This window comes from Candidatus Saccharimonadales bacterium, from assembly GCA_035317825.1.
GTDB lineage: Bacteria > Patescibacteriota > Saccharimonadia > Saccharimonadales > Saccharimonadaceae > DATHGB01.
On record DATHGB010000020.1, the window covers coordinates 1 to 57,671 of the forward strand.

Consider the following 57,671-nt stretch of genomic DNA (forward strand, 5'->3'; position numbering starts at 1 on the left):
AATTCATGGTGCAGCGGGCGCTAAAAAGTTTCCACGAAATCAGTGGTGAGATAGAGCGATGGAGAGAGATTTTGGCTGTTCCCTATCAAGAGTATTTATTAGCTAAGTGAGGACTGGGACTTACACTGCTATTCGTTAATCTGAATAAGGCAACGACTCGAGGTATACATAAGATTGCGATTATAGAGGCAATACACATCGCAACAATGAACGGTGATTTCTCGCCGTAAAACGCAACTAGCAACCCGAAAGTAAACTGTCCTGCCGCGCTACCGCTATCACCTACGATGACATGCAGGGCTGATCCTTGTTTGGTTTGGTTATCCTCTAACGCGTCAAACGCCAATGATTTAATTGCAGGGGAAGTACCCCGTGCAAAGAGACCTAGAGCAAAAGTTAAAACATACAAAATCCACAAAGAATGTGCAAACAAAATCAACAGTATTGAAACAACCAGCCCTATTTCAGCAATTCCAACTGCTTTTAATCCCGACAATCGGTGTGCGAGTATTCCTACTAGCCAGCGCCCGCTCATATATCCTAGGAAAGTAAAAGCCTGCAGAAGTATGCTATTTTCCAATGAATAACCTTTGGCAAGAAATAGAAGTGGAAGAAAGACAAACAGTTGCGAACTACAGAATGAATCTAGGAATTCAAGTGACAAGAAAAATTTGAACGGCCTATTATGTTTGATTGCCTGTGCAGTAATTTTCGGTGCAATATTTGTTTTCACAGACTCTTGGCGTGACGCATAAAATAGAAAAATAATCGCAAACAGCGCAATTAAGGCGACGGCTGCTTTCATCGCACCTAAAACAACTAATCCAGCAACGACAAGCGCAAAAGCAACCCTGACGATGTCAGCAACCATACTTAATCTTGCAATCATCTTGAATCTATTTCCACGAGTAGTCATATTCGCAGTGATTGCGTTGACACCCGAGAGAGCCGTTCCTGATGCTACGCCCATTACCCCATAGGCCAACATGAGCAGAGCAATATTCTGAATGCTAAGAGCGGCGAAAACAATACATGAAGCCACCATCACACCAACAGCCGCTAGCTGCAAGACATGACGTGTAGCCAATTTATGCAGCCATCTCACGACGGTTACCGCACCGACAATCGTAAAGACAATAAAAGTAGCCCCAATATATCCGATCGCCTGAGCATCAATGAGTTTCTCGGCATACAGTACAGGCAAAAGCACAGAACAAAATACAGGAAAACCTTTGGAGAGCGCAGTTAAAATATAGAGGTCAAATGACCTTTTGGGATGTCGTTTCATCAGCGTCCATCATATCATAAGCAGAAGTTTTGACCATAAGGGATTCTAACCCCATTTACAGAGATACATATCGAAAAAAAACACACCTCTCGGTGTGCAGTATCTGTTATCTAAATTGGTGCTGGATTGCAGACGTATTTATAATTGTTAACACAGAGAATGTTAACAATTATAAATTAAGTAATGTAGCTAAAACTTTTAACTTGCGGTCAGGTTTAATCCATTAGACAATATACTAATGGATTTTGCTCAACAAGCTCAAGTCTGCTGCAATATCTATTTTCAATTGCCAGGCAGCAATGCCGCATTATGTTGTCTCCACATCCATCTGGGCTAAAACCTTAAACAGCGCCTGTTCGATCAGCTCTGCTCTTGATATCCTCCCATTTGTAAGATATGATGGCGGATCTTTTTCAGTAAAGCCATGTTCTGCCTGCAAGAGGACACCAAGATCAGCATATTTACTTGGAATCTTATCCATCATTTCTTGTGGGTATTCTACTCCAAGATCTATACCTACCATGCTCATACCACCAGGCTGTCTCTCGATCACCACCACCTCACAGCCTTTCCAATTTGCACCAGGAAATGGTTTTATCACACCACTCTCGCTCGTCACTAGATAACCAGATTTCTCGTCCACGAGACGACGGAGTTTTGTGTGTCTATTTTGCGCTCCTTCATATATTTCTTGAATGGATAGCGGCTGAGCCGCCACATCAGATTCTACATCAAAACCAATGGTTTCGATTTGAAGCCCTATTCGAGCAAACGCCCGCTTTACAGCAGTATGCTTTATCGGACTTTGACTACTGACATATACATCTACGATTTCGCTCATCCTTGTTGCTCCGCTGCTCCTCTTAATTGTATAGGAAGGATGTTGTCACCTTCCTCATGTTAATAGTCTACACTGAAATGGATAAGCACATAAGAGGCCCTAACGGATTCAAAAGATGAAACTCAAAAGAAAAAGATACGTATCTCTCAACGTATCTAATCTGTTATAAACTCTTAGAATACATTATTAATAACTCTTCTTTGAGTATCCCGAAGCTATTAGGACCGCAACCTTCAGTTGAAACTATTATTTACTAAAAGCTATTTATCCTTGATATTGAAGCCTCCGTCAATCAATAAATCAGTCCCTGTGGCATATGAAGCATCGTCAGAAGCCAAGAATAAAACAGCCTGGGCAATTTCTTCAGGTTGTGCAATACGACTTAGAATTGTCTGTTTGCTAATTTTGTCAAAAATTTCAGGAGGCCAGCTCTTTGACATATCTGTTTTAACATAGCCAGGAGAAACACTATTTATACGAACCGTTGGAAATTCCTTTGCTAGTGCTTGCGTCAGAGCAATAACTCCCGCCTTGCTAATGCCATAAGTCAGGCTTTTCATACTTGTGAGACTATAGTGACCTTTAATTGAAGCGATGTTTACGATTGAACCGCCCCCACGTTCAACCATACCTGGAATGATTGCTTGAATACAGTGTAGTGTACCAAGGACATTCACCTTGTACTCTTTAAGGGCTTGCTCATCATCGGCATCTCGAACATCGGTATTTCGCGACCTACCAATCCCTGCGTTATTAACAAGAATGTCAATTACGCCTAGTTTCGCAATCTCCGAATCAACGGCTTTTTTATCTGCGACATCGAAAAAGGTTTTTAATGAACCTTCAATTTCCTTATGTGTTTGGTTGAGCTCATCAGAGTCCGTACTTGCATGGACTATGACTCTGTAGCCTTTTGATGCCGCAAGCATAGCAACCGCTTTGCCTATACCTCGACTGGAACCGGTGATGAGAATTGTCTTCATACCTTGATTATACAGGAGAGGAAGAATCTAAGAGATATAAGGTAGAAATATAAAAATAAAAGACATCTTATGACATCTTTTATATATAAATTCAATTGGTGCAGCAGATGGATAAAAGTTTTCACTTGATAAGAGGTGAGCTAGATCGTTGGCGGTTGATCCTTGAAGTTCCTTATCAAGAATATCTACAACATAAGTAAGTGTCGGGACTTACACTCTGTACGCTCAATAGTATGTATTTTGTCTGCGATACCATCATGCAGCGAGCTGATGAACCGTTTATGATTTAAAATGAGCTAGTGATCTGGCGAACTTGTTCAGCCTCTATAATTCTATTATACAATATCGGCCTATCGCGCTAGAAAGCTACCGTTGCCTAAGCCCTCTTTTTCTTACCGTTACTTTGCGTAGTTGTATTAGTATTATAATGCCTCTCAAACAAACCGATGCTCATTGTATCAGGCATAGCAATTCTATCGCCATTGTCAAAATCGAAAAGCTTATCCATATCTAGGGTATTGAACGCTTTGACCTGCGTATCTTTTGGCTGGGGTATTCGTAGTCGTGATTTATGAAGTGCAAGCATATTATGAAGCAACATCCCCGACAAGTAGGTACTGGTAAACCTCTGTTCCCATCTTATAAACTTAAAGGTTCGTGAAAACTGCTTAATAACCTTGTCGGGTGTCTTTTCTGTTTTTGAACTAAGATACATAAATGTATCCTGCTTGTCTGCGCCAATAACCTTGCCGTCATCTATCTGGAATCCAAACTGAGTATCAAGCAGGGCTGCACCGTGCTTATAAACATTGTAGTCCTGATTATTTAATATATCTGAGCCAAGTCTGACCAGCATGTATACCGCATTAGCTATGCCTTTTTGCCACTCCTCATCACTAAGTGTTGAATACAGCTCCCTCGGACCGAGAAGTATTTTTGCTACTTCTTCGTCATGACTACCTTCAAAATACTCCCTCTTAATCAGCTTGTCGATTCTGTCTTTAAACTCTCGAAAACTCTGCATTTGCTCAACTCCAACCCATGGACAGTCAGGATTTTCAATATGAGCAAAGAACAATCTAAAGAATGATTCTATAGCGTGGTAGCTATTGATAGCGAGCTCTCTTTTGGCATAGCCCTCTAACCACTTGCTATCTATATCCGAATCTTTCACTGTCAACTTGCCTACGCTAAAGCCCTTATCTAAGTGCTCCTTCATCGGCTGCACGTCTGCAATGAAACTAGCTAGAACAACGGCTTTATTTACAAAGTAGTCCTCGTCATATTCACCATAAAATTGCTTGTTAAGCTCAGCGATTGGATTATTTGGGTCGTCTAAAGATAGTGGGATAAAAGAGTCTTCATCCGCTTCGTTTGGAGGTGTCTTGTCTGCCATATACCTATAATAAGCCAGTTCTAACAGTACAGAAAGTTATAGCCGCCACAAAGCTAGATTTTGCCTTCTAATTGAACTTTATTTTTTATCTATTTCGTAAATATTTGCTCTTGGCTTAAGATAGTAATCTCGTAATCCTAATTCCCAAATTATAAATAGTTTTGTTATGTCGGAGATAAAGATATTGTTGATTTCAGCTTCCAGATGCGTCTCTTCCTCTACGTAATAGTCCGTTCGATCGCTTGCTTGATGAGCATGTGGGTGGCGTAGACTATCCAGATATGCAAGAGATTCTATATTACCGGTATCATTATTCGGTCTTAACATTCCCATTTTATGGAGTATGCGAATTGCAAATAGATTTGACCGAGTCGACGGCATTCCGTATTCCTTAAGTAGCGCAACAGAATCAGGCATACTCATCTGTACCTTCTCATGTATAAGGTCGAGTAGACGCCAATATTGAGTGTACGCTTCGGTCAAAAGTTTTAGCTCTTGCAATTCATTTGCCCGTGACCAAATAAAGGCTGAATTAAAAAAACTTCTCAATTTGGCTTGTCCGATATTTAGACCGGAAATATCTTCTAAAAGTTGCATACCCATATTTCCAAACTTTTCCGAAACATGCGAATTTTCAGCAAGCAAATGTTCTTTTCTCTCGTTATGTCCACTTGTACCGTAGTTTATTTCTGTAGTTAAAATGTCGTAATCTTCAGAATAGACATGTTCAAAGCAAAACGAATACAAAATACGTATTTCTTTTGAGACACGTTCGTAAGAGTCTTCGCTTAGTCCATCCTTCAAATTTGCTACAAGACTATGTCCACCGACGCCATAAGTTGTAACCGCATTAAGTAACTTGAAGTTTGTAATATTAACGTTGACGCCTATATCGGGTATATTAGATCGAAATTGTGCCATGTTATTACACTCCTGATCGTCCTCTACCAACGCTCACCCCAAAGAAGTGTGAGAGCATACTAGCAACCTCTTCAACGGCGTTTTTGTCGATTACTGCATATTGCTCTTTAGATTCTGCACTACCGTGAGTTTCTACTTCCTCTATTACATAGGTATCATTCATTTGCTTGTGTAACGTGAGACGATAATGTTCATTACCGCCAAAGCCTTTATATATGTGGAGAATGCTGTTTTCCATAAAACAATGCCAATGATTTTTGGACTCATCGTTGCCGGCACTTAACTTTTCGTAATCATCGTTACTGATTTCCCAATGTACGGGAATAGTTCGGACTTTTTCTAATGGTTTAAATTGGCGATCTAGGCTGCTCATTCTAATTCCCTTTTCTTAAGTGTGGCGACAACTTTATCAAATGTGCCTACACCATTCTTATTATCAAGATTTGCTCCTGAAATAGATACATTCTGCCAGCTATTTAGTTCTAAATAAGGGTAGCTGGCAAGATTAGGTACTGCTTCGATCCACTTATCTCTTGCGCGCATGATAATAATTGTCTTACCAAGCCGCATAGCCTCACGCACGAGGTGGAACTGATACTGTTGCGAAGGAACGTAATGCTTGTTATATGTGTAGGTCACGGAGTGGTATGGGAAGAATTCAATCATCATTACCCCTTGAGCCAATTCATCACGAGTAACACCTGCTTTTTCGAGTGGCTTCAGCCTAGCCGTCCACCACTTGTAGCCTCCTGTTTCTTGAACCCTAGGTGACAAATAAAGAAATCCAGAATTGGTACTATGATCCAAGTTGGCGCGGGCTTCATGAACCCAGTAAGGATTATCGAAGTTAGTTGTTGCGTCTGCTTCCTCAAACCCTGGATTAAGTAATAGGCAAACCACTTTTGCTGTTTTGATGTCTCCTCCGTAAGGTTCTGGAAAACCATCGAAACGAAGACCGTCTCGCTTATATTTCGGGTTGTTCAATGTCTCAATATCACAGGGTGCGACAAACGGAGCTTGTTTTGGCAAATCTAACCAAGGATTGTCCATATTTAGTTTGATCGCCCCTTAGGTGATTGTACAGCACGGAAATGTCGAGTATCAAGCAAAAACACATCTCCACGTAACTTATGCCACCTATCAATACATTCGAGAACTTCGGCCACAGCATCCACGAGTAACCTCCTACCATCATTGTTAGCTAGCATAGGAAGCGTATATTCCGCCCTATATTTACCAATGTTTATATCGTTGAATGCAGCTACAGCAAATTGCCCGGATTTCTTTGTTTTTGACATAAGCAAATACCGATTTTCAAACTTATTAACTTTGTTAAGCTCGCTTCCGTTTATTACTTTGTACTTATCATCGGGTTTACCATTTGCTTTGTAGTAACGCGGTTCGGTAGCGGTTTCAAGCTGTCTTATGGCGCCTATGAGTCGTATGAAGTTATTACGTTCTTCTACATTTAGATTATTGTATGTCAGCTCACTAGAGACTAGATCATTGATAGCCTTTTCGCTTTGCAACCAGTCTGTTGCCAGAAAGAATACCATTACACTATTCACTTCAACACTCTTGAGCATTTTTTCTGGTGTCATTTGTAGTAACTTGAGTACCTTATTTAATCCTGGCGTTGGTGTACCAATTACCAGCGGCGCTATGCGATTTAATAATGTAAGCAGTTCGCGATCGGCTTGCATCTTCACATAATCAGATAGGTCTTTATTTTTTTCCGCTTCTGCCTTCTCCCTTACTTGCTCATAAAGGAAGATGACTATCGGTATGATAACAAGACTGGCACTAACATTTACCAACAAGTCCGATAGCTTTCCGTCAAAAGTTAGCGATACCAAGAACAGCACTATGCCTGCCGCCAGAGGCAGTACGTATGGGTATTTGTTTATTACTAATTTTATATTCATCGTAATTCAATGCTAACACTAAAGATACGATTATCGCATCTGGTTTAATTTTTCTTATCTGACGGGTTTAGATTTAATCCGAAAGTTGTTCCTAAATTGTCACCAAGTTCTATTAAGTAATCAGTAACATCGCTGTGCTCTAAGTCTGTAGGGTGTTTGATAATGATTTCCATAGCTTCACTACTGAGGTCAACACTGCCGATATTTTCGCTGATTAAACGTATTGCTTCATCGGGTATTGATTTAGTCCTCAAGAACTCTGCTGCTCCTCGAAACTTACTACCTGCTGCATATGCTCCGACATCCATCATTGCTACTAGGCAATGCTCCATCTGCTCTTCAAGGTTATTCTTCTTAGCAATGTCGTAATGTTCTTTCAGTCGCATTATTGAAAGGCTTGCTCCCCGAATATTGCCCTCATCAATCGTTCGTTCTGCGAAAGTTTTTATTTCGTACATCAATGAGAAAAGGGTATTTCGATTATCGGTATCGCGCTCCGAGTCAACGCAATAAGGTGCAAGTTTGTCAGCGATCACATACAGGCAGTCGTAATGTATCAATGGATACATATCTGGTCTACTTCTTTCAAATGCATACCCAACACCTAAAACGGCGTTCATGAGGGCGCTGAACTCAGTTTCATACATAATGTTCATGAGCATTTTTTCTTCAGGCTTACTCCCAGACAACATCCTCTCGCCAAGCCAGCCTAGACATCTGTCAATGTTGTCCGCCGTTTCCTTCATTTTTTCCGTCTCAATACTGGTCTCGTTAATAATACCCTCACCAGCACTACGGATTGCCGACATGACACTTCTGAACACAGCTGGCTGCTTACCCATATATTCATCTCCAACGTCTTGCCATAAGTCTATTAGAGGATTGAGCTCATTTACACTCTTCCTTTCAACCAATGCAGTCGCGATGCGATCAGTACTTTCAACTGCTTCAAGCAGAACACTCTGTAGTCCGTGTGCACCTGCTAGTTCTATGCAATTATCGATAATTGCTGAATAGTATTTAACGAGTTCATAAAGTATCTTGTGGTGCTTTGATTTCGTTACATCAATTATTACTTTCTCTAGAGATCGTAATGCGGCTTGCGAAGCCTGCAAGTCGTCTCTACGAACCGCTTGCATTAGATAACTTTCTAACGGTAGCAGCGGATTTTCTTTATCAGCTATCTTAGTTTTTCTCCGATTGTAATCTTCAAGTTTCTTTTCGTATTCGGCATTTATTTCTTCGTCACTACGTTCGTCAGTATCATCAGCTGTAGCATTAAAGAACCTTATATGAATTGGAGGCGTGGGCATAGGAAGATAGGCGTCTTCAAAATAAGATTTGATTGCATCGGGTGTTGTTTGCTTAGACAGAAAGTCCAATGCGTTTGATGGTATTAGATACTTGGTTTCTTGAATTATTGCCAAGGCCAAACCTATAAACGTCGAGATGACCAGCAATAGGTTAAGGATCGCAAACCATTCTGAATGTACAATAGCGTCTGAATGTGCATTAAACCAAAGATAGTTATGCCTGTCGAGTGATAGCAACAAGGTTGCTAGTGATGTCGACAAAATGCTAATAACGAGTAGGATGCTAGTGGTTACGAACGACACCCCTTTAATCATTCGCTGCGTGCTCTTGAATGAGAGTAATGGCCTAAGCACTTGCATTAGGGCGATTAGTCCAGCAAAACCTATGCCAAACACTGTAACCTGTATAACGAATAACGAATTGTAGTAGCCGCTTAAGTCACTCATATTCTCTCATCATAACATTCGTACCAATCACTTGCTACAACCCCAGTAATTGCCCCCCCGTCAGTCAATTATTTCCCTACTGTGTCTCGTGCTTTTTTCGCCGATCGCCGCCCAACTTTTTGTCGTAAATGCGGCTCCTCTTCATCCTTGTCCCTAAAATTAAAATATATGACAATGAGACCCATAAGGAAACCGATAGCACCCATTGAGACTGTAAGGCCAATAGTAAGGATTAAGCAGATTAGTGCTGCTATAAATCGTTCTGTTTTCTTGTTCTTTTCATTCATATAAATATAATATTTTTAGCTTGGCTAGTATTTTTTTGGCCTCAAACATATCTTTATTTCTCTACTTTCCTCTTATTCATTATTTTAGTAGTAAATTTATAAAACCAGATGGAAAAAGCTACAGTTATCGCAAAGGCGATAGCAATCAAGATAGTACTGTTATAGTTTCCATAATTCACGCCATCAGTACCCTTAACATTTCCAAAGATAGCACTTCCAGCCGAGGCCAATAAGATAGTTACTACATTTATAACTGCCACGGACAAAACTGCATCGACTACGATTATTATTAGCTTACGAACCATAATGCTCCTGCTGCTACTTGCAGCGTTATTAGTAATTGTTTTCGTGGCAATCAAAAAGCCCGCCACGAGTGATGACCTTTCGGCCATCCATAATCCTTTCGGACTACGACAACGGAAAGAAGTACTCATGACGAGCTGTTTCTTTCCGTTGATTTGATTGACCATGCCACCGCTAAAGCAATGGTTTAGGCCATAGGCGACGAGTCGCTTGAGGATTACTATATAACAATCAGGGTAACTATTAAAGCACAAGCCGTTCACTATTCCCGCTACAGGCGGCGAAGTTATAGTGCAGAGGTCTTAATCTTTGAATTCGTTGTATATTTATCAACAATATATATTGACCGTGCAGGAATTTTTTTGGGCGTAAATCGCTGCTCTCCCTATCGAAAACAACACCGTTACACTTGACATATGACAAACATAAGCGTATAGTTGGACATAGAACTAAGTCCCCAGAGTACTTCGGTACACCCATTGTTAATTTTTGTTTTATGGGGACGAACAGCATAAGAATTCAATCAGTCCCCTCATTGTTCAATGAGGTAAGGAAGATAGGATTTTTATGCCTTTTTCTTTACAGAATAATGAAAAGATTCTAGATTCAGGAACAGAAGAACGTATTCCTGAGATTAGTTTCAAACAAAAGCGAAAACAGGATGCCTTAGACCTTGCATTATTGGTCTACGATATGTACAAGGAAAGTCAGATGAGTGATAGGATTATGGAGATTAACAGGAGTGACAATGACTAAAAACATACTCGCAATAGCCAACTATCGTGTTTCAAGTGACGAACAGCTACTCAATGACAGCCTTGCACGACAAAAAAGGTCTGTAGAGAAAGCTGCCGACGAACTTGGCGTTAAAATTGTACGCCATTGGTCTGGAAGCGTATCAAGTAAAAAATGGGCTAACTTGGATCGAGATGATCTTGAGCAAATGCTTACCGAATGTCGGCACAACCGTGCGATTAAATATGCCATTTTCGATGAATTGGATCGTTTTATGCGTTCAATGCTTGAGTTAGCTCACTTTATCGTCGAATTCAAAAAGCTAGGAGTGGAGGTAAAGTTTGCCTCACAGCCTAATCTAAAAACAGATACTGCTTCCAATACCCTGATACTCATGCTTGAAGCCTTCAAAGCGGAAGGCAGTAACGAGGAAAGGCAAAGAAAGTCTATTGCAGGGCAGATCAATGCCCTACGAGACGGCCGGTATCCATTTGCTCCTAAGCCAGGCTATATGGGTGGGCGAAAAACTGGTGTACCAGCAATACACCCGATCAAGGGACCCGCATTACAAAAAGTGTTATTAGACATTGTTAATAAACATGTTACGCCGTCGCAAGGTTTGATCGACTTGAATAATAGTGATTTCATGAAGGGTGGTCATTCATTATATAAGATGGATAAGTTCCGTAAGATCGTAACTGATTCATTCTATGCAGGTGTAGTCGAAATAGATAAACAAGTGAAGTTTCGTAATGAAAATGGATTACATGATCCCTTAATCACTTTAGAACAGCATTATGAACTCGTAAGAATAATGGACAAGAAAAAGAAAGTCCAAGCTGGTCCAAGGAAGAATGGCAATCCCGACTACCCATTGAGTAACTTAGTTACATGCAAACTTTGTGTCGGTAAATCAACGATACCAAGATATGCAGGATTCAAACATAGCAATGGGAAAAGTAAGACACTTGTTTATCACAAATATAGATGTCGGTCATGCAATAGATACATTCCAAGGGAAGAACTACATCCAAAAATTGAACTCCAATTCCAGAGCAATCCGATCACACAAGATGGCGAGCAAGATTTTGTCGAGGCATTAGACATAGTATGGAAGCGTAAAGAAGCTCAGGCAAGACAGGACGCGGTGCGATTGAATGAAAAAATCAAAGATGTAAAAAATGATATAAATAACCGTGCGATGGCGGCCATAGACCCATCCAATCTTTCCATTAAGTCGGAGATTTTGTCGAATGTCGCAAAGCTAAAAAGCGAACTGGAAACCCTAGAGGAAGAGTCATCTGGCTTGGTCATTAAAGCTGATAACGACAAGGAGCGTTTCTTGCAGTTTGCTTTCAGTTTTGTACGTAACATGGGCAATCGCTTTCTTGAAATATCTCATGAGAACAGAGTGAGGTGTAAACAAGTCGTTTTTCCAGCAGGATTTCAACTCGACGCAAATAATAAAGTTTACACCCCCGAAATTAGCCCTCTTATCACCTTAGCCACAAACAAAAAAGACCTTCCAAAACTTGAAAAGTCTCTTATGGTGCGGGTTAAGAGACTCTAACTCTCGACCTCATCCTTGGCAAGGATGCGCTCTAAACAACTGAGCTAAACCCGCATATTACTTCACAGATTATAGGGGAGAAAGGGTGATATTGCAAGGGGTTTTGAGTTCTATCGGTCGGCACTCCTAGACGGCGACCAACTATGGCCTCCCTATTTCCGATCAAAGAAAATTGGAACTGTATGTTTGAAGATTTGATAATCTTATCTGATCATTTGGATGAGTTAGATATCAAAGGAGTAATCCAAAACTCTATTGAGTAAGTTCCCCGTCAATAATCTTCACAGTGTTGTCACCAATTACGTATGTTGAATCGCCATCCACAACAATTGCTGCTTCATCGCTTAAGCCGTAAATAACTCCTTTATAATTCTTGGCGATTTCTAGTAACACTTCTTTGCGGTTATTGGGGAAAAGTTTAGAGTTAAGATGTGGTTTAATAGCCACATCAACTAAGCCAAGATACTCATTGATGTCATAGTCATTTTCTTCGCCATATATTTTGGCGTACGCTTCAGTTGAAACTCGATTGCACATAACCATCGAACCTGCACTACTGCCAACATATACTTTTGTCTCAAGTAATTCTGGAAGCAATTTGTCGAGACCTGCCTTTTTAATGACACTCATCAGGTAATCGGTATGACCGCCGATAACGAAAATCACATCAGCCAACTGGAGCCTTGTCTTAACCGTTTCAAGATCAAGCGCGAGAAGGTTCACTAACTCTATACGGCCTTTGAAATTATCTTTTATTTTATTGAGATCATCCAAGACCCAACCATGGTCCCCATGCTCAACAGCGTATGCTTCGTTTATAACAGCAAAATTGATTTCGTTCTGAGGTTTTCCCGCAAGCTCGACGCATTTTGCAATAATTTCAGGCGTACAAAAGCCATTTGAGGTGAGAAGAAGCTTCATCCTAAGAATTCCACAAGCTCATTGTGTATTGTCCCGTTACTTGCGATTACACCTTCGGCTTCTTCTGAGAGAGTCTTTCCTTTCAGGTCAGTTACTTTGCCGCCCGCTTCCTCGATGAGTAGCTGACCGGGTAGATAATCCCACAAATGCAGCCCAACTCGGAAATGGAAATCAGCAATACCTTCGGCAATATCACAGAGTAAGCGTCCAATACAAGCATTAATAACATGAACATTCCGAACGTTGAGAAGTGTCTTTTCGTACAAAGCAAGATTTTCTTTGCGAATTTCCATCTTAGAACTCATGTGGGTGTTGGCATACATCGATGCGAGCTTTAACTCACTTGAAACATGCAGTAATTCACCATTTTTTGTTGCTCCGTTACCTTTTTCGGCAATATAGAGCTGTTCAATAATCGGGAAATAAATGACACTTGCTATGGGTTGATTGTCTTGCAAGATAGCTATCATCACACAAAAGTCTGGACTTCCTTTGAAGAAGTTACCAGTCCCATCTAAAGGATCGATCGTCCATGAGTATTCGCTACCTTCACCCTGGTGCACACCACTTTCTTCGGCAAGAATTGCATCTTGCGGGAAGTGCACTTTGATGCCGGCGATAATTGTCTGTTCAGCTTCTATATCGGCTTGAGTTACAAGATCGCGGGGGTTTTTATTGTTAGACTGTACGTCTTGACGAAAATATTTAAGTTCAATTCTTCCCGCTTGTTTGGCAAGCTGGACTGCGAGGTCGAGACGAGTGAAAGATGTTGTCATACAGTCAAGTATAACGTAGAGCTAAGATCGTTAATCTATATTCTCTAATAATTCCATACAGACCCTACCAGACTTGAACTAAAATAACAGAGACGGTCAAAACAAAATGTCCCAGGACATAAATCCTGGAACATTTTGTATCTGTTGATAATTTTGGTGGACCTTACCAGACAAAACTGGAACTGTGTCTTCTACGGTCTCCAGATTCTTTATGGACGTTTGGAGCAACTAGATATTGGAACCGTCATCAAAAAGCAACAGCGAGGCATTTATTAAAATTTCCAAATGCCATCTTTAAGAATTCTGTTAATCTTAGGAATATCTAGCGATCGAAATGAACGCTTCTATTGACTTATTTAATTATATCTGGTATAATTAAATACGGTTCCTCGGAAACCTTATGGGAGTCTGAGTTGAACAGAACCTTGCTACTTACTAAATTGTGCCTTCCAGTTTGCCGTTCAGGGTAGCAATCTTGCTATGTTGAACGGCAAACTGGAAGAGAGTCCAGTTTCGCAACTGGCGGCAGAGAGATCGCTGGTATGGGGGAGCCCTAACATACGTCTAGGAGATGACCATGTCAAACTCACAGAACACCCGCACCACCAAGCGTCACTTCTACCCGAAGTTCCTGACCGGACAGCGCATCCTCGTGCTCGTCCTGGTCATGTTCATCGCGGCGGCAGCCGGCATCCTGCTGGCCCGTCCCGCGCCGAGCAGCACGCCGACGGCGACCGAGATCGCGCAAGCGGTCAACGGACCCGCCACGTTCCAACGGCCTGGTGTCATGGAGTACGTCGTCAAGACGAACTCCTGCATCGTCGGAGGCACCGTGACGTCCGCCAACTGGCACGTCGGTGCCAAGACCGTGGGTGTCGACGCGGTGGACTGGAAGACCGTGGACTACACCGCGTTCACGTTCAAGGCAGACAACGGCCAGGTCTTCACCGTCTCCGACAACGACGCACTGTTCATGGATCCGGGTGAGAACCTGGGGCTCGAACTGGACTGCGATCCCGCCACGATGAACACGGCAAAGTCCTTCGGGATGATCGCCATCATCTTCGGCGGAAAGTAGCTCCGGCTGATCCTTCGGGATGAAGCCGTGAGTTGGCCCAACTAGTAAGACAGCAAGACGTCGGTGGACGACGTAAAGCCACCCCCCTGATCATCGCGATCAGGGGGATTTTCCTTTTTTGACTAAGATTGGTAAAGTCTCTATGTTTGCCCATCTATAATATTCGCTCTGTAGGCCCTCCCAGACTCGAACTAAAATAACAGAGATGACACAAACCAAAATGTTCCAGGATTTATTTCCTGGAACATTTTGTATCTGTTGATAATTTTGGTGGGTCATACCAGGGAAAACTGGAACTGTATTTTTGATGGGCTTGTTGTTTTATGCGAGCGGATAGAAGGACTATATACTGGAGCGACTCTTAGATAATGTAATCAATGCTGGACGCTATTTTTTAATAATTGCTTAGTCCAGCGCTTGATCTTAGCTTCATGCTTTTCTTTACTTCGGGCATATTCCTATAAAGACAATCCCGTTATGTATAGTGATTCGTAATAAGCGCGTATCTTTTCTGCTGCTTGCTTGGCGGACATTTTACCTAAAACATAGTCACCAGCAATCTTTTGAGATTCCTGTGAAACTTTTAGGCCTTCGAGTTTTTCGTTGGCGATAGCTTGTTCGACAATTTTTCTTCGTTTTTGCGTAGGTGAATTCATACTTATACTTTAGTCTACAGATGGCTTCCTGTATTGCTTTTCTTTGTCGGTTGTGCTATTATTTAGATATCAAGACGAAAAGAGTTCCGAACGGTTAGTTGCCTAAGGAGCTCTTTTCTTATTTCTTGGTCTTGGTACGAGCTATCTTTCGCTTCACGTCTTTATCATCAAGATATGCAAAGTATGACGCCCCTATTTGCTTGTAGAGTGACGACCGGAATTTCTTATTCGGAAAGAGAATTTTCTCCAGTTTTGACTCTTCAATAAGGTAGTCAATTAGCATCTTATAATCTCCGTCACCAGAAACAAGCACTATTTTGTCAAAATCTCGATCTTTATGGAGACGCTTCATGACTGAAAATATGATATCGGAATCAACGTTTCCCTTCTTATTGCCAATCATTGCGGAATTATGCTGTCTGAAAACAAGAATAAAACCAGCATTCTGAATGTTTTCGTAAAGCTGTTCAATTTTTAAGCCTTCCTGTACATATCCAAGATAATAAAATGCCCTTTCGACCTTGTATTTCTCGCGAAGGTAAATTCGAAATTTATACAAATCAACGCCCCAGGAAGGCTCGGCACTCGCCGTGCCAAGATGTAAATTTTGACCATCAATGTAACAATAATTTTTCATAAGGTGTTTTTATTATAACATTGTTGCATAAGCACTATTCTTTCCGTATGAGATATCCTGTAATTCTCTAAAAGTTTCGGGCGTTCTGTACTTCTACAGAATGGCTACGCTAAAACCCCATTTTACAAAGCTTTTTTGAAGTTGATCGAAACAATAATTCCGTACAAACCCTCCCAGACTCGAACTAAATTACAGGGGCGATTTTACAAACTAAAAATCCGAGAACTTAATTCTCGGATTTTCGTATCTGTTGGATAATTTTGGTGGATCATGGCAGGGAGAACTGGAACTGTATATTCTCTGACCTTCAGATTCTTTGTGATCGCTTGGAACAACTCAACACTGAGACTACGCTTGGAGAGGATGATTTATATATAACGAGCTGCCATTCATGAACTATTTGTATAGCTGACTATGCGTACCAATATGTGTAAACATAGCTGTTTCATCATCTACCAGGTAGTAGATAGCTCTATAGTCACCAGTAACATCAATACCGTAGCTCCCTTTGTATGGAGTATTCAGCGCGTGGTTTCTTAATACGTAGTCAAGGGGATCTTTACTGAACCTCGTGATGCGTTCAACCATCTTTTCTTTTACCTTTGAAGAAAGCTTGCTAGCCATTTTATCAAAGCGTTTATGAAAAACTACGTTCATAAGGAGTTAAGATGATCTGCTACTTCGTTAGGCTTAACAAAAACCTTCGATATGTTTTTATTTTGTTTGTAGTCGTCAATCGCTACGCTAAGCTCATGCTCGATTTCTGGTCGTAAACGAGGAAAAGCCGACACAGTTAACGAACGACTGCGGACGAACTCTTTCAGGCTTGCTGATATTACAGTGGTAAGCGGTACACCGATCTCATCGGCTAGGTCCTGAGCTTCACGCTTTAGGGCCTTACTAACCTTTATGTTGATGATAGCTTTATCTAATGTATTCATATACCAAAGTATATACAATGGTATATACTTTGTCAAGTATCAAATTCCTACAAAAATAATGGTAGTGGCTACCTAAAATCTACTAGCCATATAGCTGTTTGCTTCCTGTGACTGCTGCCTCATAGTCTCACAAAGATATGTGAGTACACACGAGACTACCTCTGTTTAATTTCATACGACTGTTTTATTGTATTTTTTAGAAAAACAGTCGTTTTTGTCGTATGAAAAGTAAGTTATTATTAATAATTAAACTACCTACACTGAGTCTTCCCCTCCCAGACTCGAACTAAAATAACAGAGGCCACACAAAACGAAAAGTTCTAGAAAATAAATTCTAGAACTTTTCGTATCTGTTGATAATTTTGGTGGGCCATGCAAGGGAAAACTGGAACCGTATTTTTGAGGGTTTGATTGTTTTATACGAGCGAATAGAAGAATTAGATATTGAAGCGACTACTTGTACTCAATAATTTCGGATTATTACCAATAAGACTACTATTTGGAAACTTTAGTAGAGGGAGATTTTGCAATCGTAATTTTTACTAGTTTACGAAATGTACTTGCTTTCATGTGACTATTATACCACCTCACCCGCTTCTTCAATAAGGATTTTGAGTTTACTTTTGATCGCCACGCTTTTTACGCTTAATCAAGATCACTATGCCCCATACAATGGCTACGGGCACAATTATGTAAAGTGCATAAATTATGAATGGTAATATGAGAAAAAATATATTAACTACTTGGTCTTGGTTCATCTGTTTCTCCTCTTTAATAATTTCGTGTTGCGGTGCGGGACGGCGGCGGAATCTCTCCGCCGCCGTCCCTCCTCCGTCAGGAGGTGTTACGGCTGCTCTTCCCGCTGGCACTTCCATCCGAAGATGGTGTGCTCGTAGACGGTGGCGACCGATCCGGGCCACTTCGCGTTGCAGTAGGCCTGGATGTCCAGATCCCCACCGAACGTGACACCGGCCGGGATTGACAGGTCGTAGCACGTCAGGGAGTACGGGTTGCCCCAGTCGATGGACGTGGCGCCCGTGCTTCCCTGGTAGCGGCACACGGACGTGGCTTCGACCGGGTACAGCACGTAGTAGCCGGACTCGGCCGATGCCGGAGCAACGCCGATGATGCCGATGCCAGCCGCAAGGCCAAGCGTCGTCGTGAGGGCAAAGAGCCCTCGCTTAATGGTGTTCATTCTTCACACTCCATGGTGTGTGTCGGACGTGAACATAGGAGATTAATATCAGGGACTCATTCGGATCTGTCGAAGAGTGTGACAATACAGACATGAATGGATTTCACATCTGCTCTCACCTCTAAAGATTATGTACAATAACGTCTTATATTGCAAGGTCGAGAGACTCCCAAAGACTAGACGAGATGGAAATAGGCCAACTGCTCTCCCGCCCTCCCAGACTCAAACTAAAATAACAGAGACGGTGCAAAACAAAATGTTCCAGGAAATAAATCCTGGAACATTTTGTATCTGTTGATAATTTTGGTGGATCATGCCAGGGAAAACTGGAACTGTGTTTTTGATGGGTTGATTGTTTTATCTGGGCATATAGAAGAAATGGATATCGAGGTACTTATAGAAGTCTAGCCACTAGGTATTAGTTATCACCATCAAATAGTGACAGATAATCTCCGTAAATCCATTTCTGTGCATACACATTTTCACCTTTCTTCATTGGTGAAAGGATACCTATGCCGACAAGTCGTTCAATAACTTTATAGCCGCCTCGCTCCGTGTAGCCTGTCCATTTTACAATATCTGCAATACCAGCAATCGGAATTTTGTACAAGTTTTCAAGTACTTTAACAGTAGCTTCAGAAGCCGTACGATTAAGCATCTGAACCTTGGCCATGTCACGCTCTCGAAGTTTTGTAATTGCAGCACAGGTAGCAATGGCGGAGTTAGCAATCTCAATAACACCATCAAGAAAGAAATCAAGCCATTCTACCACTTCTCCATTATGATAACCATCGAGCTTCTCATAGTATAGTTTCTGATGTTGCTTGAAATATGAAGATAGATAAAGAATAGGCATTTCTAGCAAACCTTTATACCAAAGGAACATTGTAATAAGCATACGACCAGTGCGTCCATTACCGTCATTAAATGGGTGAATTGTTTCAAACTGGGCATGTAAAAATCCCGCCTTAATAAGAGGTAAGAAGTCATCTTCTGCATGAATAAATTTCTCAAACTGGTCAAGAGCAGTTTTCATCTCATGAACTGGAGGCGGAACATATTTTGCATTATCTGGCCGAGTACCAGAAATCCAGTTCTGCTTAGTGCGAAATTCACCTGGATATGCAGGGTGGGTTACTCTAGCATTAGTCATCAATTTTTCGTGAAGTTCGCGAACAAATCGAAGGGTAATCGGAAACGTTTCGGCGCGTTTAAGCCCATAATTTAATGCATCAATATAATGCAGAATATCATCTACGTCAGCTGGCAAATTAATACTCGGCTCTACATTTTCCCGCTCAATTGCATCCATCATGGTAGCATTCGTGCCTTCTATTTGGCTCGATGATGATGCATCCTTGCGGATAAACATTGTCAGAAACCAATCCTTATCAGGTAATAATTCAGTAATACCATCTAATTTACCGAGCAGTCGAACTGCTTCTGTATGTTTAGCAATTATCTTACGGTCTAGTCCCAAATCACCTCCTGGCGGAAAGTCATTAGGTATAAAAGCTTTATAACCTTCTTTTTGGTGTACGTATTGTCCAATTAAAATCTTGTTCATATCTTTATCTCCAATATGAACATTATTGCATAAATCGTTCACATGTGCAAGATACATATGAACGATTTGTTAGAAAAATACAGGACAAAAAGTTTATAATCAAACAGTCATTATAAACTTGAATATTTTCTCTGACTACTCGTACCAAGCCCCGCCCTCCCAGACTCGAACTAAATTACAGGGGCGATTTTACAAACTAAAAATCCGAGAACTTAATTCTCGGATTTTCGTATCTGTTGGATAATTTTGGTGGATCATGGCAGGGAGAACTGGAACTGTATTTTCTCTGCAACCCAGGTTTTATACGAACGCTTATAGAAACTTAAGCGCTCTTGATGAATCGGAATCTCTGGTCTATAGACAAATAGGGTATTTTATGTTACAATAAAAGTCATGTCCGAGAAATTGGAATTACTACAGCCCCGCTCAACTGAAGAGACACCCGATTCCGATGTGCTCCCTACTATTGAGTGTGCGCTAGGGGTTGGGCAACTTGTCGATGATATCGAGATTGATGCCCATTATTTCGCAAGTCTTATGAGAGAGCACGGTATGAGCGATGAGACTATAAGCGATAGCGTCATCAAGGTGAGTGATGATCTCATAATCACAAGAAAAGATAAAGATAAAGGAAATGAAATACTACAATACGGCGTATATACACACGACAAACAGACAGCTACAGTATGGCTTGGTAGTATAAAAGATGGCACTGATTACGTTAAGGAAAAGCGTGATAGTGAAGACCCTCCTCGTCCGTATGACAGTAATAGGTTTGGTAGCCGCTGGGCATCCGAAGTTACCGTCCATGAAACCTCTCACCGTATAGATCATGCTACTGGGGATGAGTGGCGCGAAGAAAAATACGAATATTATGCGCAATTTGCCCCCGAACGACGAGTTCTCAAAGCTATAAGGAAGTGTTTACACATGACCAAGAATACAGATTTAGGTAGGATCGCTAATGCACTTCGAGTGCGTGAAGTATACAAAAACCCTTCGCATGAGCAATACCAGAATGCACCTGATGAATTACGAGCAGAAGAGCTAAGTGATAGAGAGTCAGCTAACTGGAAAGAGAATGACGACTTTCCTATACGCGTCAAGTTTAAATAGCAGATCGTCGACTCTCGCCCTCCCAGACTCGAACTAAAATAACAGAGGCCAAAAAAACGAAATGTTCCAGGAAATAAATCCTGGAACATTTTGTATCTGTTGATAATTTTGGTGGGCCACACCAGGGAAAACTGGAACTGTGTTTTCCTAGATCTGCAAATTTTATGCGAACAGCTGGAAGAGTTCGATATTGAAAATGTTATAAGTTGATAGTGATGACATATTTAGTTACTCCGATCGTTAGGTTGTTTTAATGTTTTCTCTCTGGCAAAGCATTTTTCCAACTTGCCGTTAATATCACTGAAGTCTTTGTCGTATAAGCTACATCCATACCCTTGATCCGTACTACCAATCCACATTGTTATACCGAGAGAAGGGTGGGCGACGTGCTTACTAAGAATAAATTGCGCCACTTTATTAAGCTTACTAATTACTTCTTGCTTATCATCAGGACCAAGGCTTTGCGGTACATTTAAACGGAGATTGACACCATATATGAATTTATTATTATACTTCTTGATTGCGTCCCCTAAGCTCGGTACATTGCCTCTCACAGGATTGTCTTCTAATGATGAGATTCCTGCATCGACATCAAAATCAGGCACAGGCTGATAAACTGTTTCTAGAAATGCTTCAGCTTCAGGTCGACCTTCGTATGCCCATATGGTAGCTGTATATGTATCAAAATAGACACCCGTGTTTCGACTTCTTCCTACCTCAAAAGTTAAGTTGTTATCGTTCGCAGGGTGGGCAGTACCAACTCTTTGTCCCGGATCACCTATCGAAACACCCTTATCTTCTAAATATTTAACTTTAAATTCTTGGCCGTACTTATCTTGTAGGTATTTTCCCATACCGGCTGTATCGATCGCCACACCTCCCCAAAATATAAGAAACGGTATTACAATAATGAGAGCTAGCCCCGCTCCAATAACTAGTGCGCGTTTATATGATTTGTGTTTCTTTGGGGGAACCATGTTACTGTTTTGGACTTGCTGTTTTATTGCAACTGGCATATCTTCCCCGTTTCTTGATAGTAATGGCATCTTTGACTCACTTTAAATATAGGTGAGATTTTTACAATAAGCAATATAAACTACCTGTATATTTCCGACTTGGTAACGTACAATAATCCAAAGAAGTATAAGGAAAAACAGACATGCAACCAAACAACCCTGATTCTGACCAACCGACTGAAGATCCATCTCAAAACGGTTCATCTATGAACCGGACGATTCAGCCCCTATCGTCTGAAGACGATATTCGTAAAGCAGTTGAAGCAGCACGTATAGTGTCACCTACTTCAAACCAGACCGTAAATCAGACAGGTGCACCGACTCCTGCAAGTAACGCCGAACCAACAAACACTTACGAACAAAGCACCCTCATTACTGAGCCAATACACCGACCGCCACAGGTAGTGCCACCACAGTTCCATGCAGCCTCGTCACAACCACTACCTCAGAATAATAAAAACAGCAAAGCTATTTTTATCGTCGTGGGGCTTATCATAGTCGCTGCACTTGCTATCGGTGCCTATTTTTTCCTTTTTAGCGGCAAAATAGCAGTGGGCGATTTAGTTCAAGAGACCCTCCAGCAGACCACATACAAGCGACCAAAGCAGTGGCATCCGGTAGGTACGGACGGAGCAGGCTGGGGAGATTTAAAGGCTGAAAACGGTAAATCATTGGCCTTCGTAGCCGTTAAAGAGTTGCAACAAACACCGCTTCCTGCTGGCGCATCTGATGCGATGTACGAGCAACTACGAACACAACTTGCGAGTCAAGCATCCGTCACTTCGATACAATCTACATTTCAAAAAGGCGTCGAATTCTGCACATCCGCTATGACATTTAAAGCTGAGCCGGACACGAGACAAACCAAAGCTACTATTGGTTTGTCTATTATGACGGGGTCGTGTAAAAGAAAAGATGGTGATTTTACTCTGAAAATTCGTATTGTTGCAGGTTTCTCCGATAGTCAGATTAGAGCAATCGCTCTTGGTGCAAGGAACGTAGACTGGGACAAAAATAGTGAAGCATTCCAGGCTATTCTAGATAGCGTGGGCCAAGTAAATAATTGATAGTACGGATCTCCTTAGCTGTAGATTCGGAAATATTTTTATATCGTATAATTTTTTAGACCCTCCCAGACTCGAACTAAAATAACAGAGGCGGCACAAAACAAAATGTTCCAGGAAATAAATCCTGAAGCATTTCGTATCTGTTGATAATTTTGGTAGGCCACACCAGGGAAAACTGGAACTGTGTTTTCGATGATTTAACGCTTTTATACGAGCGGCTAGAGGAGTTGGATACTGAAGGCAACCCTCCAGATTGAATTAGATATGTTATAATATATTTAATGACTAAAAAACAAATCACAATTCCAGCTACTGGATACTCAATACAATCCGACTGGCATGAGGGTATCGACAACAAAAATATTCTACTGACATTTGTCGGCTTTGGCTCAAGCAAAAAAAGTAATAGCGACTTTGTTGCAAAGGTTGTTTCTGACACCGGCATGAGCGCGCTTGTTGTTGACCTATCAGGTCATGGCGAAAGCCCATTTGACGTAAATGAGACAATGCCAGCACAACACGTGCTCGAAGCTACCAAAGCATACGACTGGATCAAGGCAAATTATCCAGAAAGTGCCGTTCACGTTATGGGCACGAGTTATGGTGGGTTCGTTGCATCGTACCTTAGTAGGTTCCGTGCGATTCACAAGCTTATTTTACGTACACCAGCAATTTATGAACCAAAAGATTTTTATACAGAACATCAATATATTGATAAAATCTTTGTCCGTGAGTACCGCCGGAACACCGAGGCTTTAAAGAAGCATCCGCTCTTTTTACAGAAGCCGCTGGCGACTATGTCAACGTTGCTTATTGTTCACGGAGAAGACAAAAGCGTACCCCACGAGACAACTGATGTGTATGAAGCTAATTTTGCAAACGAAACCTACGTTGCGAAAGGATTTGCTCATCCATTCCGTGATCCGTCTAACCCAGCAGAAGGCGTTGTTAAGTATTACGAGATTGTCGCAAACTGGCTCAATAAGTAGTTAGATAAATTTGTTACAATAGAACATTATTGCTTATATACATAATATGTGTTAATATTATCAAGTTGCCCATTGAGCTTATTTCAGTGGCGGAGTGGAAAAATCTGTCTGCATACCCCTCATCTAGGGAGAAAAAACAGTGACTCACACATGGGGTCAGTACAACGACTCTGATACAGAGCAAGGTCTCAACCAGTACGAAAGTGACGGGCTCCTGCTGCGCACACCGCACGACATCCAGGGCATGAACATGTCCGATCTCAGGGATGTCGCAAGGGAGTGCAGCGCACTGCTCGACAACACGTACAAGGGGAACTACCCGCAAAGTGCCAAAGACGTCAACGTACTGGCAACCAGTATGAGCAACGGCGAAACGCGCATGTTCGCGTTGCTGTCTGATGGGAAGATTATTGCCATCGCCAGCCTGGTTCACCGTCGCAATAGCATGCGCGGAAGCCTGAACTTCGTCGAGCTCAGCAAAGCCGCGAAGCTGCAAAGCGACGTAGCAAACACAGTCTCGGTGCGCCACCTATCGAAATACCGCCTACCTTGGGCCATGAGCAATTTGCCAGAAGTTGACTTCCTATACGGCTCTCCGCGAGCTGCATCGGAAGGCAAAGACGGCGCTCCCGGTGGAAGGCAGGCGCAAAGCGTATGGTGGGGCGGCCGACGACACGGCATCAACCTACCACTGCTTGCGACAAACGTTGGCTGGAACTTCCGCGTAGGCGGCATCGAACCCCTTACCGGGTTCGTTGTACCGACAAACGCAACGAAGTGGGCCATCGCTGTTGACAAACTACCGGTGTTTGTACCGAACGAAGCCGTGAAGCAAGCCATCTACACCCTCCTTGTCGAGGGAACGGATGGGTTCGTGACACCGCAACTTGTCGTCACTCCCGACGAACGACACGCTGTGCCGTTCACGCTTCGGGAGGCTCGACAGCCGTCTGCCGACATCGTGACTAAGTACTACGTCACGGAACAGGCCGAACACTTGACAGAACGATCGATGGTCGAGGTTGATGCGCATCTATACGATACCATCAGCCAAAAAGTAATCATCGAGAGTGATGTCGCAACTACGTCAAGGGGTGCGCAGATCATGCGCAGCCTGTTGGCGCAGGGATGGGCTTTCGCCGGATGGCAACCTTCCGAGGTTGTCTATGGCGGCATCTGCCCGATGCTTGCACGGGTTAATCCTCGTCAGCTCGGTGAGCTCATCCAGCCGGTGCACTACACCCAGTATTTTGACCAGGGCGGCCTCGGCCATACTCGGCAAGTATTGGATGAACTGTATCAGACGATGTACAGCAACGCGTCCGATCGCCTCACCACCGACTCCTCCCCTAGCTAGGAAAGCAGGAAAAACCATGGCTGACGTCATTTTGTTGGACAACCCGGTGCTGAAGTACCGGAAGAACAGCAGCGTTCCTGTCAGTGTCGGAGCCGTCGCAAGGCGGATCGCCGGACTTCTGGGCGGAGAAATGCGAGAGACGGAAGGTACGGGCAACAAGGCGTACCACGTGCCCTTCGCGGCCGTTCACGCCGAGCTTGCCACGGCTAGGGGAATCGCCGGAACAGGCGACCTCTACGGAGGCGTCGTTCGAGAGCACCAGCACGCCGACAAGGCAATCCTGCACTTGTTGCCGAGCGTAGGTGCAGCACACCCGACGTGGTACTCGCCACGCTTCGCCGAATGTGTTCGCGATGTCGTCCTGCCAGGCTACACCGCTTTCACGTACGAGGACGTCGTCGATGCCTTCAACCTCATGCGAGGTGACGGGTTCTCGGTGCGTCTCAAGGATCCGGCCAACACCGGCGGCCTTGGCCAGCATCTCGTTCATAGTAGCGAGCAGCTGGCTGCAACCATGGCGGACTACACGGGCAAGTTGTCCAAGACCGGCATCGTGCTGGAAGCAGACCTGCATGGGCATGCAACTGTCACGATTGGCTACATCGATATTGCCGGAGTCATCTACACCTGGTACGGCCGGCCGTACGACGTCGACCACGAGGGCATGACACGATTCGGCGGCAACGAATTGACTGTCGTTCGCGGCAGCCTGAGGGAGCTGCGTGAACATAGCGTAAACCCCTATGATCGCCTCGCTATCGACCAGGCCAAGTGCGTGTTCGATGCGTACAGCCTGCTCGGCACGACGGTCTCGCGAGCCACTCTGGACGCCGTCCAGGGAACAGCCTGCGACGGCACGTTCATGTCGGGCATCACCGATCCGTCGCTGCGACCTAGCGCTTCGTCCGCTGCGGAAATCCGCGCAATCGAAGCACTCGTAGCGAACCCCGGTGCAGCTATGGCCAAAACCCGGCTGCACTATGACTACGAGAAGCGCGCCGCAAGGACGCCCTCCCAGGAGCTGTTCGTGAGCCATTCGCGCATGGACATTCTCGTGGAGCTTGTGGATGTCGCCTAACAGCGGCTTCATAACAAACCGAGTGACGCAATTTATGTCACTCAAACTCGGATCGCCCAGCTGGCTCTTAGAGCCAAGACAGGGTGATCCCGCCCCCGATCACGCAATCGCCGAAAGGCATGCGAGGATCGGGGGTGTCTTCATTTGAGCTCAAATCATTTTCAGCCCTCCCAGACTCGAACTAAAACAACAGAGGCAGCATACAACAAAAAGTTCCAAGAAATAAATCCTGGAACTTTTCGTATCTGTTGATAATCTTGGTGGGTCATGCCAGGGAAAACTGGAACTATATCTTTGAAGATTTACAGACTTTTTGTGAGCGATTGGAGGAACTCGACCTCGAAATGATCATCGAGATTGATCAAAAAGATTTTACTCTTTCTCATTAAAATAGTAGTGCCAAGCAGGCAGCTCTAAGCCAAAAAACTTCTCCGGTGAATCATCATAAAGCGCCTTAACCTCGCCAACTTTCATCCACTTAGCATCTTTTGCTTCGCTTAGCTGAGCAGTCGGCTCTTCGTCCGGCTCAACCTCACACACGAATACAAAACCAATCCAGGGTTTACCATTTTTGAGCTGCTGGGTACAACAATACGGGCGAAATCCAATAATACTATCACCTCTCTCGGTGTCGAGCAGCGGAGTACGCTCATCTTGCCTAATAGTCTTGAGAGTTAAATTTGCCTCTTCTTTAATCTCTCGCGCAAGAGTATCGTGTACATCTTCGAATGGCTTATCCAATACTCCAGCCGGGAATTCTAGCGTTCCTGAATATACAGGATCGGCATGCGGTTTCCAGCGGGTCTGTATGAGCAACTCTTTTTCGCCATTCTGTACGCGCTCAATAATTGCACCGCAGTATGGAATTGCCATGGAAAACGTTTGACGAGCTCGGCGCTTGCCAATGAAGCGAACCAAATTATGAACACCTATTGCTTGGTCTTTATAAGTTTCACCGAGGTCATCTAATAAATTAACGTCAAAGTAGCGCGTAAATGCACGAGCAGTTTCGACACTAAAATAGCGCTTCGCCGTCTTATCAATCTGGAAATAATCATCTTCCAGCTTTTCACCGGTATTGTATTCAGGATCGTGAACTGAGTTTGCGAAGAATGCGAATACCCCGCCTGGCTTCAGTACCCGCTGAATCTCTCCTATTAAGCGCACCGTTGTTTCATAGTCAAAGTAATGGAGAGACAGATGGGCGTAAACAACATCAAACGAAGCATCCTCAAATTGTAGCTCTTCGCGTAAATCAACTCTTTGAATGGTAGTTCGCTGTTTTACTTCCTCGGGTAAAATAGCAAACCGTTCTTTCAGCGTCTCTTCTTTTAGGTCGGTACTAGTTACGTTGTAGCCGTTTTCAGCAAAAAAACGACTATCCTGACCCAGACCAGCTCCCAAGTCTAAGATATTACCTTTGGCCGGGAAATAGGCGATCGCTGTTTCGGCAAAAATGGAGGGCTTATCAATCCAATCCTTTGTTTTGTAATTGTTGTGCAAGTCAGACCAAACGTTATTATTCATGTTCCAAGTATATAACATCTTATCTGTTGGACAGTATGTAGCGATTTAGTAAGCGATAACCTTACGCCCTCCCAGACTCGAACTAAAATAACGGGGGCGATACAAAACAAAAAGTTCTAGAAAATAAATTCTAGAACTTTCCGTATCTGTTGATAATTTTGGTGGCTCCTCCCAGACTCGAACTGGGGACACAGGGCTCTTCAAGCCCCTGCTCTACCAACTGAGCTAAAGAGCCGCGCGGTAACTCTGACTATTTTACTAAAGTTCCCTGCTTTTCACAAGGGTTACTTGTTCATTAACTTGCTTATAGCACCAGTGAGTTCTGAGGGTAATACGACAAGAGTTTTTTGACTTGGTTCAACAGCGATCTTTTCAAGTGTCTGAAGCGTACGAATATTGATCCCGCCTGGAACGCTGGAAAGAATAGCTGCGGCATCCGCTACAGCACGTGAAGCGGCTTTTTCGCCCTCGGCCGTAATGATGACTGCACGACGTTCACGCTCGGCCTCGGCCTGTTTCGCCATAGCTCGCTTCATATCTTGCGGTAGTTCGATATTCTGAATCTTGACGTTTTCAACGTCAATTCCCCATTTGTCAGTCTCGGCGTCAACAATCTCTTTTATTTTTTGGCTAATCTGTTCGCGGTTCGACAATAATTCGTCCAAATCGGCATTACCCGTTACGTCACGTAGGGCCGCTTGGGCAAATTGACTCGTCGCATAAACATAGTTCGTTGTTTCAAGTACCGCTCGGCTTGCTTCGATAACACGCAGATATACGACGGCATCCACGCCAACCGTCACGTTATCTTTCGTAATGATCTCTTGTTTTGGCACGTCAATCGGAGTTGAACGAACATCCACTTTGATTAAACGCTGGAAAATTGGTACGACAACGCGAAGTCCGGGCTGGCGAATGCCGGTATATTTACCGAGCGTCAACACGACACCACGCTCATACTGATTGATAATCTTAATACCACTTAGGATAAAAAGAATAACGACAATTACTAAAAAGATAACAAACGGTTCCATAACTAAGCCTCCTCTACTTCTTTTTGCTGATCGACTGGTTCAAGTGCAAGTGCAATGAGACGCTCAATAAGCTGGGAATACGAAATGCCTTCTTCGCGCCATAATTTTGGATACATACTAATATTTGTAAATCCCGGAAGAGTGTTGAGTTCGTTGACGTAGATCGTTCCGTCATCAGTCAAAAAGAAATCGACACGGGTAAGCCCGCGGCATCCAAGTATCTTGTAGGCGTCGCCTGCAATTTTTTGAATCTTTTGTTTTGTTTCATCCGGCATTTCAGCTGGAATAATAATTTCGGTACTACTTGATGCCGAATATTTCTCGTCATAGCTATAAAAGTCAGCCGCTTTTATTTCACCAATACCGCTCACTTGATGACGAGGAGGATTGCCGAGCACGGATACTTCAAGTTCTCGGCCTACAATACCTCGTTCAATCAATGCGACATTGTCGTGTTTGTGCGCTTCTTCAATCGCTTTGACAAGCTCAGCTTCGCTATATACTTTGCTCACGCCAACGGAGCTGCCTGCTTTTGCTGGCTTTATAAACATTGGACTGCCAAGTTTCATACTCAGATGATTAAAATCAGGAAGTTCGTCACCATCATGATGAACCTCGTAAGGAGTGACGTGGATACCAAACCCTGAAAGTATTTCTTTGGTGGCGACCTTATCCATACAAATCGCGCTTGAAGTCATGTCACAGCCTACTATCGGGATATGAAGAAGCTGCGCTAATCCTTGAACGCTGCCATCTTCACCATTTTTACCATGAAGGATCGGTAAAATAACATCGGGTTTTACTATCTTGCTACTAGGAAACGTAACGAAACTCCCCGCGCCAAGTACTGGTGCGAGTTGTGGTGCACCATGCGTATTGATTTCGTCGCTGATCCTATCGACTAGCCACCACTTACCTTGCCGGTCGATATATCCAAAAAGAATATTGTATTTTGTATCGTCAATAGCGGCATAGACATTGCGCACTGAAGAGATCGAGACCTCGTGCTCGGACGATTCACCGCCGAATAATAGAAGGACTGTAGTTCGTTCCATGTTGTATCTATAGCATACAAGGTATAATTAAAGTATGCAACGAGTTCCTTTGGCAGAAAGAATGCGTCCGACGACGCTAGATGAGGTGATTGGCCAGACTCACCTACTTGGAGATGGTGAAATTTTACGGCAGATTGTCCGTAAGAAAGAACCGGTCAGCCTGATTTTATGGGGCCCGCCGGGAAGTGGCAAAACAACACTCGCTCGTATTATCGCCCACGAAGTTGAGGCTGAATTTATTGAACTCTCGGCTGTAACAAGCGGCAAAAAAGACGTTGAAAGGGTGGTTGAGCATGCCAGGCAGAACTGGAATCTGCAGATCCGTACCGTGTTATTCGTGGATGAAATTCACCGCTTTAATAAAGCACAGCAGGACGCTTTTTTGCCCCATGTCGAATCAGGTCTCATCACCCTTATTGGTGCCACGACCGAGAATCCAAGTTTTGAAGTTATCAATCCTCTGCTTTCGCGTAGCCGCGTCCTTGTTTTAGAACCACTTGCAAAAAACGAGATCATTACCATCTTAAAACGAGCACTCAAGGATCAAAAAGTAACTAAAAACGTGACGACAAAGGCTCTGGATTACCTGGCAGAATTATCGGGTGGCGATGCTCGTGTTGCGCTCGGCAACCTTGAACTCGCCCTTTCGATGGATGAAAAAGTGACACCCGAAATCGTAAAAGTTGCCGCTCAAAAACGCGTGCCGGGTTACGACAAAAAAGGCGAGATGCACTATAACGTCATCAGCGCGTTCATTAAAAGTATGCGCGGTAGCAATGTTGATGCGACACTTTATTATTTAGCACGTATGATCGATGCTGGCGAAGACCCGAAATTCATCGCTAGGCGCATGCTCATTTTTGCAAGTGAAGATATTGGACTTGCCGGTAATGGTGCGCTCGGGATGGCGCTAAATGCCTTCCAGGCCGTAGAACGTATAGGCATGCCTGAAAGTAGCTACGTTTTATTTCACACAGCAACAGCACTTGCCAAGTCTGCAAAGTCACGCCAGACCACTGACGCCATGCAGCGCGCGCAGCAACTCGCAAAACAGTATCCGGACGCCGCCGTGCCCTTGCATTTACGTAACGCGCCTACCAAATTAATGAAAGATCTAGGATATAGCAAAGATTATAAATGGCAAGCTGATTTCAAACACAATAAAGGGTTTTTACCTGATGAGCTTGAGAATGAAAAGATATTTTAGCTACTGCGGCGAATAACTAGCCCTTGGTGAGGTAAGAGGGTAATTCCTTCGTCTGCCGATTCAACCGTGGCGTGGGTCGAATAAATAATCTCGCCTTCTACATCCTCATTACATTCTACGGATTCGCTCGACATATTAAGTAAAACGAGTAACGTATCATTACTATCTTGACGAATATAGCCAAAAATAGAATCGTTACTACTTTGCCACTCAACATAACTTCCTCTCAGCAACGTTGACGAGCGCCGAAGTTCAAGCAAGCTTCGATACATGTTAAATAGTGAATGAACATCATCTAACTCTGCAGTTGCGTTAATGGTAGCAAAGTCGTCAGCAACGGGCAGCCATGGCATCGTGGGACTAAACCCTGCGTACTGCTTGTCCGACCATTGCATTGGCGTCCGTTCTGGGTCGCGCCCTAGCCCCAGTCCGGGAGCTAGTATTTCGAGCGGATCCTGCACTATTTCGGACGGAATAACGGTATTTTTCATGCCTAGTTCATCTCCGTAATAGATGACAGGAATACCCGGTAATGTCAGTTGTAATAACGTTACAAGCTTTGCCTGATGAGGACCAAATCGGCTTGCCATCCGCGGCTTATCATGATTACTAAAACAGTAAAATGGCCTAAGCTCACTTCCAAGTATGTTCTGAAAATCGCCGATAAAGCGTCGGAATTCCTGAGCACCATACGGTATGCTCATTCCCTCAAAATTAAACGGAGCGGCAACGACAGGATTAACCGCATAAAAAGATGAGTACTGTTCGTGACTATCCAGGCTCTCATCTAGATAATCTTCAAACAAGATAATCCTATCTGTATAACGTTCGACTACGGCTGCAATTTCTCTTAGGTATTTAAACAGATTGACACCGTATCTGTTGTATCGCTGGTGTTGGGAATAATATGGGTCATCACCTTCTTGAAATGACTCATTCAAAGGGTTATCTTGAAATCCCGGATCTTTAGATATCCAACGAACAGCATCGGCACGGATTCCGTCCACCCCAAGCGACAGCCAGAAAATCAGGACATCAGTCATCGCTTTACGGACACTTGGATTTTCCCAATTAAGATCTGGTTGTTTTGTCAAAAAACTATGCAGATAGTACTGACCTGTGGCTTCGTCAAATTGCCAAGCCGATCCTCCAAAGACACTCAACCAGTTATTTGGCGGTGAACCGTTAGCTTTTGGATCACGCCACACATACCAATCTCTTTTTTCGTTATCACGCGAAGATTTTGACGCAATAAACCAGGGATGTTCATCAGAAGTATGATTGGGTACAAAATCAATCATGACTTTTATATCGCGCTCATGCGCCTCGGTAATGAGCCTTTTAAAATCCTCAAGATCACCGAAAAGCGGGTCGACACTATAGTAGTCCGAGATATCATAGCCAAAATCAGCCATCGGCGAACGATAAAAAGGCGAGAGCCATATCGCATCAATTCCAAGTGAATTCGGCGTACCTTTGATGTAATCGAGTTTTTCGATAATACCGGCTAGGTCGCCGATACCATCACCGTTTGAGTCTTTAAAACTCCGGGGATAGATTTGATAAATACCATTTACATTCTGCCACCGAGCCATGTGTTTATTGTAACACTATAGTTCGTTCGTAAGTTCTGATAAGGATTTTCGCACCCGTCGAATGTGTGATTTAATAAATTTTTGCGTCTTTGCGATTTGCAAAGGGTCTTTTTTACTAAGAAGCTTACGAAACGCTGCTTCGTAGTGGTCCACCATTAAATCCGTACTAAACTTATTAACTACATGCTCCCTACAATCAGCACGCTTAATAGTATCGACCTTGCCTACGGCCTCAACCATTTCGGCAATACTGTGTACGACAAATCCTGTTTTTCCATCAATGATAATTTCCGGGGCTGCACCACGGTGAAGCGAGATAACAGGAGTACCACAGGCCATTGCCTCAACGGTGGTTTGTCCAAATGGCTCTTCCCATTGCACTGGCGTTAGAACAGCTTTGGCTTTCTGGTAATATTTAGGCAACTGATCCTGATCCATTCTTCCAAGGTACAGAATACGATCATCAAGTTCTGGTTTAATATATTGGTCAAAATATCCTTCACACCCCAAGGCCACGGGACCAATAATAAGCAGGCGATGATTTGATTCTTTGGCGACTTGGATTGCCTCTTTTACGCCTTTTTCTTCGGTGATACGCCCAGTAAATAGTAGATAATCTTCGTGCGTTTCAGAAAATTCAAAAAGGCTCGTATCTGTTCCGTTATAGACCGTCTCTAAGTAAGGTAAGTCTGGGGCATCGCGTCTTTGATTTTTAGATATTGAAATAAATTGCTGATTTGGACTAGCAAAAAGCTCAAAAAGCTCGCGATACCAAGGATAAATAGGATCATTCAGAGTGTAAACTGTTGGAATATTAGGATGTTCGATAGCAGTCGAAAGAGCCGATTCAGGATGATGAAAATATAACAGATCAAACTCTCCAGATTCAGCACGTTTATACATTTCCGTGGTCATGTATCGATCCCACAACCCATGTACATCATGGGCTAGGTGTTCTCTGTTACTTAGAAGTGCATTAAATTCAGCTTGGTTACGCACAAGTGGCCTAAGATTCATCGTTTCAACAGTTACATTCTTACCGTGAACTTCTGTACCAATAGGGCCAAATACTGTTACGTGGTGGCCTCGTTCGCCAAGACCTCTTGCAACAGCAGCTGCTAGATCGATTGGCGCATAGATTATATCGCTTGGACGTGGTATTGGAATAAATGCCCTTACCATCAACGCGATTTTCATCGGCATACTCATATAGTTACTTCTTATTTTAGCACATTTACCTGTGCCCGTCATCGTCGTGATCACGCTCTATGTAATATTTTTAGCTATTTTTGTCCGTCTTATTACTTCTTCATATCTGTTAATATATTCCTTCGTGATTTTACTAGCCGAAAAACGCGCTACGACAGAAGCCCGGCATGCTTCTGGATCAATTTCATGTATTCTATCCATATATTCAGCAAATTCTTCTTCGTTATTTGCAAGAAAACCATTAACGCCATGGATGATTATTTCTGGAATTGCACCTTTGTTCATTGCGACGACAGGGGTGCCGCACGCAAGAGCTTCAATAATAGCCATGCCGAATGGCTCTTCCCAGTCAATCGGAAAAAGTAGTGCCTTCGCCTGTGAAATAAATTTCAATTTCTTTTGCCCGCTAAGATTACCTTCGTAGGTAATTTGTTGATTATCCACATAAGGCATTACTTTATCCCGGTAGTATTGAAAATCAACAAAATTATTAAATTTACTGTTTGGATTAGCTAGTTCTAAAAGGAGTTTTTCACTTGACTCAATACCCGCTACAGTTCCCGCCATCCGAAGACGATATCCTTTTCGCGCACATAATTTGGCCGCTGTATGCTGACCTTTTAGTGCCGAGAGTCGAGCGAGAGTTATAAAATAATCTTTCTTGTCTTTTATATATGGGTACATCTCGGGATCGATGGCATTATACACTTTGTCTAATGTCTGATGGTGAACTTGTTTTGGCAATAAACGCGTCATCGCTTCGGATATCGCAACGATATACATATTTCCCATATCGCCGAGTAACTCTAGATATGTACGTCTTTCAGGGATGCCTTGCTCGCTCATACTCTTAGAGTTAGTTGGGGGTACATGAAGAGTATGGAGTACCGGGGGGATACCGGCTAGCTGCGTTGCCAATGCCCAGAATTGAGGGCCGATTAGCTCATTATGGTCATGCACAATGTCAAATGCGCCATCTTTACGGATTTCGTTAAGTGCAAATTGCATGTGGGCTAAAACGATAGGGAGTGCCTCGGTATACGGTCGGTGAATGTTTTCAATTTGCTCAGTTTTATATAGGCTATGTGTTTTAACACCATGCATTTTTCGTGCGCCATTTCCAAATATTTCTACCTCTACATTCTGTCTGAGTAATTCATCGACGAGTGTCTGCAAGACTAGCTCGATACCCCCAAAGCCCTTAACAGGAAGTGCGATCCAAGGTGGTGCAATTATCGCAACGCGCAGCCGGGACATATTAGATGGCCCCTTGATTGTAGCGCCCATAAACAGCATACCGCATAGTTAAATTCATTGTACCACAAGCCAAATGCTATACTAAAGCCATGAAGATTGGTAGCCAGATCCCGATTGAAATACCTGCGGATCTTTCCGATTACATTTTTTCGGGTGAGCATGTTGTCAATATCGAGTATTTCGTCAGTACACCCCCAACTAGGGCGCCCTCTGGATTGCAAGAATTATACCGCTTAGCACAGGCCAAGGTAAATAATAAACTTTACGAATTTAATCCTCCGCTTGCCTCTCTCGCCCTTAAATCGGATGATATCGCTTCGCACGAACTTCATCTGTATGAAGCTCTGTTTGGACGGGATTCGTTACGCGTTGGCATGGATCTTTTATCGATGTTTCCACAACTTACCCGTGCAACCCTTTTAGCACTTGCCTCTTACCAAGGAACGGAAACATATGCACGCCGCGAGGAAGAGCCGGGGCGAATTCCTCATGAAATACGAGATGCTCATGATCCAATAGCCCAAAAACAAACTGAAGAATTTGGCTGGGAGTGGCCTTACTACGGTTCGGTGGATGCAACACCTGAATTTATTCGTACGCTTGCCGCATACCATAACCGAACTGCCAAGAATGAAAACTTTTTAAACCAAAAATTTACAGATAAAAACGGGGTCTCACGTACTATGGCCGACGCCTTTACGGGTGCGGCTGATTGGATTATACGCCGGACGAGTAAAAATCCAGAGGGGCTACTCGAATCAAAAGCAGCAATTCCACATGGACTCGAGAATCAAGCATGGAAAGATTCGTGGGATGCTTATTTTGATCATAGCGGACGCCAAGCGAACCACAAACAGGGCGTTGCATCCATTGAGGTGCAGCGGCTCGCATATGACGCCCTTCTGGATGCTGCACATCTTTACGACACAGTCTTGAATCAGCCTGACAAAGCCAAAGAAGCACGAATTAGCGCCGAACAATTGCAACGATCAATATTCACACATTTTTGGACTCTTCAGCGCGGAGGATTTTTCGTACTAGGTACCGACCGCGATGACACAGGTACCCTTCGTCAGCTTGATGTTCGTACTTCAAATATGGGGCATCTGCTTCATTCTCGCCTGCTTGCGGGCGATGATCCACAAAAAGTTACCTACCGCGAAGCAATTGTTCGGCAGCTCTTCTCGCCTGAAATGCTTACCCCTAGCGGAATTCGCACACTCGCATCGGATGAACCTCGCTTTCGGCCAGGAGCATATCACAATGGCAGTGTCTGGCTTTGGGACACACATTTTATCGCCAAAGGGTTACGGCGTCACGGCTACAACCACCTTGCCGATACATTAGGTGAACGATTATTCCGGGTTATTGATGCCACTCATGCGTTTCCTGAATTTGTACGTGGAGATGGGTCGCCAGCACCAATGCTCAATAATAGGATTGTTGATGTGTGGGATAGTACCTATGAGCGTATGAACCGTATCGAACAACCGCCCCAACAAATTCAAGCTTGGTCGGTGGCAGCTATCCTAGCGATTAAACACTACAATCGTATGGCAGCTCAAAGACCTAAATCTAACCCAAGCGACTTTGAACAAGCTATTTTACGACAAATTAGCGAGTACGATCTTCATTTAACAGAGCCGCTAGAACTCCATTAGTCCAACCAAATCCATCTTGCAAAGGATATTCCCCGCCTCCTCCCTGGCCTTGGCTTGCAACATCATATTTCTCAACTAGCTTGCCACTTTCATTAAAAATCTTCGTATTTGAAGCAATCCAGCGTTCTTTTATTGTTTCAGCTAGATGATGGTATCCGTAGTTTCGTAAGCCTTCAATTGCCACCCATTGAAGCGGTGCCCAACCATTTGGCGAATCCCATTGCTGCCCTGTTGCTTCGAGTGTCGTTGTCAGTCCACCTGCTTTTAGGAAATGCGTCTTCAGTTTTTCTGCCACGGCCGCAGCCTGTTTTGCCGTAGCGATTTTAGCATATAACGGAAAAACGCCGGCAAGCGTCAAATGCCCTGTCTCTTCTTGATGATGGAAGTTATAGTCAACAAAGAATTGCTGCTCATCACTCCAGCAATAGTCATTAATCGAACGCATGCGACGTTCGGCAGCGGTCTGAAATTTACGTGCAAGAATTGGCTGGAACAACAGCCGGTATGCTTCAGCGATCGTCTCTTCTAGTTGATACAGAAGACAATTTAAATCAACAGGTATAATATCTGCCGTATGAATAGTACGGATATCCTTAGGGTCGCTAAACCAACGTGAACTAAAATCCCATCCTGATTCGGCACCTGCCCTTAGATGCAGATACAGTCTGTCAGCCTGTCGTTCTGGCGATAGATCAGCCGTTTCAACATCCTCGCGTAGTGATTCCGGTCGGGGTGTCGTTTTGTTATCGTAATAACGATTCAGCAGTGTGCCATTTGGCATTTCAACGACGCGCGCAAATGCTTTATGCTCGTATTTATCCAGCGTACGACGGCCCTTCATCCAGAATCTATATTCAAGCAGCATGTACGGCAAGTATTCGACGTAGGTACGGCTTCGGCCTTTATGGCGTGCTAAAAGTTTCACCATTTGTGAAAAAAACGGAGGCTGCGACCGGCTTAGAAAGTACGTACGATTGGCTGTCGGAATGAACCCGAATTTACGAATCATATACGCATAGTTTTTGATCATACCTTCGATCATATCCCAGCGGTTATCGGCCGCCAGACCTAACATAATGAAGTAACTATCCCAGTAGAACTGCTCTGAAAAACGTCCGCCAGGTACGATATACGCGTGTGGTAACGCGATTAGCGAGCCTCTGTTGCGTCGGTTCTTTCGTTCTAACACGCTCCAAAGTTCTGCAATATGTTCGCGCACATTCATATTCGGATCAGTATGATATGCGGTTTGGTATCCGCTAAACTCGTAAAAATGACGCGATACAAAATCACGAAGGTCAAATTCTGGATCGCTTTTCGCTAGCAAATATTCCTGCTGGATTTGCTTCATACGGCGGCGAGGAATTAAATCAACGAAAGTTTTACCGTCCCCATACACTTGTTCTTTTTGAACGTCACTGAATAAATCACCCAGTGCTTCGTCTGGACTTTTAGATAATGGGACTAGTGCGCCAGCAGTAGCGACCAAAGCGGATTTTAACTTATCTTCTCGTGGTATTTTCATATTTTTAACCTGGTTATACTATAGTGGTTGTGCTTGTTAGAAGCAAGGTGTTCAAAATAAATGTTACGCTTTTTTTGTGTACCATTTAGACGCAGGCATTACTCAAAAAGAGCTACTCGCTAGCTCTTTTTGAGTAATGCAGAGTTATTAGTTTTTGTTAGCGCGTTTTCGCAAGTTTGGATCAAGGTGACGTTTACGTAATCGTAATGATTTTGGCGTTACTTCCAAAAGTTCGTCATCTTCCAAAAAGTCGATACACTGTTCAAGGCTAAGGTCAGTAAATGGTGTTAGCTGAACCGTTCCGTCGCTTGAAGACGTACGCATGTTCGTTAGCTGTTTGCCACGGCAAACGTTAACGTCTAGGTCATCGCCACGAGTGTTTTGGCCAACGATCATTCCTTGGTATACGGTAGTACCTGGACCAACGAATAACGTTCCACGGGATTCAGCGTTATCGAGTGCGTAGGCAGTCGTAGAACCAGCTTCGGTTGCCATTAGCGCACCGCTTCTGGTTTTTTGTAGTTTGGCGCCAAGTGGTTCGTAACCATGTGGCAAGCTGTTCATAATGACCGTACCTTTTGTAGCGGTCAAAAGAAGATTCCTTAGGCCAATCATAGCGCGAGTTGGTAACACGTACGTCGTACGTGATGTTCCACTACTTGTTTGCGTTTGATTAAGCATGGCAGCGCGGCGCGTTCCTAGTTCTTGGCTAACAGCACCGAGGAATTCAGGACCAACTTCGACGAGTAGTTCTTCGACAGGTTCTTTTATGACACCGTCTTCTTCGATTGTCACAACCTGAGGACGACCCACTTCAAATTCATAGCCTTCACGGCGAAGTGTTTCGATAAGTACGGAAAGGTGGAGTTCACCACGACCAGATACGACAAATCCGATGTTTTCGTCACGTACACGAAGGCTGACGTTTGTTTCAAGTTCTTTCTTTAGGCGGTCACCAATTTGACGAGAGGTATTAAATTCACCTTCTTTACCCTTTAACGGGCTGGTGTTTGGGCCTAGGTACATGCTAAGTGTTGGCGCTTCGATGTCAATCACTGGAAGTGCTTCTGGGTTTTCTTTGTCAGCAATCGTTTCACCAATGTGCGCATCGGCAATACCCGTTAACGCAACGATATCTCCGGCAATCGCACCGTCAATTTCTTCACGGTTAAGTCCGCGATAACCAAAAATCTTGTCGATTTTGGAGTTAATCTGTGTGCCGTCACGTTTGATTAGCGTAACTTGCTGGTTTTTCGTTACGTTTCCGCGGGAAACACGACCGATTGCATACTTACCAAGGAATGAATCGTATTGAAGTGACGTTACAAGAAGTTGTAATGGTTTTTCTGTATCAACGGTTGGAGCAGGAATATCATTGATAATTGCATCGAAAATAGGCGTAAGATCAGCGTGTTCTGAGGTGTTATCAGGTAGTTCCACCCATGCTTTTCCTTCGCGGCCGATTGCATAGTACACAGGATAGTGCAGCTGGCTATCGTCGATTGCAAGTTCTAGGAATAGATCAGAGATCTCATCAACGACTTCATCAATACGACGTGAAGGCTTATCGATTTTGTTAACCACAACAACAGGCTTTAGACCAAGTTCAAGCGCTTTTGAAAGAACGAACTTCGTCTGCGGCATCGGACCTTCTTGGGCGTCAACGATCAGAAGGACTCCGTCAGCCATGTTAAGCGTACGTTCAACTTCACCACTAAAGTCGGCGTGACCTGGTGTGTCGATAATGTTAATTTTGTAATCGTCGTGATAGATAGATGTTTGTTTGGCGGTAATCGTAATGCCACGTTCGTGTTCTTGATCACCACTGTCCATGATCAATTCCTGGCTCATTTCAGCCTGGTTATCACGAAAAGTATTACTTTGCTTTAAAAGCCCATCAACCAGAGTAGTCTTGCCATGGTCGACGTGAGCGATAATTGCGATATTGCGGATGTGTTTTGTATCAATCATAAAAATAGACCCCTAATAATGGTGGGGCTTCCCTTTAGATCAATATTAGCATAAGTTGCGATATTTTTCAATAGGTGATCTAGTATAGTAACCGAGCTAAACCCAGCTACCGCCCTGACGCACTTTATCCGTCACAGGAATTGGTACTCCGCCCTTGATTGCCCATTCGATCTGGGGGTCAATTTCTATGCTCATCGTATCTTCGTTAGACAGAACGACGCCGTCACCGACTTTCAGACCAAAACCAATGTATCTCCGCCTACTGTCACAGGGTAGTAAACATTGGTAGAGCAACGCTAGCTGAGACAGGGTAACCATCGTACCTGAAATCTGTTGCCAGTTATACAGACGGCGAGCCGCCCGACCCTGTCTCCTTTACTTAATTCACTTATTCATAAGCGTGTTGCTATTATTTATAGCGGATATAACTCTCTGTCGGCCAAAAGCCCTCTACAAAGGTTATCCATAAAGAAATTATGCGTTTACTGGAGAAGGTTGCAGGATCAATGATAGTAGCGATTTTAGCTCGACATTTTGAGTTATCGTTAGCTGTTTGAACTCGGGTAGTTCGTACTGTACGAGCGCTTCTAAAAGTTCCTTACGGAGCTTTTCACCCTTTAACGTTAAGCTGATCATTTTAACGCGGCGGTCTTCGGGTTTTTCTTCTCGGGCTATATACCCCTGAGAAAGAAGGCGGTCGACAATACCAGTTACATTTGATGCGTCGCAAAAAAGCATACAAGAAATAGTATTCATCGGAATCGGTTCACGGGGCGTCATAGAACACAGCGTATACAGTTGCATCACCGTTAAATCATGAGTTTCGGCGAGCTTCATAAGCCCATGTTTCGCCCTAAATGCTACTTGCAGAAGCATCCAGTATAGATTTTCCGATTCCTTATTTTCTTTCATAACTATATTTTACCTTATATTTTCTATTTTGCAAAGTACTTGACTAGTTCAACTATCTTGAATTAAAATAGTTGAAGTAACAAACTAATTTATATTCAAGAAAGGATATACATGAAACATCCTTCACGCTGGATAGTACTCGCCTTACTTGCCCTTGCGCAATTCATGGTAGTCCTCGACTCTGCTATTGCAAACGTCGCCCTACCCGCTATCCAAAAAACACTCGGTTTCGATACCGCCACCCTTCAATGGGTCATTACTGCGTACGCCCTTACCTTTGGAGGATTCCTCTTACTTGGCGGACGTGCAGCCGACCTCTTTGGAAGGCGACGTGTTCTTGTAACGGGCATCATTGGGTTTACCATTGTGTCGTTCTTTATAGGAATAGCCCAATCACCCGTTGAACTTATTGCTCTTAGGGCCTTACAGGGAATGACCGCTGCTCTTATGTCTCCTAGTGCGCTGTCGATCGTCCTGACGACATTCCGCGAAGGGAAAGCGCGCAACACGGCGCTAGGCGTATGGACAGCTGTTGCTGCTGGTGGAGCTGCTGCGGGACTCGTAATTGGTGGATTACTTACCGAATATCTTAACTGGCGCTGGAACTTCTTTATTAATGTACCTGTCGGAATATTAACCGTTCTAGGAATCCTAAGGTTCGTTCCGAAGCACGCAAGCACTGTATCTCACCGTCATCTAGACCTTCGTGGAGCAGCTCTCGTCACTGGTGGGCTAATGTCGCTCGTCTACGGACTGACCGAAGCACCACATTGGGGTTGGGCAAGCCTAGGAACCATCGGACTATTATCACTTGCGGTCGCGCTAATCGCCGGATTCATCTGGAACGAATCTAAAGTTTCGCACCCTCTTGTACCACTATCGATCTTTAAAATCCGTAACGTAGCAGGTGCAAATGCTCTGAGTATGCCTGTAATGGCTGGCATGATGGGAATGTTCTTCCTACTGTCCTACTACATTCAGTCTGTCATGCAGTACAATCCTGTTCAAACGGGCCTCGCCTTCCTCCCCTTCCCTATAATCCTAGGCGTGATATCTAATATTGTTCCTCGATTTGTTCCGAAGTATGGCTTTAAACCGTTCTTAATCGCCGGTACGACACTTCTATTTACAGGATTAGTATGGTTAAGCCAATTAACGCTTGAGAGTGTGTACACCACTGGTATTTTACCTGCAATCATCTTAATGGCTGCGGGCATGGGAATGAGTTTCGTCGCCGTATCGATTGCCGGAACATCAGGTGTACCCGCGAATGAGGCTGGGCTCGCATCAGGACTCCTAAACACATCGCAGCAGATGGGTGGAGCGCTTGGACTTGCGATTCTTGCTGGAGTTTCAGCATCAGCTACGCAAGCTGCGGCACATTTGGGTCCAATAGCAGCATTAGTTCAGGGTGATAAAACGGCGTTTGCAGTCGCAAGTAGTTTTACACTTATCGCGCTCGTGCTCGCCATCACAGTTATACGTACGCCAAAAACCTCTACTTCTTCAGCTCAAGCTGAGCCAGTTGTCCTTCACTAAGTTATTCTTCCACCAATACAACATGAGTGTCCCGTTTCTTGGCCGACATATAGAGAGCAACGGCCAAAATGATCAATAACGCCCAGGCAACCAAGAAGTATTCCATCTTACCGTTCGTGCTCAGGTATCCAATGATTGGCGCGAGAAATACATAGGGTAGGGTTTTAAAAAAGGAAGCAACAGACAATACGGTCGCACGTTGGTTTTCAGGAGCACGGTTATTCAATACTTCGCTTATGAATGGCTGTAGCACATGTTCGCCGGCATACAGCGCAAGGATCACGACATAACCCCACAACCCAATGTTAGCCACAGATAGTAACAAGCTCGAGGCAGCAATCAGCCCGATTGAAGCCAAGACTCTCTTCTCGCTCAGGCTGTCCGCGTTTTTATGCATATACGCCAACAGACCGACCGTAATCAGGCTGCTACTCGCAACAGCGACCGAACCCCAAAACGGATCGAAATGAAAACGGTCGAGAAGAATAAGGCGGAGTAGCCCGTAACCAGTCGCGTAGAAAAGCCCTTGCACTGTGATGATAAATGGCACATACAGCCACAACTTGGGCAGCCTAAACTGTGCGAAACCTGTCTTGATATCGTGCAGATAGTCTTTGAGTTCTGGTAAAAATTTCTGACGGGCTTTTCTGACTCGCTCATCTTTGACTGACCAGATCAGTAGCGCCGCAGCAATAAAGACAAGTCCGTTCAACACCCATGGTATGCGTGGATTAATAGTATGCATCCACCCACCCATAACAAGAGTAACCACTGAGCCGATCAATGCCACCTGGGAGCCACGCATCACCAGTTTTCGCCAGTCGGCCGACGTTCGTTTAAACTTCAGCTTTTCAAAGAATAGTGCTTCATCCGCACCAGATACGAGCGAAACACCGACCATCATTACTGCCTGACCCACAAAGAGTGGCAGGAAGTCGCTACCCGCTGCTTGTATTAGCATTCCACTGCCAGCGAGTATTTGCCCGAGTCGCACAACCTTATCACGACCGAACTTATCAGCTAGTGCACCTGATGGAACTTCTGCGAGCAAACCGATTGCAAACGCCATTCCATCCAGGATACCGACTTGCTGGTCGGTAATGAAGATGCGATAAAAATAGAGCCATACTGCACCAACGAACCACATGCTCGTTAATGTTCGGTAGGCTATGTACTTTCGCGAGAGCCATTGTTGTGAATCCGTCATTAATTAATGTAATTATACAATAACAAACTAGTCTTCACGGGACATTATGAACGGATGTCGCATTATTCAAGTATTCAAGCGAATCTCCTGTCACATATTAACTCAACGCATAACAACTCTTTCCTTAGGAGTCGTTAAAGAGTTGTCCGTCTCGTCGTTCGTCGTTTGGAAGTAACGATGGAGCGTTAATTGATCTCGCGACGTTAGCTCGCTGGACTGGCCAGAATTAGTATGCCAGGTGTGCTTGAGCTGACGATGAATTTGTAGGTAACGCTGGGTAGATAGTCGGGGCATTAATCATCTAGGTTACCCCCGGAAGTCAATGACGGAGTGTCATTTAGCGAACCAGCAGGACTTTGGAAACTTAAAGCTGATACACCCCTTCTTTGCCGTATTTCATTCGAAGCCGTTCGACCTCTCGATGCCAACGCTGTCTTATATCATCCAGTTCTTGTAGCCCGAATCCAGCGCTGCTCATTCCACGCTGAGCGAGATCAGATTCCTTTTTCTTAAGCTCCTGCTCAAGATGATCCTTGATGTCGTCAAAATCCAGATCATATGCACGATCACTAGCGGCCTTCTTCGTATCAAGTGCTAGAAATCGCTTCTCCATCTGGCTACGATAGGCATTACTAGCCGCCATCGCTGCCGAGCCGGGAAGAGACTGCGCCGACCGAAATCGCATGCGGAGTTCATCACGTAATGCCTCTCTCTGCTTCTGATAGTCCTCGTCGGTAACAATCTCAACGTTGTGTTCCGTACGGGGGACACTCATCCTCGTAAGACTCGTCTTAACTTCACCCAGATCAGATTTTACATCTGGCAGAAGTATTTCCGGGAAATTGTCTCGTATCTGCGGATGCCTGGCTAACAGCGCCGTGAGGTGAGTAGCTCCCCAATACAAGCATTCGATACCAGTCTCCTTAGATTTCCTTTGAAGATGTGCAACCACGGTAAAATGAGCATCTTGAGGAATCACTAGAATCCAGCGAGTAATCTCTAGCTCCTGTTCTTTAATCGTGTTTTGTACTCGCGACAACGTCTGATCAATCTTAGAGATATAATGCTTTGCGTCACGATGCTTGGGTTCCGGGAAATACATTTGATATGCAGTCGTTCCGTCAAGGCCATCTAAACCTCCGTCACCTCCAGAACCTTCGACCGCCATGAAGCCAGGTAACTCCAGTGCAATCAGTTGAGATGTAAAGTCCTCGAAGTCATCCGAAGTGATGAAAGCTAATTCCTGTTTCATTCGCAGCCAATACCATTACCATCGCGGTCAAGCCCGTAGATATCTGAGCCAATCACCTGGACTGGGCCTGAAACGTACGCCGGTCCGTTGCCACTACCACCCGCACAATCAACATCACTAGCAATCGGAACGCATCCAGTGTAGTTCGGATCGCAGCTCGAAGATGGAGCGCGTGGAGCTGGTGCGACATACGGTTGTTTTGTGCCAATAGACATTACTTCACTGACAGCCAGTGTGGTGACTTCCTCTTTCAAGAGAATCCTAGCGGTCTCTTTGCCGTCTACTAGAGTGAGCTTGTAAGTCTTGGTCTTCACACCATTCTGTCCGGCGGTCGTGACTGCAGATGTGTCGACATCTCGCGCAGCATCGTTTTGGGTCGTCTTCTCGAAAACGACTGACTCAGTCTCTTGGACTTCTTTGTAAGTTGTTACCGGAGCTGCAACGGGTGCTGGGGTCGCAGCCGGCGCTGGAGACTGGCCTTGATTCGCCATCGCATTGATTGTTCCCATAGAGAGGAGGAAGGCCGTAGACACAGTGGCTACCTTTCCAACATTAGATAGTCCGTTGAACCATGCCTTTACATTCTTCACTTTTTCTCTCCTGATTACTTATTTTCAGTATGCTCTCAGGAAGAAGATTGTGCAATATACAACTGCATCGGTACATGCAACAGGGGTGAACAATTTAGGGTAAAACATGTGCCGATGCTAGATACCTACCCGGCCTAAAACCACTATTACAGAGGTAGGGATGAGCACTCAGTCCTTCTTCAAATACAACGAGATGTACCGATCCAACCAAAAACGACCCCTGTTATAGAGGTCGTTTTTGTGGTTTAAAATTCAACTGGTGGAGCATATCGGATTCGAACCGATCACCTCTTCACTGCCAGCGAAGCGCTCTAACCAAATGAGCTAATGCCCCTTAATGGAACATTACCTATGGTAGCAAAAATCCACCTTTGTTTCCAGAGGTGGATTTTCTAGCTGCTACGCGCCCACCCGGGGCGCTTTTTGTTTTGAAAATGTTTGTTTTTCGCCTGCAAAGGTCGCCCCTTAGGCGTACCAGCTTGGCTAATATTATGCTCCTCTTGATTCGGTTTTTCAAGCTTATGCTAGTATTGTTTTAAAAATTATGCTTAAATAGCATTGTTCAGAAGCATACGCGACGCAAGTGTTTCCCTCTTACGGGATACTCTTTCATAAAAAGTTCGCCGCATGGTCGATCTGACGTTACAAGTAAATGAAAAGAGTATCTATTACATGGCACAGCAAAATCTATTCATCGGAAGCCTAGCTTACGCTACTACCGATGATACTTTGAAAGCTCACTTTGCCACAATTGGTCCTGTTGCAAGCGCTCGCGTGATCACTGATCGCGATAGCGGACGTAGCAAAGGCTTTGGATTTGTTGAATTCGAAAACGATGAAGACAACCAAAAAGCTGTTGATCAACTTGATGGTAAAGAGCTTGACGGCCGCGCTATTAGCGTTGGTCTAGCTCGTCCCCGCGAAGAACGCCCAAAGCGTGACTTCGGTGGTGGCAACGACCGCGGTGGTGACCGTGGCGGCAACGGCGGCGGTTCATTCCGTCAACGTAGCTGGTAATCACACCAACCACTCAAATACCCCGCTTCACCGCGGGGTATTTGTTATGTGTGGAGTTGGCTTTCGAACATCGTGTAGTACGCGCCACGTTTTGCGACAAGTTCTTTATGCGTGCCAGATTCTATTAGCTTACCGTCCTGAAGCATATAGATAACATCTGCCCTTTCGACTGTTGTTAATCGGTGGCTAATCGTTACTACTGTGCGTTTTTTGTCGGCAAATAAATGCTTGAATATGCGTGATTCAGCTAAGGCATCAATAGCCGAAGTAGGTTCATCTAAAATAATAATGGGGCTGTCGCGATAGAAGTTACGTGCCAATGCCAACCTTTGCCATTGGCCTCCGGATAGATCCGTGCCATTATTCCCTTCATCGTCTTCCATCCACGGATTCACAAATGAATCTAATTTCTTAGGTAGTTTATTAAGGAAAGTTCGTGCCTCTGCTCGATCAAGCGCGTGTTCTAGACGTTCCTGGCTATATGGTTTACTGGTGTCCCCGAGATAAATGTTGTCGCGTGCTGAAGCAAAGCCGTATGAAAGATATTCTTGTTGCAAAACGCCGAGCAGATTGTGCCACGAAGTAATATCAATGTCTTTCAAGTTCGTACCTCCGATCATAACCGATCCACCCGTAGGATCATACAGCCCGGTAAGGATTTTGATAAGAGTCGACTTACCTGCGCCATTTTCGCCCACGATTGCTATATGCTGATGAGGTTGAATCGTAATCGAAATGCCGTGAAGCACTTCTTTCTCTGCATGGGGATATTTAAATCGTATATTACGAAGCTCGATCGGAAGAGAAGCTCCTGTTAGCTTTTTACCTTTAATTGTGCGGCTAGGAAGTGCCATAAATTCCTGATAGTCAAATAGATTAGCGATATCTTCGTCAACTCCGCTGATCGCGGATACAAAGCCGCTTGCTCCCCCGAGAGCTCTTGATACAACTTGCTGGACATAAATAAATTGTCCGATCGGTTGTTCGCGTGCAATAATTTGAGTTACGATCCATAAAAGTGCGATAACTTCTGCTATCGCTTCAAGTGCATCCGCCCCTAGTTTTTTAAAAATAGATGCTCGCTCAAAATCAATTCGTGCTTTTTCATCTTTATCTCGTAGTTGCATGCGAAGATCCAGCAAATAGCGAACGACTCCGTATAGTCGTAGTTCAGCTATGTGCTTTGGCTGAAGTAGACTCCATTCAATCATATTTTGAGACCTGCGAACATTCACATTCTCGTTCCAGTGTTTGGTAGACCGGCGCGATAACCTAAATTGTATCCAAATACCCGGAATAACCGCAACTACCACAATCAACCCAAGCCACCAACTCACCAAAATAAGAGCTCCGAGCCCTGCAATCATTGCAATAAACTGCGTTAAAATCCTCGCTAAGCTATCGAAGACATACGGAAAGAAGCGAGCGAACTGTGACGCACGGTCATATAAATCAGCTGTTTCTTTATCGTCATAGCGCCAGAAATCGAGTGTGAGAAACTTTTCATACATTCGGTCACTCATACCAGCTTCAACACGGTAGCGCATTAACTGCGTCACATACCTTTCAATACTTCCCCAAGCAGTCATTATAATTCCAAGGGAGGCTGTAACAATCACATAAATCATTGCTTGTTCACCAGCATGAGGATTACCTGCATACGCTTCGGCAAGTGCAGTCGTTGTAAGCGCCGCAAAATATGTTGTCACGATCGGAAGAACAGCCGTAATAATCGACCCGATTAGCTGAACAATGACCGCAAGTGGAGCAGCCTTATAGGTTGTTTTCGCAACACCAGCAATAGCAGTAGCATACTGCCGTGTTGTCAGCTTTCGTTTCTCCTTCTTTGCCATTCACCTATATTGTACTCCGATCTTAAAAGAACGGAAGAGGTGAAAACACCCACGGCGCGTCAATATGAAACACTGTCGCGAGAATTCCAAATACATTCAACAGCCACGTCGTAGTAATAACGATTAGCCCCGTAAATAGCAGCACGGCCAGACGTAGAAACATCGGTTGTCTTTTAAGCCAGGCTTGCCACTTATCGTATTCGCCTTTTGCCCTATCTAAAATTCGCTGTGCCCATTCAAATTCGGTCGCAAGGATAGCGAGCCCTGCAAACACAATCAGCCAGCCAGGGCCTGGATACGGAATTGCGACGATACCGATCACTACCACGATTCCACCGGCAATACCGATAAAAGTTCGTTTCAGGTGTCGGGTTGCTTTCTGCATGCTCTTATCTTACTTGGTTTTTCGTTTAAGCGTTAGGCCGCCAGCTAAAATTGCACCGGCCATAAATCCAATCACGATCCACAAATCACGCCACATATCGCCGGTAATATCCGCGTTTTTAACAACTGCTGTCAGCGCGTCAATCACATACGTTAACGGCAAGAAATACGCGATTGTTTCAAGCAAATCAGGCATATTTGCCAGCGGAACGAATAGGCCACCGATTAGTAATTGTGGCAATACGAACGCCGGCATGAACTGGACTGCTTGAAATTCACTTTTGGCAAATGCGCTTACGAATAAACCAAGTGCCGTGCCTAGCAGTGCGTCGGCAAGCGCGACCACGATCAAGAACCAGTCCGGACCCATAATTTCTAAGTTGAATACGTACAGGAGCAACGTACTGGCAAGAAGTGCTTGGATAATAGCTAGGACTCCAAATGCTATCATGTACCCGATAATGAAGTCGAATTTACCAAGCGGCGTCGTCATAAGGCGTTCCATGGTACCTGTCACGCGTTCACGAAGTGTCGTAATCGAAGTGATGATAAACATAATAATGAACGGGAAGACACCCAGCAGTGCAGGCGCAAAATGATTAAACGTGTCAATCGTATCCGTAAACATCCAGCGAAGAAGGGCAAGAAGCAAACAAGGAACCAGAAAGATCAAAGCGATCGTACGCGGATCATGTGATAGCTGTTGAAGAATCCGAGCGGCAGTCGCGAATGTCGTTTTTACGTGATACATTACTTTCCACTCCCAGCTATCGCCTTGATAAACGCCGCCTCGACCGAATTTGTTCCAGTCGTTTTCAGAAGCTGCTCTTTACTGTCCGACCACAAAAGCTTGCCCTCGCGCATAAGAAGCAGCTGGTCGCAGCGTTCGGCCTCATCCATAACATGGCTTGAAACAAGCAGGGTTTTACCTTGTTTCGCTAGTTCCGCGAAAAGCTGCCATAATTCCCTTCGCAAAATAGGATCGAGCCCAACGGTTGGCTCATCCATAACCAGTACGTCTGGGTTGCCCAAAAGAGCAATCGCAAGTGAAACGCGGGCACGCTCACCTCCTGATAATGTTTCGACAAGCTGCCCTTTTTTACTTTCAAGATGTACGGCATTCATAACTTCGTCAATTTGTGATTTTTTCGCTTTTGCAAGCGTGGCAAAATAACGCAGGTTTTGTCCAACCGTCAGATCAGTATATACGGCTGGACTTTGCGTAACATAGCCAATGCGAGGACGGAGTGTTTTACTTCCTGCTGGCTGTCCAAAAACCGTAAGGTTTCCACTTGAGAGTTTTTGCACCCCGACGATCGATCGCATGAGTGTCGTCTTGCCAGATCCGCTAGGCCCAATAAGTCCCGTGAGCCTACCTGCATGAACGGTAAAATTAAGATTAGCCAAAATAGCGCGGCCAGCTTTTTCAACGATTACGCTACTACCGACAAGACTTGGGTTTTGTTCCATATCTTTATAGTACTACTTTTGGTGTGCACGCGGTACGACAACTAGCGTAAGTACGATCGCTAGAATCACTGCAAACCCACACATAATCGAAGGAATACCGGCGATCGTAGACGGATCAATAATAGTTGCAGCCGTCGTAGGAACAATGAATGCAAGATACCCGATAGCAAGCGCACGGAGTGCTTGTTTTTTAGACTTAGACTTCACTGTCATACTTGCTTTCCATGAGTACACTACGCTAAGCGCTAAGAAGCCGTAATAGTATGCAGCATACAATTTGACTGCCCACGGAGCTATCGAAAAGATAACATAGTTACCAAGACATTCCTGACCTGTCATACCATGGCCAGAGAATAAGAAGAAGCATGCGAATGCGATCCCTGTAGCGTACGCCAGACCGACAAGAAGCGGCTGTTTTTGACCAGCCAAACGCGTCGCTAAATGAAGTCCTAGCGGTGGTAGAAACGTAATCGCTACGTAGCCAATACGCGCCCAGGTTAGGCTGTCGACTCCCCAGGCGGTTTCACAGACGTTATATTCTGCAAGTTGAAAAAGTGCCAGTCCTAAAAGAATCAGAACCGCTAAACGCGAAATAGGTGTCAGCTTATAACGCCCTATGACGTATAGCGCAAAGACGACTTCAATAATAAACGTCGCCAACATAATTGGAGGTGAGAAGCAGTAGAGTCTGTCGGTTTTAAGTACACGCACTTTCTCAACTATACCATAAGCATAAAATGCACCGCGTATTTTCGAAGGATCATGCTCATTCTGCTATCATAAAAGAATGAAAAGCTCGCTCGAACATCCCGCGCTCAATCTAAAAAACGACAAACCCCTAGTTTATACCGCGATGTCAAAACATCTGTTCTACTATCGGATGTTTATTTCCGTATTCGTCCTAGACATGGTGGTGTTCCGTTAAACCCTTTTATGGTTTTTGACTTCTTTTTACTAGATGCGGTTGATCGCGATCTTGTGCGTGAAGGAAATAATAACCTCGTAAAACGATGTGATGAGATTTGGGTATTTGGTGCAGTCAGTAATGGCGTGTTGGCTGAAATTCAAATTGCAAAAGAACAAGATAAACCCGTCCGTTATTTCGCGATAGAAAAGCGACATAAAATCGTTGGGACAACTAAAGATAAAGTCAAGATGGAAGACGAAGTGGCTTCTATGAAAGATCTCCTAGCCTAGTTGCCAGCTTCAAGTTCAAGAAGATATTTTTTACTTTCAACTCCGCCCGCATAGCCGCTAATGCCGCCACTGGTCGTACTAACCCGCTGACACGGCACAATGATACAAAGCGGATTACTACCAACCGCCGTACCGACGGCCCGAACTGCTTTTGGCCGTCCCACTTTTTCAGCAACCTCCTTATAGCTTAGCCTCTGATTATAAGGAATTTCCGAAATCACCTTCCAGACAAGGTTTTGAAATTCCGTACCGCTCCTTTTCGTTTTTACATCGAAAGTTTTACGAGTTCCTGCAAAATATTCGTTTATCTGACGAGTAACACTTTCAAATTTAGAAGAATCTCTAACCCAATCAGCGCCTGGTTCTGGAACTTTTTTGTACGCTTTCCAGTAAACACCCGTGATATTCTCGCCATCACCCGTCAGTAATAATTCGCCTGTAGGCACGACTGATTCCGTATAGTATACCGGCATCTAGTCCTCGACTTTCTTAAATCGTGGTATCTTTTTACCATCAGCCTCCACATCTTCAATAAACATGTTGTATGGCCGCACCCACACTTCAGGCTTACCCGTGTCATTATAGAGGCGTCTGTAAACAACAAACCATTCTAAGGTTTCACTATTACAGGCAAGATCAATAACCTCATATGGATCGCCTTTGTAGTGTCTGTATTTACCTCGTATCAATTCTGGCTTGGAAGTAAACTGATCACGCATTAAACTTCTTTTTTCAGTATTTCAAATAACTTTTTAAATGCTGTTTCGCGGTGAGGTAACACGCGCTCATCGGGTGAGAATTCTTCAAATTTCCAAAGAGGCATCTCGGGTTGGCCATCAGCAATAAACAACCTTCGAAAGGGCACTCCCTCTCGTCTTGTTGCCTCGGGCAAGGGTTTTTCGAGTATCCGGCCCGGCAATTCACCAGTTACAATACGTATGTCGCTACCATTAATCGAATACGCTACCGCGCTTTTGAACCGTGCTGTTCTTTTTTCTTTCGCAATGCCATACAGGCGTCCGAGAGCGTAGCCAAATACTTCATCATCAGACATTTTATACCCTAGCCAGCGCCGTGTGTGGATACCTGGTTCACCGCCAAGTGCGTCAATTTCAATTCCGGTATCATCACCAATAATAATGAGGTTTTTTGCTGCTGGCTGATCAAGATATGCTTCGACTTTTAAGCGCGCGTTGGTTTCATAGTCATTACCCGTCTCTTCTACGTCTACGGGTGTGAGGCCCGCTTCTGACGGGCTAAGGATTTCCATGCCAAAATTTGAAGCGAAATTTCGAACTTCATTTATTTTTCCAGGGTTTTCCGTTGCAAAAACTATTTTCATTTTTCACCTATCACTTTCAAGAATTCTTCTTCGTTTATTACTTTCGTGCCGTAACCCTCAGCTTTTTTGAGTTTGCTTGCTCCTACGTTTGCTCCCGCGACAAGATAATGCGTATCCTTAGCAACGCTTGTCTGGAATGTTCCCCCAAGAGCACGGATTCTATCAGCTGCAACGTCACGGCCCATCGATTCAAGCGTTCCGGTTACTACGAAATTCTGCCCGACCAGTTTACCTGTTTTTTGTTCATAATGCGGTTGAACGCCTAGTTTTTTAAATTTCTTAAGAAGTTGGATATTATCCTCATCGGCGAACCACGCGGCAACACTCTCGGCTACTACTTCGCCTACTCCTTCGACGTCTTTTAGATCATCGATCGTCGCATGTTGGATGTTGTCAAGCGACCCGAAGCGATTTACGAGATCAATTGCCGTCTGCGTCCCGACATGACGAATCCCCAGGCCATATACGAACCGCTCTAACGGCGGCGTCTTTTTAGCAGTGATCGCATCCGCTAATTTCCGGGCGGAAATTTCAGCGAAACGGTCAAGCTCGAGTAGTTGTTCTTTTGTGATCGTATAAATATCCGCTAGATCATGTACGAGTCCCGCATCAACAAGAGCAACAACGTTTTTTTCACCCATGCCATCAATATCAAGTGCTCCTTTAGAAGCAAAGTGTTGCAAGGCCCGTTTCAGCAGTAGCGGGCCACTTGCCCCTTTCACCCGGTATACCGCTTCGCCTTCTGGCCGAATAAATTCTAGTTCAGGATACTGACGATATAGTTCGGCTGGATAATCAAAGGGTTTCGTATGCTTAGGCCTAAGTTCTAAAAGTACCGATTCGACCTGAGGAATAATATCCCCGGCCTTGAAAATAACAACCGTATCGCCAACACGAATGTCTTTTCTGGCAATTTCGTCGGCGTTATGTAGGCTGGCGTGCTGAACGGTCGTACCTGCAATCTGAACAGGATTAAAGACCGCCACGGGTGTTGCAGCACCCGTACGTCCAATACTAATCACGATGTCACGCACGATTGTCGTGGCTTGTTCGGCAGCATATTTATATGCCACGGCTCCGCGCGGACTTTTACCAACGGTTCCAAGCTCGGCAAATTGCGCACGATCATTTACTTTAATAACTGCTCCATCGGTATTAAACGGTAAGTCATGCCGTTTCTGATCCACTTCATCAATAAAATGCATCAGTTTATCAATATCCGTGAAGGTACGCGATTGATGGCTTGTCATTACGCCAAGCTCACTCATCATTTCATATGACTGCTCATTTGTTTTTACTTCGCCCGCGTTATCACGCAAAAGATCATATCCGACGAATTGCAGCGGACGCTCCGCGACAAGTTTTGGATCAAGTTGACGAATTGTACCTGCGGCTAAATTACGGGGATTTTTAAACTCGGGAAGATCTTGTTTTTTACGGGCAACGTTCAATCTATCGAAATCTTTTTTGAACATGACAATCTCGCCGCGAATTTCCGTACGACCCTTTAAAAGATACGGGAACTCTTTGCTTTCACGCAGCCTGAGAGGGACGTTGTTAATAGTGCGGACATTCATCGTGACGTCCTCACCTATACGGCTGTCTCCCCTAGTGACGGCAGTCGTCAGTATTCCGTCCTGATAAATCAAAGAACAAGCCAATCCGTCCATTTTGATATCACAGAAAAATTCATGCTTGCTGCCAGGCAGTAATTTATCCATTCGCACAACCCACGCCTCGACTTCTTTACGGTTAAAGACATCGTTCAGGCTAATCATTGGCACTTTATGGGTCACCTTGACGAATTTATCCAGGGCCACGCCGGCAACGCGCTGTGACGGGCTATCAGCCGTGATTAGTTCCGGATAAAGCTCTTCCAGTTCGGTTAGTTCGTGCTTTAGACTATCAGCTGCCGCTTCACTCATCGTTGAATCATTCAAGACATGGTAGTGATAACGATAATCGTTAATGAGCTGGCGTAGCTTCTCTATACGTTCACGCGCCTGTGATTTGCTAAGCTGGGGCTGCGTCATCATCAACGACCTTCCGATACAGCAAATACACATAGCTAGCCATCCAGACAACCGATAGTGAACTCATAATGAGTAACGAAAGAGGCACGATTGGCATCCAGGAAATAGCCGGCACGACTGTTTTGATCCATCCGTCCAACAGGATGATCGGTATCATTACAACCATCCATACGGAGCCGACAAAGATTACGCCCCATAGAAGTCGTAGTAAAATCCTAATGCGTCTTCCGATTACAAGATCACCTGCGATCCGCAGCGCTTTTACCGGATACATTCCTGGTAATGTCACCACGACTAGCGCCATAAACGTACTTGTCATCCAATAGAGTGAAAGTGCAATCAGCAGTAAGGCAAAGGCCCAGAATACCATTGACTCAACGCCCCCTTCCAAAAGACCCGTATTCAACGCGGCAGCAAGTGCGATAACAACGACGGCCACGGGCAATAGCTGAAGGACAGTCACTAAACTAACTAAGAACGTAGGAATAATAGGCGAACCAGAGCTATACACACCATCGCGCAATCTTGGCTTTTGCCCAGCAAGAATCGCACGTAAAAGCCAGACAGTCGTTAACCACGTAAAAAGAAGTGCAAGAATTGTTAAGACAATCTGCTGGATACCCATGTTGGTAGCCTGCGCGGAATTAAGGCCTCCCGTGACGCTTGCCGCCAAAAGTAAGCCAGCCTTTGTCAGCCCGTCTAAACTACCCGATAGCAGCTCCTTATTATCCGTTTCGAGTGATGAACTTAGCTGTAAATACGTCTGCTGGGATGCAAGGCCAACGAACAATGCGCTAAGGATACCGTAAATAATAACGATACCAATAAATAATTTTTTCTGTGAGCCAAGGGTCTTTAGCACGTAATACGTGAACGAAAAATATCCTGGCATCTTCAATGGCCGTACATAGTCGCGACGCCTAGTTCGCCTAAAACTCCGGTGCGGTCTGCGCGCAAGAAAATCCTGCGTACGAAACTTAAGTTTTGCAAACGTTGTCTTGAATGTCGAGCCTGCACTACGAGGTTGAATTTTCTTCGTTTCCGTAACTACTTTTTCTTTTTTATTTTTTGGGGTAGTTTTACGTTTCACGGTTTCAGTTTTTTTAGCAGCAGGCATAATGTAGAATCTCGTTAAAATTTATTGGCGTTATTACGGAGGCGGGCAATACGCATTTCAAGCGGCGGATGCGTGCTAAATAAGTTATTGAAAAAACCTTTCTTGAGCGGATTATTGAAAAAGAGATGTGCCGTAGCGCCATGCTGTTGTTTCATTGGTTGCCCGTACTGCTGTAATTTCCCGAGAGCGCTTGCTAGGCCCTCTGAGTCACGGGTTGTCATAACTCCGCTGGCGTCAGCGAGATATTCACGCTGCCTGCTTACGGCCATCTGAATAATCGCCGCAATGATAGGGGCGAGAATAATAAGGACCACTCCGACTATCAGAACAATAGGACTTGTATTGTTTTCTCGCCTGTCACCTCCGAAAAAGAACATCCTCATCGCGATATCGGATAAAAGCGCGATAGCGCTCACAAGGCCAAAAGCAATCATGCTTACGCGGATATCGTAGTTGCGTACGTGACCAAGCTCGTGTGCCATGACCGCTTCTAGTTCGCGGTCATTCATGATATCCATAATGCCAGTGGTTGCCGCGACAATTGCGTGTTTCGGATCGCGGCCAGTCGCAAAGGCGTTAGGGGCCGGATCATCAATCATGTAGACCTTTGGCGTAGGAATACCCGTGGTAATTGCCAGGTTTTCAACAATTCGGTACAATCTTGGATTATCCTTTTTTTGAATCTCTTTCGCGCCAGTCATCGCTATGGCTAGTTTGCTTGCGGCATAATACTGGATTAAAGCATATACGAATGAAACACCTATTACCCAATAGGTAATATTAGCGTCTCCATAGTACATGCTAACGAGCCAGCCAATTGCACCGATAATGCCAACAAACGCTGCCATGATGAACAGCGTGTTACGTTTGTTGGCGGCGATGGCACTATACATTTAAGTAAAACTCCTATGAATCAACGTCTGGTAGAATAAATTAGAATTTGACGTCAACAGGTTTGTCGACCGTTGCCATGTCTTCGACTTCAAAGAATTCACGTTCTTTAAAACCAAGCATTCCAGCGAAAACATTGTTTGGGAAAACCTGTATCTTAGTATTTAGATCACGAACCCCACCGTTATAAAAGCGGCGTGATGCTTGGATTTTGTCTTCGGTGTCGACTAGTTCTTGTTGTAGCTGCAAGAAGTTCTGGTTAGCTTTTAGGTCCGGGTACGCTTCGGCAACCGCAAACAAGCTTTTTAGCGCTCCTTCGAACATGTTTTCAGCTTCAGCTGTTTCTTTAACGCCCTTAGCATTTAATGCGTTCGCTCGCGCCTCGGTGACTTTTTCAAATACGCCAGATTCGTGCGCCGCATA

Annotated in this window: 58 protein-coding genes and 3 tRNA genes (1 of these 61 running past the window's edge); 12 read left to right on the forward strand and 49 right to left on the reverse strand. The window is 44.3% G+C overall.

All coding sequences use genetic code 11. The annotated features are described in order from the left end of the window. Positions 1–85: 85 nt before the first annotated feature. The 10 genes from VK497_03825 to VK497_03870 all read right to left on the reverse strand — a co-directional run bounded on the left by VK497_03825 (position 86) and on the right by VK497_03870 (position 9,871). Positions 86–1,288 carry an MFS transporter gene (locus VK497_03825; protein HMI09494.1) on the reverse strand — a complete coding sequence of 401 codons (1,203 nt, stop codon included), beginning with the start codon at positions 1,286–1,288 and terminating at the stop codon, positions 86–88. 307 nt (positions 1,289–1,595) lie between these two features. Next, positions 1,596–2,129 (reverse strand): DUF84 family protein, encoded by a 534-nt coding sequence (locus VK497_03830; GenBank protein ID HMI09495.1) that lies wholly within the window; start codon positions 2,127–2,129, stop codon positions 1,596–1,598. 260 nt (positions 2,130–2,389) lie between these two features. Beyond that, the gene (locus tag VK497_03835; GenBank protein HMI09496.1) at positions 2,390–3,112 is read right to left on the reverse strand and encodes an SDR family oxidoreductase; all 723 of its coding nucleotides are present in this window, start codon (positions 3,110–3,112) and stop codon (positions 2,390–2,392) included. 376 nt (positions 3,113–3,488) lie between these two features. Beyond that, positions 3,489–4,508 carry a hypothetical protein gene (locus VK497_03840; protein ID HMI09497.1) on the reverse strand — a complete coding sequence of 340 codons (1,020 nt, stop codon included), beginning with the start codon at positions 4,506–4,508 and terminating at the stop codon, positions 3,489–3,491. Positions 4,509–4,586: 78 nt separating this feature from the next. Next, on the reverse strand, positions 4,587–5,429 hold the full coding sequence (locus VK497_03845) for a hypothetical protein (GenBank protein HMI09498.1): 843 nt from the start codon (positions 5,427–5,429) through the stop codon (positions 4,587–4,589). A 4-nt stretch (positions 5,430–5,433) separates the two neighbouring features. Continuing rightward, entirely contained in the window at positions 5,434–5,802 is a 369-nt protein-coding gene (locus VK497_03850; protein HMI09499.1) for a hypothetical protein, read from the reverse strand. Beyond that, a complete protein-coding gene (locus VK497_03855) occupies positions 5,799–6,479 on the reverse strand; it encodes a hypothetical protein (protein ID HMI09500.1) in 681 nt (226 codons plus the stop codon). Before VK497_03855 ends, VK497_03850 begins: the two co-directional genes overlap by 4 nt. A gap of 2 nt (positions 6,480–6,481) precedes the next feature. Then, on the reverse strand, positions 6,482–7,354 hold the full coding sequence (locus VK497_03860) for a hypothetical protein (GenBank protein HMI09501.1): 873 nt from the start codon (positions 7,352–7,354) through the stop codon (positions 6,482–6,484). Positions 7,355–7,398: 44 nt separating this feature from the next. Next, a complete protein-coding gene (locus tag VK497_03865; GenBank protein HMI09502.1) occupies positions 7,399–9,114 on the reverse strand; it encodes a hypothetical protein in 1,716 nt (571 codons plus the stop codon). A 340-nt stretch (positions 9,115–9,454) separates the two neighbouring features. Beyond that, positions 9,455–9,871, reverse strand: a complete 417-nt coding sequence (locus tag VK497_03870) for a hypothetical protein (GenBank protein ID HMI09503.1) — start codon at positions 9,869–9,871, stop codon at positions 9,455–9,457. A gap of 581 nt (positions 9,872–10,452) precedes the next feature. Between VK497_03870 and VK497_03875 the strand changes: the two genes are divergently transcribed. After that, positions 10,453–12,009 carry a recombinase family protein gene (locus VK497_03875; protein HMI09504.1) on the forward strand — a complete coding sequence of 519 codons (1,557 nt, stop codon included), beginning with the start codon at positions 10,453–10,455 and terminating at the stop codon, positions 12,007–12,009. On the opposite strand, the gene VK497_03880 is transcribed toward VK497_03875, so the two are convergent. The 3 genes from VK497_03880 to VK497_03890 all read right to left on the reverse strand — a co-directional run bounded on the left by VK497_03880 (position 11,987) and on the right by VK497_03890 (position 13,706). Further along, positions 11,987–12,063, reverse strand: a tRNA-Gly gene (locus tag VK497_03880). The two genes, VK497_03875 and VK497_03880, sit on opposite strands and share 23 nt — an antisense overlap. A gap of 198 nt (positions 12,064–12,261) precedes the next feature. After that, a complete protein-coding gene (locus VK497_03885) occupies positions 12,262–12,930 on the reverse strand; it encodes a Type 1 glutamine amidotransferase-like domain-containing protein (GenBank protein ID HMI09505.1) in 669 nt (222 codons plus the stop codon). Further along, the gene (locus VK497_03890; protein ID HMI09506.1) at positions 12,927–13,706 is read right to left on the reverse strand and encodes an inositol monophosphatase; all 780 of its coding nucleotides are present in this window, start codon (positions 13,704–13,706) and stop codon (positions 12,927–12,929) included. The genes VK497_03885 and VK497_03890 overlap by 4 nt, the downstream gene beginning before the upstream one ends. A 577-nt stretch (positions 13,707–14,283) precedes the next feature. Between VK497_03890 and VK497_03895 the strand changes: the two genes are divergently transcribed. Then, a complete protein-coding gene (locus VK497_03895) occupies positions 14,284–14,784 on the forward strand; it encodes a hypothetical protein (GenBank protein ID HMI09507.1) in 501 nt (166 codons plus the stop codon). A 458-nt stretch (positions 14,785–15,242) separates the two neighbouring features. On the opposite strand, the gene VK497_03900 is transcribed toward VK497_03895, so the two are convergent. The 7 genes from VK497_03900 to VK497_03930 all read right to left on the reverse strand — a co-directional run bounded on the left by VK497_03900 (position 15,243) and on the right by VK497_03930 (position 19,780). Next, a complete protein-coding gene (locus tag VK497_03900; protein HMI09508.1) occupies positions 15,243–15,440 on the reverse strand; it encodes an antitoxin VbhA family protein in 198 nt (65 codons plus the stop codon). Between the two features lie 118 nt (positions 15,441–15,558). After that, entirely contained in the window at positions 15,559–16,077 is a 519-nt protein-coding gene (locus VK497_03905) for an NYN domain-containing protein (protein ID HMI09509.1), read from the reverse strand. Positions 16,078–16,473: 396 nt separating this feature from the next. Continuing rightward, a complete protein-coding gene (locus VK497_03910) occupies positions 16,474–16,734 on the reverse strand; it encodes a type II toxin-antitoxin system mRNA interferase toxin, RelE/StbE family (protein HMI09510.1) in 261 nt (86 codons plus the stop codon). Then, complete coding sequence (locus VK497_03915) at positions 16,731–17,018, reverse strand: hypothetical protein (GenBank protein ID HMI09511.1); 288 nt, start codon at positions 17,016–17,018, stop codon at positions 16,731–16,733. The genes VK497_03910 and VK497_03915 overlap by 4 nt, the downstream gene beginning before the upstream one ends. Before the next feature lie 617 nt (positions 17,019–17,635). Then, positions 17,636–17,887: a hypothetical protein gene (locus tag VK497_03920; protein HMI09512.1), complete on the reverse strand. Its 252-nt coding sequence runs from the start codon at positions 17,885–17,887 to the stop codon at positions 17,636–17,638. Next, entirely contained in the window at positions 17,863–18,213 is a 351-nt protein-coding gene (locus VK497_03925; protein ID HMI09513.1) for a hypothetical protein, read from the reverse strand. Before VK497_03925 ends, VK497_03920 begins: the two co-directional genes overlap by 25 nt. Positions 18,214–18,631: 418 nt before the next feature. Further along, positions 18,632–19,780 (reverse strand): Fic family protein, encoded by a 1,149-nt coding sequence (locus tag VK497_03930; protein ID HMI09514.1) that lies wholly within the window; start codon positions 19,778–19,780, stop codon positions 18,632–18,634. 393 nt (positions 19,781–20,173) lie between these two features. Here VK497_03930 and VK497_03935 point away from each other — a divergent pair, with 393 nt between their 5' ends. After that, positions 20,174–20,896 (forward strand): hypothetical protein, encoded by a 723-nt coding sequence (locus tag VK497_03935; protein ID HMI09515.1) that lies wholly within the window; start codon positions 20,174–20,176, stop codon positions 20,894–20,896. Between the two features lie 224 nt (positions 20,897–21,120). Here VK497_03935 and VK497_03940 read toward each other — a convergent pair whose 3' ends face one another. Further along, the gene (locus tag VK497_03940) at positions 21,121–21,912 is read right to left on the reverse strand and encodes a hypothetical protein (GenBank protein ID HMI09516.1); all 792 of its coding nucleotides are present in this window, start codon (positions 21,910–21,912) and stop codon (positions 21,121–21,123) included. Positions 21,913–22,055: 143 nt separating this feature from the next. On the opposite strand from VK497_03940, the gene VK497_03945 reads away from it, so the two are divergent. From VK497_03945 to VK497_03960, 4 genes are all read left to right on the forward strand, one after another. Next, positions 22,056–22,979 carry a hypothetical protein gene (locus tag VK497_03945; GenBank protein HMI09517.1) on the forward strand — a complete coding sequence of 308 codons (924 nt, stop codon included), beginning with the start codon at positions 22,056–22,058 and terminating at the stop codon, positions 22,977–22,979. Between the two features lie 281 nt (positions 22,980–23,260). Beyond that, complete coding sequence (locus tag VK497_03950) at positions 23,261–23,968, forward strand: alpha/beta fold hydrolase (protein HMI09518.1); 708 nt, start codon at positions 23,261–23,263, stop codon at positions 23,966–23,968. 520 nt (positions 23,969–24,488) lie between these two features. Next, a complete protein-coding gene (locus tag VK497_03955; GenBank protein ID HMI09519.1) occupies positions 24,489–25,325 on the forward strand; it encodes a hypothetical protein in 837 nt (278 codons plus the stop codon). 16 nt (positions 25,326–25,341) lie between these two features. Further along, the gene (locus VK497_03960) at positions 25,342–26,403 is read left to right on the forward strand and encodes a DUF3182 family protein (protein HMI09520.1); all 1,062 of its coding nucleotides are present in this window, start codon (positions 25,342–25,344) and stop codon (positions 26,401–26,403) included. Between the two features lie 372 nt (positions 26,404–26,775). Here VK497_03960 and VK497_03965 read toward each other — a convergent pair whose 3' ends face one another. From VK497_03965 to VK497_03980, 4 genes are all read right to left on the reverse strand, one after another. Continuing rightward, entirely contained in the window at positions 26,776–27,930 is a 1,155-nt protein-coding gene (locus tag VK497_03965) for a methyltransferase domain-containing protein (GenBank protein ID HMI09521.1), read from the reverse strand. 159 nt (positions 27,931–28,089) lie between these two features. After that, positions 28,090–28,165 (reverse strand) — tRNA-Phe (locus VK497_03970). A gap of 49 nt (positions 28,166–28,214) precedes the next feature. Continuing rightward, a complete protein-coding gene (locus VK497_03975; GenBank protein HMI09522.1) occupies positions 28,215–28,964 on the reverse strand; it encodes a slipin family protein in 750 nt (249 codons plus the stop codon). 2 nt (positions 28,965–28,966) lie between these two features. Further along, positions 28,967–30,019, reverse strand: a complete 1,053-nt coding sequence (locus VK497_03980; GenBank protein ID HMI09523.1) for a D-alanine--D-alanine ligase family protein — start codon at positions 30,017–30,019, stop codon at positions 28,967–28,969. A 34-nt stretch (positions 30,020–30,053) separates the two neighbouring features. On the opposite strand from VK497_03980, the gene VK497_03985 reads away from it, so the two are divergent. Then, complete coding sequence (locus VK497_03985; GenBank protein HMI09524.1) at positions 30,054–31,226, forward strand: replication-associated recombination protein A; 1,173 nt, start codon at positions 30,054–30,056, stop codon at positions 31,224–31,226. On the opposite strand, the gene VK497_03990 is transcribed toward VK497_03985, so the two are convergent. The 3 genes from VK497_03990 to VK497_04000 form a co-directional block, all read right to left on the reverse strand. Then, positions 31,223–32,821 carry an alpha-amylase family glycosyl hydrolase gene (locus VK497_03990; GenBank protein HMI09525.1) on the reverse strand — a complete coding sequence of 533 codons (1,599 nt, stop codon included), beginning with the start codon at positions 32,819–32,821 and terminating at the stop codon, positions 31,223–31,225. The genes VK497_03985 and VK497_03990 overlap by 4 nt on opposite strands. Positions 32,822–32,836: 15 nt before the next feature. Next, positions 32,837–34,024, reverse strand: a complete 1,188-nt coding sequence (locus VK497_03995) for a glycosyltransferase family 4 protein (protein ID HMI09526.1) — start codon at positions 34,022–34,024, stop codon at positions 32,837–32,839. 63 nt (positions 34,025–34,087) lie between these two features. Beyond that, positions 34,088–35,287 (reverse strand): glycosyltransferase, encoded by a 1,200-nt coding sequence (locus VK497_04000; GenBank protein ID HMI09527.1) that lies wholly within the window; start codon positions 35,285–35,287, stop codon positions 34,088–34,090. 89 nt (positions 35,288–35,376) lie between these two features. Between VK497_04000 and VK497_04005 the strand changes: the two genes are divergently transcribed. Further along, positions 35,377–36,948: an amylo-alpha-1,6-glucosidase gene (locus tag VK497_04005; GenBank protein HMI09528.1), complete on the forward strand. Its 1,572-nt coding sequence runs from the start codon at positions 35,377–35,379 to the stop codon at positions 36,946–36,948. On the opposite strand, the gene treF is transcribed toward VK497_04005, so the two are convergent. The 4 genes from treF to VK497_04025 all read right to left on the reverse strand — a co-directional run bounded on the left by treF (position 36,902) and on the right by VK497_04025 (position 41,356). Then, positions 36,902–38,473, reverse strand: a complete 1,572-nt coding sequence (treF, locus tag VK497_04010; GenBank protein ID HMI09529.1) for an alpha,alpha-trehalase TreF — start codon at positions 38,471–38,473, stop codon at positions 36,902–36,904. The two genes, VK497_04005 and treF, sit on opposite strands and share 47 nt — an antisense overlap. A 147-nt stretch (positions 38,474–38,620) precedes the next feature. Beyond that, a complete protein-coding gene (typA, locus tag VK497_04015; GenBank protein ID HMI09530.1) occupies positions 38,621–40,444 on the reverse strand; it encodes a translational GTPase TypA in 1,824 nt (607 codons plus the stop codon). Positions 40,445–40,540: 96 nt separating this feature from the next. Continuing rightward, positions 40,541–40,762: a hypothetical protein gene (locus VK497_04020; protein HMI09531.1), complete on the reverse strand. Its 222-nt coding sequence runs from the start codon at positions 40,760–40,762 to the stop codon at positions 40,541–40,543. A gap of 156 nt (positions 40,763–40,918) precedes the next feature. Continuing rightward, positions 40,919–41,356 (reverse strand): MarR family transcriptional regulator, encoded by a 438-nt coding sequence (locus tag VK497_04025; GenBank protein HMI09532.1) that lies wholly within the window; start codon positions 41,354–41,356, stop codon positions 40,919–40,921. Positions 41,357–41,467: 111 nt separating this feature from the next. On the opposite strand from VK497_04025, the gene VK497_04030 reads away from it, so the two are divergent. Further along, entirely contained in the window at positions 41,468–42,895 is a 1,428-nt protein-coding gene (locus tag VK497_04030; GenBank protein HMI09533.1) for an MFS transporter, read from the forward strand. A 1-nt stretch (position 42,896) separates the two neighbouring features. Here VK497_04030 and VK497_04035 read toward each other — a convergent pair whose 3' ends face one another. From VK497_04035 to VK497_04055, 5 genes are all read right to left on the reverse strand, one after another. Beyond that, entirely contained in the window at positions 42,897–44,102 is a 1,206-nt protein-coding gene (locus VK497_04035) for an MFS transporter (GenBank protein HMI09534.1), read from the reverse strand. Positions 44,103–44,204: 102 nt separating this feature from the next. Continuing rightward, positions 44,205–44,396 carry a hypothetical protein gene (locus VK497_04040; GenBank protein ID HMI09535.1) on the reverse strand — a complete coding sequence of 64 codons (192 nt, stop codon included), beginning with the start codon at positions 44,394–44,396 and terminating at the stop codon, positions 44,205–44,207. A 70-nt stretch (positions 44,397–44,466) separates the two neighbouring features. Then, positions 44,467–45,354, reverse strand: a complete 888-nt coding sequence (locus VK497_04045; GenBank protein HMI09536.1) for a hypothetical protein — start codon at positions 45,352–45,354, stop codon at positions 44,467–44,469. Next, a complete protein-coding gene (locus VK497_04050; protein ID HMI09537.1) occupies positions 45,351–45,944 on the reverse strand; it encodes a G5 domain-containing protein in 594 nt (197 codons plus the stop codon). Before VK497_04050 ends, VK497_04045 begins: the two co-directional genes overlap by 4 nt. A 257-nt stretch (positions 45,945–46,201) precedes the next feature. After that, positions 46,202–46,278: transfer RNA gene (locus VK497_04055), tRNA-Ala, on the reverse strand. 338 nt (positions 46,279–46,616) lie between these two features. Between VK497_04055 and VK497_04060 the strand changes: the two genes are divergently transcribed. Continuing rightward, positions 46,617–46,961, forward strand: a complete 345-nt coding sequence (locus VK497_04060) for an RNA-binding protein (GenBank protein HMI09538.1) — start codon at positions 46,617–46,619, stop codon at positions 46,959–46,961. A gap of 44 nt (positions 46,962–47,005) precedes the next feature. Here the strand turns inward: VK497_04060 and VK497_04065 are convergent, their stop codons facing one another. From VK497_04065 to VK497_04085, 5 genes are read right to left on the reverse strand one after another with little or no spacing between them, the layout of a single operon-like run. Further along, a complete protein-coding gene (locus VK497_04065; protein HMI09539.1) occupies positions 47,006–48,814 on the reverse strand; it encodes an ABC transporter ATP-binding protein in 1,809 nt (602 codons plus the stop codon). Between the two features lie 22 nt (positions 48,815–48,836). Then, on the reverse strand, positions 48,837–49,199 hold the full coding sequence (locus VK497_04070) for a TIGR02611 family protein (GenBank protein HMI09540.1): 363 nt from the start codon (positions 49,197–49,199) through the stop codon (positions 48,837–48,839). Between the two features lie 9 nt (positions 49,200–49,208). Next, entirely contained in the window at positions 49,209–49,949 is a 741-nt protein-coding gene (locus tag VK497_04075) for an ABC transporter permease (GenBank protein HMI09541.1), read from the reverse strand. After that, on the reverse strand, positions 49,949–50,668 hold the full coding sequence (locus tag VK497_04080; protein ID HMI09542.1) for an ABC transporter ATP-binding protein: 720 nt from the start codon (positions 50,666–50,668) through the stop codon (positions 49,949–49,951). The genes VK497_04075 and VK497_04080 overlap by 1 nt, the downstream gene beginning before the upstream one ends. 12 nt (positions 50,669–50,680) lie before the next feature. After that, positions 50,681–51,379, reverse strand: a complete 699-nt coding sequence (locus VK497_04085) for a histidine kinase N-terminal 7TM domain-containing protein (GenBank protein HMI09543.1) — start codon at positions 51,377–51,379, stop codon at positions 50,681–50,683. Positions 51,380–51,601: 222 nt separating this feature from the next. On the opposite strand from VK497_04085, the gene VK497_04090 reads away from it, so the two are divergent. Beyond that, the gene (locus VK497_04090) at positions 51,602–51,865 is read left to right on the forward strand and encodes a hypothetical protein (protein ID HMI09544.1); all 264 of its coding nucleotides are present in this window, start codon (positions 51,602–51,604) and stop codon (positions 51,863–51,865) included. On the opposite strand, the gene VK497_04095 is transcribed toward VK497_04090, so the two are convergent. The 7 genes in view from VK497_04095 to VK497_04125 are tightly spaced (at most 41 nt apart) and all read right to left on the reverse strand, a layout consistent with a single transcriptional unit that may run on beyond the window. After that, positions 51,862–52,338, reverse strand: a complete 477-nt coding sequence (locus tag VK497_04095) for a methylated-DNA--[protein]-cysteine S-methyltransferase (GenBank protein ID HMI09545.1) — start codon at positions 52,336–52,338, stop codon at positions 51,862–51,864. The two genes, VK497_04090 and VK497_04095, sit on opposite strands and share 4 nt — an antisense overlap. Beyond that, positions 52,339–52,584, reverse strand: coding sequence for a DUF1653 domain-containing protein (locus tag VK497_04100; GenBank protein HMI09546.1), 246 nt, complete (start codon positions 52,582–52,584; stop codon positions 52,339–52,341). It lies immediately after the preceding gene. After that, positions 52,584–53,207: a non-canonical purine NTP pyrophosphatase gene (locus VK497_04105; GenBank protein ID HMI09547.1), complete on the reverse strand. Its 624-nt coding sequence runs from the start codon at positions 53,205–53,207 to the stop codon at positions 52,584–52,586. The genes VK497_04100 and VK497_04105 overlap by 1 nt, the downstream gene beginning before the upstream one ends. Further along, on the reverse strand, positions 53,204–55,243 hold the full coding sequence (gene ligA / locus VK497_04110) for an NAD-dependent DNA ligase LigA (protein HMI09548.1): 2,040 nt from the start codon (positions 55,241–55,243) through the stop codon (positions 53,204–53,206). The genes VK497_04105 and ligA overlap by 4 nt, the downstream gene beginning before the upstream one ends. Continuing rightward, entirely contained in the window at positions 55,221–56,330 is a 1,110-nt protein-coding gene (locus VK497_04115; protein HMI09549.1) for a hypothetical protein, read from the reverse strand. Before VK497_04115 ends, ligA begins: the two co-directional genes overlap by 23 nt. 41 nt (positions 56,331–56,371) lie before the next feature. Next, positions 56,372–57,250, reverse strand: coding sequence for a M48 family metalloprotease (locus VK497_04120; GenBank protein ID HMI09550.1), 879 nt, complete (start codon positions 57,248–57,250; stop codon positions 56,372–56,374). A 40-nt stretch (positions 57,251–57,290) separates the two neighbouring features. Beyond that, a protein-coding gene (locus VK497_04125) for a LemA family protein (GenBank protein HMI09551.1) crosses the window boundary here: on the reverse strand, positions 57,291–57,671 show its 3' portion. 183 nt of this gene lie beyond the right edge of the window; 381 of the gene's 564 nt are visible here — the last part of the coding sequence; its start codon lies off the right edge, out of view — the gene reads right to left on this strand; the stop codon is at positions 57,291–57,293.

Bases quoted from the DNA above. Each gene is read 5' to 3' on its own strand.
- VK497_04040 (HMI09535.1), bottom strand. From the start codon at position 44,396: ATGCCCCGACTATCTACCCAGCGTTACCTACAAATTCATCGTCAGCTC.
- VK497_03940 (HMI09516.1), bottom strand. From the start codon at position 21,912: ATGCCAGTTGCAATAAAACAGCAAGTCCAAAACAGTAACATGGTTCCC.
- VK497_03965 (HMI09521.1), bottom strand. From the start codon at position 27,930: ATGAATAATAACGTTTGGTCTGACTTGCACAACAATTACAAAACAAAG.
- VK497_04095 (HMI09545.1), bottom strand. From the start codon at position 52,338: ATGCCGGTATACTATACGGAATCAGTCGTGCCTACAGGCGAATTATTA.
- VK497_03990 (HMI09525.1), bottom strand. From the start codon at position 32,821: ATGGCTCGGTGGCAGAATGTAAATGGTATTTATCAAATCTATCCCCGG.
- VK497_03845 (HMI09498.1), bottom strand. From the start codon at position 5,429: ATGGCACAATTTCGATCTAATATACCCGATATAGGCGTCAACGTTAAT.
- VK497_03825 (HMI09494.1), bottom strand. From the start codon at position 1,288: ATGAAACGACATCCCAAAAGGTCATTTGACCTCTATATTTTAACTGCG.
- VK497_03875 (HMI09504.1), top strand. From the start codon at position 10,453: ATGACTAAAAACATACTCGCAATAGCCAACTATCGTGTTTCAAGTGAC.
- VK497_04105 (HMI09547.1), bottom strand. From the start codon at position 53,207: ATGAAAATAGTTTTTGCAACGGAAAACCCTGGAAAAATAAATGAAGTT.
- VK497_04045 (HMI09536.1), bottom strand. From the start codon at position 45,354: ATGAAACAGGAATTAGCTTTCATCACTTCGGATGACTTCGAGGACTTT.
- VK497_04080 (HMI09542.1), bottom strand. From the start codon at position 50,668: ATGGAACAAAACCCAAGTCTTGTCGGTAGTAGCGTAATCGTTGAAAAA.
- VK497_04030 (HMI09533.1), top strand. From the start codon at position 41,468: ATGAAACATCCTTCACGCTGGATAGTACTCGCCTTACTTGCCCTTGCG.
- VK497_04060 (HMI09538.1), top strand. From the start codon at position 46,617: ATGGCACAGCAAAATCTATTCATCGGAAGCCTAGCTTACGCTACTACC.
- VK497_03960 (HMI09520.1), top strand. From the start codon at position 25,342: ATGGCTGACGTCATTTTGTTGGACAACCCGGTGCTGAAGTACCGGAAG.
- VK497_03835 (HMI09496.1), bottom strand. From the start codon at position 3,112: ATGAAGACAATTCTCATCACCGGTTCCAGTCGAGGTATAGGCAAAGCG.
- VK497_03915 (HMI09511.1), bottom strand. From the start codon at position 17,018: ATGAATACATTAGATAAAGCTATCATCAACATAAAGGTTAGTAAGGCC.
- VK497_03890 (HMI09506.1), bottom strand. From the start codon at position 13,706: ATGACAACATCTTTCACTCGTCTCGACCTCGCAGTCCAGCTTGCCAAA.
- VK497_04020 (HMI09531.1), bottom strand. From the start codon at position 40,762: ATGGTTACCCTGTCTCAGCTAGCGTTGCTCTACCAATGTTTACTACCC.
- VK497_03860 (HMI09501.1), bottom strand. From the start codon at position 7,354: ATGAATATAAAATTAGTAATAAACAAATACCCATACGTACTGCCTCTG.
- VK497_03995 (HMI09526.1), bottom strand. From the start codon at position 34,024: ATGCCGATGAAAATCGCGTTGATGGTAAGGGCATTTATTCCAATACCA.
- typA (HMI09530.1), bottom strand. From the start codon at position 40,444: ATGATTGATACAAAACACATCCGCAATATCGCAATTATCGCTCACGTC.
- treF (HMI09529.1), bottom strand. From the start codon at position 38,473: ATGAAAATACCACGAGAAGATAAGTTAAAATCCGCTTTGGTCGCTACT.
- VK497_03910 (HMI09510.1), bottom strand. From the start codon at position 16,734: ATGAACGTAGTTTTTCATAAACGCTTTGATAAAATGGCTAGCAAGCTT.
- VK497_04075 (HMI09541.1), bottom strand. From the start codon at position 49,949: ATGTATCACGTAAAAACGACATTCGCGACTGCCGCTCGGATTCTTCAA.
- VK497_03935 (HMI09515.1), top strand. From the start codon at position 20,174: ATGTCCGAGAAATTGGAATTACTACAGCCCCGCTCAACTGAAGAGACA.
- VK497_04005 (HMI09528.1), top strand. From the start codon at position 35,377: ATGAAGATTGGTAGCCAGATCCCGATTGAAATACCTGCGGATCTTTCC.
- VK497_03975 (HMI09522.1), bottom strand. From the start codon at position 28,964: ATGGAACCGTTTGTTATCTTTTTAGTAATTGTCGTTATTCTTTTTATC.
- VK497_04000 (HMI09527.1), bottom strand. From the start codon at position 35,287: ATGTCCCGGCTGCGCGTTGCGATAATTGCACCACCTTGGATCGCACTT.
- VK497_03930 (HMI09514.1), bottom strand. From the start codon at position 19,780: ATGAACAAGATTTTAATTGGACAATACGTACACCAAAAAGAAGGTTAT.
- VK497_03925 (HMI09513.1), bottom strand. From the start codon at position 18,213: ATGAACACCATTAAGCGAGGGCTCTTTGCCCTCACGACGACGCTTGGC.
- VK497_04070 (HMI09540.1), bottom strand. From the start codon at position 49,199: ATGCAGAAAGCAACCCGACACCTGAAACGAACTTTTATCGGTATTGCC.
- VK497_03950 (HMI09518.1), top strand. From the start codon at position 23,261: ATGACTAAAAAACAAATCACAATTCCAGCTACTGGATACTCAATACAA.
- VK497_03840 (HMI09497.1), bottom strand. From the start codon at position 4,508: ATGGCAGACAAGACACCTCCAAACGAAGCGGATGAAGACTCTTTTATC.
- VK497_03850 (HMI09499.1), bottom strand. From the start codon at position 5,802: ATGAGCAGCCTAGATCGCCAATTTAAACCATTAGAAAAAGTCCGAACT.
- VK497_03855 (HMI09500.1), bottom strand. From the start codon at position 6,479: ATGGACAATCCTTGGTTAGATTTGCCAAAACAAGCTCCGTTTGTCGCA.
- VK497_03870 (HMI09503.1), bottom strand. From the start codon at position 9,871: ATGGTCAATCAAATCAACGGAAAGAAACAGCTCGTCATGAGTACTTCT.
- VK497_04025 (HMI09532.1), bottom strand. From the start codon at position 41,356: ATGAAAGAAAATAAGGAATCGGAAAATCTATACTGGATGCTTCTGCAA.
- VK497_03985 (HMI09524.1), top strand. From the start codon at position 30,054: ATGCAACGAGTTCCTTTGGCAGAAAGAATGCGTCCGACGACGCTAGAT.
- VK497_03895 (HMI09507.1), top strand. From the start codon at position 14,284: ATGTCAAACTCACAGAACACCCGCACCACCAAGCGTCACTTCTACCCG.
- VK497_03885 (HMI09505.1), bottom strand. From the start codon at position 12,930: ATGAAGCTTCTTCTCACCTCAAATGGCTTTTGTACGCCTGAAATTATT.
- ligA (HMI09548.1), bottom strand. From the start codon at position 55,243: ATGATGACGCAGCCCCAGCTTAGCAAATCACAGGCGCGTGAACGTATA.
- VK497_03830 (HMI09495.1), bottom strand. From the start codon at position 2,129: ATGAGCGAAATCGTAGATGTATATGTCAGTAGTCAAAGTCCGATAAAG.
- VK497_04065 (HMI09539.1), bottom strand. From the start codon at position 48,814: ATGGCAAAGAAGGAGAAACGAAAGCTGACAACACGGCAGTATGCTACT.
- VK497_04035 (HMI09534.1), bottom strand. From the start codon at position 44,102: ATGACGGATTCACAACAATGGCTCTCGCGAAAGTACATAGCCTACCGA.
- VK497_03980 (HMI09523.1), bottom strand. From the start codon at position 30,019: ATGGAACGAACTACAGTCCTTCTATTATTCGGCGGTGAATCGTCCGAG.
- VK497_03900 (HMI09508.1), bottom strand. From the start codon at position 15,440: ATGAATTCACCTACGCAAAAACGAAGAAAAATTGTCGAACAAGCTATC.
- VK497_04100 (HMI09546.1), bottom strand. From the start codon at position 52,584: ATGCGTGATCAGTTTACTTCCAAGCCAGAATTGATACGAGGTAAATAC.
- VK497_03865 (HMI09502.1), bottom strand. From the start codon at position 9,114: ATGAGTGACTTAAGCGGCTACTACAATTCGTTATTCGTTATACAGGTT.
- VK497_03945 (HMI09517.1), top strand. From the start codon at position 22,056: ATGCAACCAAACAACCCTGATTCTGACCAACCGACTGAAGATCCATCT.
- VK497_04090 (HMI09544.1), top strand. From the start codon at position 51,602: ATGGTTTTTGACTTCTTTTTACTAGATGCGGTTGATCGCGATCTTGTG.
- VK497_04120 (HMI09550.1), bottom strand. From the start codon at position 57,250: ATGTATAGTGCCATCGCCGCCAACAAACGTAACACGCTGTTCATCATG.
- VK497_03905 (HMI09509.1), bottom strand. From the start codon at position 16,077: ATGAAAAATTATTGTTACATTGATGGTCAAAATTTACATCTTGGCACG.